Here is a 53,875-nt window from a genome sequence, read left to right as displayed (position 1 = left end):
ATCACCTGGATCAGCCGGACGGCGGAGAAGTTCGCGAGCGCGAGCCCGAACAGCAGCGCACTGCCCATCATGCCGACGAGCAGCATGGCGCAGAGCAGCGCGACGACCTTCGGGCGGGCATGGGCCGGGGCGAGGTCGGTGGCGAGCGCGAGGCCGACGGTCTGCGTGGTGTGGAGGCCGGCCCCCACGAGAAGGAACGCGAGTGCGGCGGCGGCGTGACCGACCCAGAGCGGGCCGGTGGTGTCCCCCGACAGGATCAGCAGGGCGAACGGCATGATCGCCAGCCCGCCGAACTGCAGCAGCGTGCCGAACCAGATATAGGGCACCCGCCGCCAGCCCAGCACCGAGCGGTGCGTGTCGGATCGGAAGCCGACCAGCGCCCGCAAGGGGGCGAACAGCAGCGGCAGGGACAGCATCACCGCCACGATCCAGGCCGGGACCGCGAGTTCGACGATCATGACGCGGTTCAGCGTGCCGATCAGCAGCACGGCCGCCATGCCGACCGTGACCTGAAACAGCGCCAGCCGCATCAGCCGCCCGAGCGGCAGCTCCTTCGTCGCGGCATCGGCAAAGGGGAGGATCGCCGGGCCGAGGCGCAGGAGGGCCTGCGTGAGGGTGAGGCCGGACTTCATGCCGACCGACCTCCCGCACTCCCATTCCCTCCCCTCATCCTGAGGTGCTGCGAAGCAGCCTCGAAGGAGGGCTCGAAGGATTGCGCGACCGGCTGGAGCCCTCCCTCGAGGCCTCCGCTACGCTCCGGCTCCTCAGCATGAGGGTGATGGTTGGAGGATGGGGATTTCGTCAGCTCGATCGCGTTGGAGAGGTAGAACCCGCTGTTGATCCGCCGCGTACGCTCCACCGCGAAACGCTCCAGGGCCGGCTCCCGACTGATCCGGCGACGCAAGCCGCCCTCGGTGATCGGGACGATGGCGGGCGCCCGGTCGGCCTTCGGGAAGAACTTGCCCGCGGCATGCATCAGCGTGAGCAGCGCGGTGCGGGGCGCCACGGTGAAGACGATGCTGCCGTCCGTGCGCAAGGACAGCTCGGCCAAGGCCCGGACGATGTCGGGTGCTTGGTAGTGGATCAGCGAATCCATCGCGACGACGTGGTCGAAGCGCCCGAGCCAGGGATCGAGCATATCGCCGACATGGAACTCGATGGAGCCGGGCCCGGCGATCTCCGGGAGGCGCTCGCGGGCGAGTCCGATCAGGGTCGGCGACACGTCGATCGCCGTCACATGAGCGCCGCGGCGCGCCGCCTCCACGGCCAGCGCTCCGGTGCCGCAGCCGGCATCGAGCAGGCGCAGGCCGCGCATGTCGGCGGGCAACCAGTCGAGCAGCGTCGTCCGCATGGCGTCACGACCGGCGCGTACGGTGGCGCGGATCTTCGAGACCGGCGCGTCCGAAGTGAGCCGCGACCACGCCTCGACGGCGGTGCGATCGAAATAGGTTTCGAGCTGGGATCGGCGGGTGACGTAGCTGCTCATCACGCGATCCGATCAATCGAAGCCGAGGAATTCGAACAGGTCGCGATCCTTCATCGGAACGGCCTCGCACGGGTCTTCCCCGGCCCAGAGCGTCTCGGCGAGGCGCATGTATTCGTCGGTGACGGCTCTGAGTTCGGGCGAATCCTCCATCTCGAACAGCGTCGATTTCTTGAGGCGCGAGCGACGCACCACGTCGAGATCGGGGAAATGGGCGAGGCGGCGCAGGCCGACCGCGTCGTTGAACCGGTCGATCTCGTCGGTCTTGGCCGAGCGGTTGGCGATGACGCCGCCCAGCCGCACGCCGTAATTCTTCGATTTGGCGTGGATCGCCGCGACGATCCGGTTCATCGCGAAGATCGAGTCGAAGTCGTTGGCGGTGACGATCAGCGCGCGGTCGGCATGCTGGAGCGGCGAGGCGAAGCCGCCGCAGACCACGTCGCCGAGGACGTCGAACACGACGACGTCGGTGTCCTCCAACAGGTGATGCTCCTTGAGGAGCTTTACCGTCTGCCCGACGACGTAGCCGCCGCAACCGGTGCCGGCGGGCGGGCCGCCGGCCTCGACGCACATCACGCCGTTATAGCCTTCGACGACGTAATCCTCGGGCCGCAGCTCCTCAGAGTGGAAGTTCACCGATTCGAGCGCGTCGATGACGGTCGGCGCGAGGCGCTTCGTCAGGGTGAAGGTCGAATCGTGCTTGGGGTCGCAGCCGATCTGGAGCACCCGTTTGCCGAGCTTCGAGAAGGCGACCGAGAGGTTCGACGAGGTGGTCGACTTGCCGATACCGCCCTTGCCGTAGACGGCGAAGACCTTCGCGGTCTCGATCCTGTCGGACGGGTCGAGGGCGACCTGGACGCTGCCCTCCTCGCGGCGCAGCGGCACGGGGTTCCGAATGGCGATGTTCATGCCGCGACTCCTGCGGTGATGCCGGGTGTCACGCCCTCGAGCCGGTCCTCCAGCTCCTCCTCGGCGCGGTCGAGCGCGTCGCGGGTGGCGGCGTCGGGGGTCCAGAAGCCGCGACGATGGGCTTCGATCAGGCGGCTCGCGACCTTGGCGCAGGCCGTGGGATTGAGCGCGGCCATGCGCTCACGCATCGCCGGATCCAGCACGTAGGTTTCGGTGATCCGCTCGTAGATCCAGGGCTGCACCGCCCCCGCGGTGGCCGACCAGCCGACGGTGTTCGTCAGCGTCGCCTCGATCTGGCGCACACCTTCATAGCCGTGGCCGAGCAGACCCTCGTACCATTTCGGATTGAGCATGCGGGTGCGCGTTTCCAGCGCCACCTGCTCGTCCAGGGAGCGGACGCGGCCCTCACCCCTGGTCTGGTCGCTGATATAGACCGGCACTGCCGACCCGCGGGCGCGGGCGACGGCCCGGCTCATGCCGCCGAGCCCGTCGAAATAATGGTCGACGCTCGTGACGCCGAGTTCGACGGAATCGAGATTCTGGTAGGCGAGGTCGACCCTGGCCAGCACCGCGCGCATCAATTCGCGCTGCGGCGCCGGGCGGCCGTTGCGGCCATAGGCGAAGGATTTGCGCTTCGAGAAGGTCTCGCACAGCTCGTCGGCGTCGTCCCACCGGCCCGACTCCACGAGGTGATTGACGTTGGCGCCGTAGGCCCCCTCCGCGTTGGAGAAGACACGGAGGGCCGCCGTCTCCATATCGCAGCCCTGCTCGGCCTGAATCGCGAGCGCGTGCTTGCGCACGTAGTTGGTGTCGCTTGGCTCGTCGGCCGTCGCCGCGAGGTAACTCGCCTCTGCCAGGAGTTTGGTCTGGAGCGGGAGTAGATCGCGAAAGATGCCGGAGAGGGTGACGACGGCGTCGATGCGAGGACGGCCGAGTATGTCGAGCGGGATCAGCTCGGCACCGGCGAGGCGACCGTAGCCGTCGAAGCGCGGTGCGGCGCCGATGAGGGCCAGCGCCTGGGCGATCGGCCCGCCCTCGCTCTTAAGGTTGTCGGTGCCCCACAGGACGATGGCGACGCTCTCCGGCAGGGGCTTCCCCTCGGCGGTGTAGCGCTCCAGCACACGGGCCACTTGGCGCGCACCGTCGGCAACGGCGAAGGCGGAGGGAAGGCGGTATGGGTCGAAGCCGTGGAGATTGCGTCCCGTCGGGAGGATCGACGGATTGCGCAGAAGGTCGCCGCCCGCAACCGGGGGGACGAAGCGCCCGTCGAGCGCCCGCAGCAGCGCCGGGATCTCGTGATCGCGGGACAAGTCGCGATCGATCCGGGCGAGATCGGCGAAGGCGGAGCGACCGGTCTCGTCGAGCGGAAGGCCCGCGGCCGAAAGCGCCTCGTTGAGAGCCGCCCCCCCGATCAGCAACTCGATCCCGTTTCGCGCGGGCTTCAACCCGTGCGAGGCCTCCGCCAGAGCCATCAGCAGGTCGATACGATCCTCGGACGGCATTCCTTCGCCGACGACGTGCAGCCCGTGCGGGATCAGGGTGTGTTCGAGTTCCGTCAGCGCCGCGGCGAGCGCGGAAACCCGCTCCGCGACATCGCCGTGCCACGCGGGCTCGGCGGCGGTGAGGTCCAGCGCCGCGCCCTGGGACTGGATCACCTCGACCAAGCTCGCCCGCTCGGCGGCGGCTTCGGGCTCGAGCGCCCGCCAGCGCTCGACCGAAGCCTTGAGGTCGATCAGTCCGCGATAGAGCCCGGCGGCGGCGAGGCTCGGGGTGAGGTAGCTCACCAGGGTCGCGGCGGAGCGACGCTTGGCCAAAGTCCCCTCGGAGGGATTGTTGGCGGCGTAGAGATAGATGTTCGGCAGGGCGCCGATCAGTCGCTCGGGCCAGCATCGCTCCGACAGGCCGGTCTGCTTGCCCGGCATGAATTCCAGCGCGCCGTGGGTGCCGAAATGCAGGACTGCATCGGCGGCGAAGTCTTCGCGCAGGTAGCGGTAGAAGGCGCTGAAGGCGTGGGTCGGAGCGAAACCGTGCTCGAACAGCAGCCGCATGGGATCGCCCTCGTAGCCGAAGGCAGGCTGCACCCCGACGAAGACGTTCCGGAGTTGAACGCCGAGGACGAGGATGTCGGCGCCGTTGCTCTGATGGCGTCCGGGGGCCGGGCCCCATTGCGCCTCGATCTCACCGAGATGAGGTTCGCGGCGAACATGATCCTCCGCCGAGATACGGGCATGGACGTTGGCGGCGGTGCCGAAGCGCGCCGCATTGCCGCCGAGAAGCCTTTCGCGCAGCGCGTCGGCGCTTTCCGGCACGTCGACGTCGTAACCGTCGGCGGCCAAGCCCCGCAGGGTGTTGAGCAGCGAAGCGTAGACTGAGAGGAAGGCGGCGGTGCCCGTGGCACCGGCATTCGGCGGGAAATTGAACAGCACGATGGCGAGCCGCCGCTCGGCCCTCGCCTTGCGCCGGAGCGCCACCAGCCGCTCGACCCGGTCGGCTAGGCGCGCGGCCCGCTCCGGGTGCACGCGCATGTCGCGGGCGTTGTCCGGGCCGGAGGCGGAGGAGCGACCGCCGAACACCATCGGCGCGGTGGCGCCGTCGAGTTCGGGAATCGCGACCATCATGGTGGCCTCGACCGGCGAGAGGCCGCGATCGCCCTCCTGCCACTGCTCGATCGTCTGGAATTCGAGCGCCTGGGCGGCGAGATACGGAACGTCGAGCCGAGCCAGCAAACCTTCCGCCGCCGCCGCGTCGTTGTAGGCGGGCCCGCCCACCAGGGAGAAGCCGGTGAGCGAGACCAGGGCGTCGATAACCGGTCGCCCGTCCCGCTCGAAGAAGGCCTCGACCGCCGGGCGGTTGTCGAGGCCGGCGGCGAAGGCGGGAACGACGGAGAGGCCGCGCGATTCGAGGGCGGCGATCACGCCGTCATAATGCGCCGTGTTCCCGGCCAGAACATACGACCGCATCAGCAGGAGGCCGACCCGCCCCCTTGCCCCCGACATGGAAGGCAGGCGGGCGGCATCCTCCCCGACCCGGCCCGGCATGCGCGGATGGTAGAGGCCCGTCTCGGGATAGTGCAGCGGGGCCGGCGCGGCGGCGATCTCACGCCATGCGGCTCGCGGGCCGGCGGCGTAGCGCTGCACGAGAAACCGGACCAGACCGGCGACGTTCTCGTCGGAGCCGGCGAGCCAGTATTGCAGCGTCAGAAAATAGGCGCGCACATCCTGGGCCGATCCGGGAATGAAGCGCAGGATCTGAGGCAGCTTGCGGACCAGCGCCATCTGGCGGGCGGCGTTGCCCTCCGCGCCGGGCTTGCCGCGCAGCTTCTTCAGGAAATCCAGCGCCGAGCGTTTGGCCCCGCTCATATCGAAGCGATTGAGGCGGGTCGTGCGCACCACCTCCGCGGCCGAGAGGCAGCCGATCATGGCATCGCAATGCGGGCGCCGCGCCGTGAGCGCGGGAAGAATCGCCCGCACATGTTCGTCGAGGAACAGCATCGCCGAGACGACGATGTCCGCCCGCGCGATCTCGGCCTGGCAGGCGGTGAGTGCCGATGGATCGGTCTCCCATTCGGCCGCGGCGTGGAAGCTCAGGGTCAGACCCGGCATGTCGTGGGCAAGGCGCAGACGTGCCCGCTCCACCGCGCTCGCCAAGTGATTGTCGAGCGTGACGATGGCGATGCGGATGTCGGGCCTAGCGGCCGAAATGCGCCTTGGCATCGTAGAGGGTCTCGAGGGTGATGAGCGGGAGCTGCCGCTCGCGGGCGAAGCGCTCGGTGTTCGCGCGGGCCTTCCCGCGCACGAAGAACGGGATCTTTCTCAGTTCCTTCTCGGCATCCGCGCTCCAGGAGGCGGTGGTCGGGATCGGGTCCACGGTGACCTGTGCGGCCTCGACCACGATCGGAGCGGGCGCCGGGGCGAGCGGTAGAGCCGCCGGCACCCGCCCCATGGCGGCCGGCTCGACACTCGTGCGACCGAGATGCGAGGGGGCAGCGCCATCGTGGAACTCGGGGTCCTCACGGAACATCCCGAGCAGGTGTTCCTCCAGCCCCATCATCAGGGGATGGACGAGGGTGTCGAACAGGACGTTGGCGCCCTCGAAGCCCATCTGAGGCGAGTGGCGGGCCGGGAAATCCTGCACATGGACGGGGGCCGAGATCACCGCGCAGGGGATGCCCAGCCGCTTGGCGACGTGGCGCTCCATCTGGGTGCCCAGCACCAGTTCGGGCTGGGCCGCCTGGATCACGGCTTCGACGTCGAGATAGTCCTCGGCGATGATCGCCTCGATGCCGAGAGCGGCGGCTTCCGCCCGGACCTCGCGGGCGAATTCGCGGCTGTAGGTGCCGAGTCCGACGACGCGGAAACCGAGTTCCTGGGCGGCCACGCGGGCGATGCCGAGCGCATGGGTCGCGTCGCCGAAAATGAAGACGCGCTTGTCGGTGAGGTAGGTCGAATCGACGGATCGGGAGTACCAGGGCAGTCGCGACGGCACGCCGCCGAGGACGGGCGCCGGATCGACACCGGCCAGCGCCGCCACCGCCTCGACGAACCGGATCGTTGCACCCACGCCGATGGGGACGATGTCGATGAAGGGCTGACGGAAGGTCTTCTCAAGGTGCTGCGCCGCCGCGCGAGCGATCTCGGGATAGAGGACGACGTTGAAGTCGGCGGCACCCAGGCGCCCGAGGTCGGCAGGGCTCGCGCCGAGCGGGGCCACTACGTTCACCTCGATGCCGAGCGCTTCCAGGATCTTCCGGATCTCGATCAGGTCGTCGCGGTGGCGGAAGCCGAGCGCCGTGGGACCGAGGATGTTGCAACTCGGACGGCGTCCCTCGCGCGGGGCGCGCACGACGGCAGGACCGGAGAGGGCACGGACCAGCCGGTAGAAGGTCTCGGAGGCGCCCCAATTCTCCTTCTTCTGATAGGCCGGCAGCTCCAGCGGGATCACCGGGATCGGCAGGGCCAGGGCCTTGGCCAGTCCTCCGGGATCGTCCTGGATCAGCTCCGCCGTGCAGGAGGCGCCGACGATCATCGCCTGCGGCCGGAAGCGGGCATGGGCCTGCGCCACCGCATCCTTGAACAGCAGGGCGGTGTCCCCGCCGAGGTCGCGCGCCTGGAAGGTCGTATAGGTGACGGGCGGGCGCTTCTCGCGCCGCTCGATCATGGTGAAGAGCAGGTCGGCATAGGTGTCGCCCTGCGGCGCGTGGAGGACGTAGTGCAGGCCCTCCATCGCGGTGGCGACACGCATGGCGCCGATATGCGGCGGCCCCTCGTAGGTCCAAACGGTGAGCTGCATCGCTACACCTCCAACCGGGTGCGGCGGTGGAGCGGGCGGGCGAAGAGTTCGGCGAGGTCGCCTGCCTGATCGTATCCCTGGATCGGCGTGAACAGGAGTTCGATCGACCACTTGGTCGAGAGCCCCTCCGCCTCCAGGGGATTGGCGAGCCCCAGACCGCACACGGTGAGATCCGGCCGCGCGTCCCGGCACCGGTCGAGCCCGTCATCGAGGCTCTGCCCCTCCACGATTCGGGTGCCCTTGGGCAGGAGTTCGAGTTCGGCCGCGAGATGGGCACGGTGCAGGTAGGGCGTTCCCACCTCGATCAGATCGGCGCCGAGCTCGCGCGAGAGGAAGCGCGCGAGCGGTACCTCTAGCTGCGAATCGGGGAAGAAGAAGATCCGCTTGCCCGCGAGCCGTTCGCGGTAGCGGGCCAGCGCCCGATCGGCCCGCGCGCGCCCCGGCGCGGTCACGGTCTCGAACTGGGTCGGATCGACACCGAACACATCGACCGCCGCCTGAAGCCAGCCCGTGGTCCCCTCGGCACCGAGCGGGAACGGAGCCGGGATCCGACGCGCGCCGCGCTCGTCGAGCGCCCGGGCGGTGCCCGTGAGGAAGGGCTGGGCCAGCAGATACGGCATGCCGCGCCCGATGGCGGGCATGTCGCCGGAGCGTCGCGCGGGCAGGAAGTGGGCGCGGATGCCGAGTTCGGCGAAGAGCCGGGTGAACTGGTCCTCGACCACATCCGCGAGGGCGCCGACGACGAGCAGATCGCCGCTGGCCGTCCGCGATTCGGGGAGGCCGGGGACGAGGGCCGCGAGGCAGGCATCCTCACCCTCGGTGAAGGTCGTCTCGATGCCGGAGCCCGAATAGTTGAGCACCCGCACATCCGGCGCGAGGCGTTGCGACAGCCGCAGGGCCGCCCGCGACAGGTCGAGCTTGATTACCTCGGAGGGGCAGGAGCCGACGAGAAAGAGGAGCTTGATATCGGGCCGTCGCTCGATCAGCCGGGTGACCACCCGGTCCAGCTCTTCGTTCATGTCGGCGAGGCCGGCGAGGTCGCGCTCGTCGATGATCGCGGTCGCGAAGCGCGGCTCGGCAAAGATCATCACACCGGCGGCCGACTGGATCAGGTGCGCGCAGGTCCGAGAGCCGACGACCAGGAAGAACGCATCCTGAATCTTGCGGTGCAGCCAGACGATGCCGGTGAGGCCACAGAACACCGCCCTCTGGCCGCGCTCGACCCGGATCTCGGGACCGCAATCGGCGGCAGCGTGCGTCTGGAGAGGGGCGTGGGCGTTCACCGGGCGCCCTCCCCGGCCAGGGTCAGCGACGTCGGCGCCTCGAGCCGGGCCGCCCGCAGCTTGAGCAGGAACTGGCCGGCATTGATCAGGTAGGTGGCATAAGCCGCGAGCGCGAGAACGAGGAGCCCGCTCGTATCGAGAAGATGCGTGGCGAGAGCGATGAGGTAGGCCGTGTGCAGCGCCAGCACGAGCATGCTGAACACGTCTTCCCAGTAGAAGGCCGGCGCGAACAGGTAGCGGCCGAACACCGCCTTCTCCCAAATCGAGCCGGTCACCATGATCGCGTAGAGAACGAGCGTCTTGACGACGATCGAGGCATGGGCCGCTTCCGCACCTTCTCCGGTCGCGAGAGTCCGCAGGACCAGCACGAGACTGATCAGAAAAACCAGAAATTGCAGCGGTGCCAGCACGCCCTGAACCAGGGTCCAAGGCGAAGCATCGCGCCGATGGCGCTCCTCGCTCGTGTAGAGCGCTCTCTGTCGGCCCTGGCGTTGCCGCATGGCCTCCGCCTCCGCTCGCCTTGGGCCCCGTCTGCGCAGGGCCTCATCCCGACCCGGAGCCTAGGCCCGGGGTTGCGGAAGTGTCAATCCAGCTTGACGCTCATAGCCGCTGACAATTGTTTTGAATGTATTCAATTAGAGCCATTGCCAACGCACGGAAGAGGCGTATCGTGACGCTGACAACACCTGACCAACGGGTGTGACAGGGTATCCTGCACTAATCTGCGTGATGCGCTGCTGCCTTGGGAGTGACCCATGGGAGGCTGGAGGCATTTCGGCGAGCGCTTGGAGTTGCCTGCCTCGCCACGCGAATGCGGTGGTGCAGGCGAGGCGCTCACGGTTTCCGCCTTCGATTTCCAGCCGGACGGCGAGCGAATGCGCCGACGGCTCGCAAGTGTCGTGGAAGCCGAGATCCTGCCGCGCCTGATGCTCGTCCATCGCGGGCGAACGGCCCTTCCACCTGCCGCGAGGGACCGGCAGCCGACAAACGAAGACATCGAGCGGCTGTGCGATCTTCTGCTCTCCCGGGTTGAGGGCGACCTCACGATCCATTTGCTGCGTTTCCTCGACGAGGGCCTGACGCTGGAAAGCGTTCTCGTCGAGTTGCTGACCCCGGCCGCGCGGCAGCTCGGACAGCTATGGGAAGACGACACGTGCGATTTCGTCGAGGTCACGGTGGCGCTCGGACGGCTCCAGGCCGTGGTGCGCGATCTCTGCGCTCGTTTCGGAGATGAGTCGGTCACACCGCAGGATCGGAGCATCCTGATCCTGCCGTGTCCCGGCGAAACGCACGTGTTCTGCCTCGCGGTACTGGCCGGCATCTTTCGCGAATCGGGATGGGACGTCACGACCGCCGGCTTTGATCCCGGCCTCGACCCAACGGAACTCGTCGCCCGCGAATGGTTCGACGTGATCGGCCTCACGCTGTCCTGCGACGTGCTCTTTCCGATTCTGTCCCGAACCATCGCAGCGTTGCGCTTGGCATCTCGGAATCCGAGTCTCCGAATCCTCGTCGGCGGGCCGTATTTCGTGCGTCATCCCGATCACGTCGGCCTCGTCGGCGCCGACGCGACGGCTGAGGATGGCCGCCTTGCCCCCTTGATTTCCGAGAGCTTGCTTGAAATGCGGTCCCGGGCCTGTTGAAAGGACCTCTTTCGCGTCTTCACGAAGCGGTGATCTTGAGCAGCTTGGCGAGCCATTCCCCGCAGACGCCGTCCCCGGCGCTGCAACAGGCGGCCAGCCTCCTCGACAGCGAGGCGGCCGGGATCCTTCTTGCGGCAACGAGCGACATCTCGCTGATCGTCGGTAGCGACGGGGTGATTCAGGAGACGGCCACCGCGGCGTTGGATTTCGAATCGGAGGACATCGCTTCGTGGCGCGGTCGCGCCTGGGTCGACACCGTCACCGTGGAGAGCCGACCGAAGATCGACGCGCTCCTGCGCGACGCCGCCGCCGGGACGATGACGCGCTGGCGGCAGGTCAATCATCCGTCCCGGAACGGCCCCGACGTACCGATCCGCTATGCCGGCCTTCGGCCCCAGAAAGACGGCCCCATCATCGTGGTGGGCCAGGATCTGCGCACCCTGGCAGGCCTGCAGAGGCGGCTCGCCGATACGCAGCAGGCGCTGGAGCGGGATTACGATCGCCTTCGTTCCGCCGAGACCCGCTACAAACTGCTGTTCCAGCTATCGGGCGAGCCGGTGCTCGTGGCGGATGCCGGAACGCGGCGCGTCAGCGAGGCGAACCCAGCCGCGGCCCGTCTTCTCGGCCGCCCGCACAAGCGGATCCTCGGTCAGGACGTGGCCGATCTGTTCGAGGTCACCGCCACCCGCGACATCGCCGCTTTGTTCGCCGGCCTCCGCACGTCGGGCCAGGCGGGGGATGTCGTGGTGCGACTCACCGGGGGCCGCGGCGAGACCCGCCTCTCGGCGTCCCTGTTCCGCAGCGAGGGCTCGACCTCGATCCTGCTGCGTCTCTCCCCCCTCGCCGCGGTCCGTGCGGGGCAGCTCGCGACGGACGGGGGCGCTCTCGACGTGATCCGGCGCATACCCGAAGGCTTCGTCGTCACCGATCCGGCTCGGCGTATTCTCACGGCGAACACCGCCTTTCTCGATCTCGTACAGCTTGCGACCGAGGAGCAGGTACGCGGTCAACCGCTCGACCGTTGGCTCGGGCGTGAGGAGACGGAGACGCTGGCCCTGTTCGCGACGTTGCGCGAGCACGGCTCCGTGCGCCACTTCTCGACGGTGATGCGAGGCGATTACGGGTCGCTGGAAGACGTAGAGGTCGCGGCGGTCTCGGCGCCGTCCGCCGAACAACCCTGCCTCGGCTTCACCATTCGGGCGACGCCGCGCCGAGCCGCGCCGGTCCATTCCGGCGGGCACGAACTACCGCGCTCCGTCGAGCAGATGACCGAGTTGGTGGGGCGGGTGTCCATGAAGGCGTTGGTCCGCGAGACGACCGACCTCATCGAGAAGCTCTGTATCGAGGCGGCCCTGCGCATCACCCGCGACAATCGCGCCTCGGCGGCCGAGATGCTCGGTCTCAGCAGACAGGGCCTCTATGCCAAGATGCGCCGTTACGGCATCGGTGATCTTGATACCGGCGATACGGAAACTCCGCCGGACGACGACGCCTGACGCAAGCGATATGAAGTATAATGCAGCTATGTCACGTAGCGGTTGTCATCTGAAATTCCTCCCAAACATGTAAAGTTATGTTGACACATGGAGCGGCGGGCCACTAGCTTCCGGCATGGCCACGCCCGCACCAAGCGCAGTCGTCGAGCTTCTCAAGCCGATCACTTGGTTCGCACCGATGTGGGCCTTTGCCTGCGGTGTCGTCTCATCCGGCCAAGCGCCGTCAGGACAATGGCCGGTGATCGCCGCAGGGGTTGTGCTCGCGGGTCCGCTGGTTTGCGCCACGAGTCAGGCCGCGAATGATTGGTTCGACCGGGACGTCGACGCCATCAACGAGCCGAACCGCCCCATTCCCTCCGGTCGTATCCCAGGGCGCTGGGGGCTCTACCTCGCGGGGGGCTGGACGTTCCTGTCCCTCGTCGTCGCTGCCATGCTGGGGCCCTGGATTCTCGGCGCCGCTCTGTTCGGACTCGTCCTGGCCTGGATCTACTCGGCGCCCCCGATCCGGCTGAAACGGAACGGCTGGTGGGGCAACGCCGCCTGCGGGCTCTGCTACGAGGGTCTTCCGTGGTTCACCGGGGCCGCCGTGATGGCGGCCGCGATGCCGGACGGACGGGTCGTGACCGTGGCGCTCCTCTACGCGATCGGCGCCCACGGCATCATGACCCTCAACGACTTCAAGTCGGTCGAGGGGGACCGGGCGCTCGGCCTGCGGTCGATCCCGGTGCAGATGGGACCGCGCTACGCCGCCCTCTTCGCCTGCCTCGTGATGGCCTTGCCGCAGACCCTGGTGGTCTCTCTCCTGCTCAGCTGGGATCGACCCTGGCATGCCGGGGCGGTCGGCCTCCTGCTCGCCGGACAGCTGGGCCTGATGGCGCATTTCCTGAAGGATCCGCGGGCTCGGGCCGCTTGGTACAACGGCACCGGCACAACCCTCTACGTCCTCGGCATGCTGGTCGCGGCTTTCGCCCTGCGGCCCCTCGTGCAAGGGGTCGTGCCATGACCAGCCAACCCTCCTCCTTCTCCTGGCTCCAGATCGTCCGGCTCGGCCTCGTTCAGACGGCGCTCGGAGCCGTCATCGTGTTGATGACCTCGACGATCAACCGGGTCATGGTGGTCGAGCTGGCGCTGCCCGCCCTGGTGCCGGGCGCCTTGGTCGCCCTCCATTACGCGGCCCAAGTCCTGCGCCCGCGCTGGGGCTACGGCTCGGATATCGGCGGGCGGCGCACGCCCTGGATCGTCGGCGGCATGGCGGCCCTGTGCCTGGGCGGCTTCGGCGCAGCCGTCGCGACGGCGCTCGCCGAGACCTCCCTGTCTGCGGGCCTGACGCTGGCGGTCGCCGCCTTCCTGCTCGTCGGCATGGGAGCTGGCGCTGCGGGCACCAATCTCCTCGTGCTGCTGGCGACGGGTGTCGAATCGAGCCGTCGTGGCGCAGCCGCCACCATCGTCTGGGTGATGATGATCGCTGGCTTCGCGGTCACCGCGCCGCTCGCCGGTCACTTCCTCGATCCCTTCTCGGGGCTTCGGCTCGTCACGGTCTCAGGCACCGTCTCCCTCGTGGCCTTCGCGGTGGCCGCCCTGGCCGTGATCGGTCTCGAGCCGCATCGCCCCGCCGCGAGCCCTCCTCAACAGACCGAGAAGCCGCCGTTCCGCGCCGTGCTGGCGCAGGTGCTGGCTGAGCCCGCGGCGCGGCGCTTCACGGTCTTCATCTTCGTCTCGATGCTGGCCTACAGCGCGCAGGAACTGATCCTCGAACCCTATGCCGGGCTCGTCTTCGCCATGAGTCCGGGGGCGACGACGAAGCTCGCTGGGCTTCAGCACGGCGGGGTGCTGGCCGGTATGCTGATGGTCGCCGGCATCACGGTCTTCGTCGGTGGCCCGATCCTCGGCTCGCTCAAGGTCTGGACCGCCATCGGCTGCGCGCTCTCGGCGCTCGCGCTCGGGGCGATCGCCCTCGGCGGACCCATCGGACCCGAATTTCCGCTGCGGGCGGCGGTGGCCGCGCTCGGCTTCGGCAACGGCGTCTACGCGGTGGCGGCCATCGGCTCGATGATGGCCCTCGCGGGACGCGGCGGCGAGGCGGAACGCGGCACCCGCATGGGGGTATGGGGCGCCGCACAGGGCGTCGCCTTCGGCGCCGGCGGCTTCCTCGGTACGCTCGCCGTCGACCTTGCCCGCCTCGTCGCTACGGAGCCGGTCACCGCCTACGCGGTCGTCTTCGCGGCGGAGGGCGTACTCTTCATCGTCGCCATGCTGATCGCACTGCGGGTCGAGCACGCCTCCGTCGGAAGACGCGCCAACCCGCTGACGCAGACGGCTTCGTTCCACCTCACCCCCGGTTTCGACGCGAGGTAGCCCATGACCCACCACGGCGCTTCCGATCTCTTCGACGTCGTGGTGGTGGGCGGCGGCCCGGCGGGGGCGACCGCGGCGACCGATCTGGCGCGCGGCGGTCGCCGGGTCCTGCTTCTCGACCGGGCGGGTCGGATCAAGCCCTGCGGCGGCGCGATTCCGCCTCGCCTGATCCGCGATTTCGCGATCCCCGATGAGCTGCTGCTGGCCCGCATTCGCAGCGCCCGGATGATCGCCCCGAGCGCGCGCCATGTGGACATGCCGGTGGGCGACGGCTTCGTCGGCATGGTCGATCGCGCTCACTTCGATCCGTGGCTGCGGGACCGCGCCCGGCTTGCTGGCGCCGAGTGCCGCGATGGCGTGTTCGAGCGCATCACCCGCGACGAGGCGAACCTCGCGACGGTGCATTATCGGGAGGGCAAGGACGGTCCCGCGGTTTCGGTGAGAGCCCGCCTCGTCGTCGGCGCCGATGGAGCGACATCACCGGTCGGCCGGGCCGAGATACCGGGCCACGCGAAGATGCGCCAAGTCTTCGCCTATCACGAGATCGTCCGCAGCCCTTCCGCCGAGGCGCACGACGGAACGCGCTGCGATGTCTATTACCAGGGCCGTCTCTCGCCGGACTTCTATGCCTGGATCTTCCCCCACGGCGACACGATGAGCATCGGCACCGGCAGCATGCAGAAGGGCTTCTCGCTGCGTTCGGCGATCCGCGATCTGCGCGCCGCAACCGGACTCGATGCGTGCGAGACGGTCCGTCGCGAGGGGGCGCCGATTCCCCTGAGGCCGCTGAAGCGGTGGGACAACGGCCGCGACGTCCTGCTGGCCGGCGACGCGGCCGGGGTCGTCGCCCCGGCCTCGGGCGAAGGAATCTACTACGCGATGCTCGGCGGCCGGCTCTCCGCTCAGGCGGCCGAAGCCTTCCTGGCGACCGGCGACGCGCGGGCGCTGGCGAGCGCGCGGAAGTCGTTCATGCGCCTGCACGGGCGCGTGTTCTGGATCCTCGGGATGATGCAGTGGGTCTGGTACCGCAGCGATGGGCTGAGGGAGCGCTTCGTCTCCATCTGCAAGGACAAGGATGTCCAGCAACTCACCTGGGACGCCTACATGAACAAGGAACTGGTCCGCGCCAAACCGGCGGCCCATGCGCGCATCTTCTTCAAGGATCTGGCGCATCTGTTCCGCTGGGTTTCGCCGTGACGACGATGTTCGCGGGCGAATGGGGTCCGGCCCTCGTCACCGCCTTCGCGGCGCTCGCCGTCGCCGTGGCGGGTGGAGTGGCCACGCGCACCGATGCTTGGTACTTCGCCCTGCGGTTCCCGGCCTGGAAGCCGCCGGATTGGGCCTTTGGGCCGATCTGGAGCGTCATCATCGCGCTCACGGCGACCTCGGCGGTGCTGGCCTGGAACGCCGACCCGGAGCCCGCCGCACGGGCGCGGCTCGTCGCGGTGTTCACGGTCAACAGCGTCCTTAACATCGCCTGGAGCTGGATCTTCTTCCGCCTGCGCCGGCCGGACTGGGCCTTGGTCGAGGTTGGATTGCTCTGGCTCTCCATCGTCGCCCTCGCCCTGACGGTCGGCCACGCCTCGCCGATCGCGGGCCTGCTGAACCTGCCCTATCTGGCCTGGGTCAGCGTCGCCGCTTGTCTCAATCTCACCATCGTGCGGCTCAACCCGCATGCCTGGGGCGCGTGAGATGGCGGACCTTTTCGCCAGTGGGCGCATCGTCGACATCATCGTCGTCCTCGTCGCCGTCGAGGCGCTGGCTCTCGTGAGCCTGAAGCTGTTTTCCGGGCGCGGCCCATCGACGGGCGCCCTGCTCTCGAATCTCGCGTCGGGCGCAGCGCTGATGCTGGCTGTCCGGGCGGCGCTGACCGGCGCGGACTGGCCGATGGTGGCGGCGTGGCTCCTTGCCGCGCTTTTCGCGCATCTCACGGAAATGATGATCAGATTTCGCTGAACACCCCGCTCAAGATCGCGGGGCTGTGAGCGTGAGAACTGGAACAACCGGGACTGACTCGCGTTGCGAGCCCGTTCCTAGACTGAGAATAAGAACAAACGAGGCCGGGGTCGTCACCTTTCGGGAGACCGGGTTCATGACACGACGCACCGTACGCGGCCCCGGCTGGCTCGCCTTCGCCGCCCTCTTCGCGGCCGGGCCGGCCCTCGCTCAGGCGGGCGATGCGGATCTGATCAAGCGCGGCGAATACCTTGTGACGGCGGGCGATTGCGTGGCCTGTCACACCGCGCCCGGTGGCAAGCCTTTTGCCGGCAATTACGGCCTCAACACCCCGATCGGCCTCATCATGACGCCGAACCTGACGCCGGATCCGGAGACCGGCATCGGCAAATGGGATTACGACACGTTCGAGAAGGCGTTCCGCCACGGCATCGGCGACGAAGGCGAATACCTGTATCCGGCCTTCCCGTTTGCTTGGTACACCAAGGTCAGCGACGAGGACACGAAAGCGATCTTCGCCTACCTCAAGTCGCTTCAGCCGGTGAACGAGAAGCGGAAGGAGAGCCAGATCCCCTTCCCGTTCAACATTCGCACCGCGCTCATCACGTGGCGCACCGCCTTCTTCACCGAGGCGCGTTTCAAACCGGATCCGAATGCGAGCGAGGAAGTGAATCGCGGCGCCTACCTCGTCGAGGGGCTGGGTCATTGCGGGATGTGCCACAACGAACGCAAGATCGTCGGCAATTCGAGCCTCGCGGGCAAGCTCGGCGGCGGCGTCATCGACGGATGGTACGCGCCGAACATCACGCCGGACGGGCACCAGGGCATCGGTGCTTGGTCAGATGCGGAGGTCGTCACCTACCTCAAGACCGGTACCGCGCCCGGCAGCCGTCCCGGCGTCGCGGCGGGCCCGATGCGTCAGACCATCGAGGAATCGCTGTCCAAGATGACCGATGCCGACCTGCAGGCGATGGTCGCGTATCTCCGCACGGTGCCGGCCAAGCAGACCTACAAGGAGAAAGACCTTCAGGCCTTCAACCAGCCGGGCGCGCCGGGCGCGGATGTCTATCTCTCCTACTGCTCGTCCTGCCACCGTCCCGACGGCAAGGGCGTCGAGGGGGCGATCCCGGCGCTCGCCGGCAACACCTCGGTCCAGTCGGCGGGCCCACAGACCGTGCTGCGCGTCATCTATGGCGGGCTTGCCGCCCAGAGCGGCTATGCGCCGATGCCGGCCATCGGTCAGGACATGACCGAGCAGCAGGTCAAGGACGTAACCGATTACATCCGCAATTCCTGGGGCAACAAGGCGCCGGTGATGAATTCCGGCAGCGCCGTCTCGGAGGCCAAGGCCGCCACGCAAACCATGCTCGCCGGCACCGCGCCCTGCGCGGAGATCGAGCAGGAGCCGGTGCGGAAGGCGATCGAGGAGAACGGCGTGGTCGCCGAGTTGAAGGGGCTCACGTCGAGCGACTTCATTCCAAAGCTCGCCACGATCGTCCCCAAGGTGAAGGCTGCCGCCGCGGGCGCGAAGGACGACGACATCGTCAACGGGCTGACCACCGCCTTCTGCCAGGCGGCCCGCGACGAGCCGGGAGACGGCAAGCTGAGCTGGTCGGCCCGGATCGGCTCCTTCTCCAACCTCGCCTATAGCCAGATCAAGCATCCCGAGAAGCAGGCGAGCGCCGATCCGGGTCAGCCGCCGGCGACCGGCGCGAGCCCGATGAAGCAGTGACGTGCTGCCGGGGTGGGCGCGTCGAACCGGGAGCGCTCTTTCGCGGCGTGCTCTCCTGCCCCGTCCCGACGATTCGCCGATGCCGCCCCGTCGCTGCCGGTGAGGCCAAGCTCATCAGCGTGGCTCAGGGCCGATCCCGACGCATGGCGGTCCCGGCGACGCCGAGGGGAACGCGAGCTATGCCGAAACGTTCGAACGGCGAACCGCACCGTCCCATCGGACGGCGAGCCGCTCCCTGAAGGGTCCGCCGCCGCAAGGGGCGGCAACCCGATGGGAGTGCGCGCGGATGCAAATCGGCATGATCGGCCTCGGCCGGATGGGCGGCAACATCGTCCGCCGCCTCCTGCGGGACGGGCACAAAGCGGTGGTGTTCGACCGGGACCCGGCTGCGGTGCAAGCGCTCGCCGCCGAGGGGGCGACGCCCGCAGAGAGCTTGGACGATCTCGTCGACAAGCTTGAGGCTCCGCGCACCGCCTGGGTCATGCTTCCCGCCGGCGCGATCACCGAAGAGACGGTGACGAAGCTCGGCGCGCTCATGAAGGCCGACGATTGCATCATCGACGGCGGCAATTCCTTCTACCAAGACGATGTGCGTCGAGCCCGCGAGCTCGACGCCAAGGGTATTCACTACGTCGATGTCGGCACGTCCGGAGGCGTCTGGGGCCTGGAACGCGGCTATTGCATGATGATCGGCGGTCACAAGGAGGCGGTCGATCGCCTCGACCCGATCTTCCGCACCCTGGCACCGGGCCTCGGCGACATTCCGCGCACGCTGGGACGGGACAATCGCGATCCCCGGGCCGAGCTCGGCTATATCCATGCCGGTCCGAGCGGTGCAGGCCATTTCGTCAAGATGATTCATAACGGCATCGAGTACGGGCTGATGCAGGCCTATGCCGAAGGCTTCGACATCCTCAAACATGCCAATTCCACGCAAGTCCCCGAGGAGCGGCGCTTCGACCTCAATCTCGGTGACATCGCCGAAGTCTGGCGACGCGGCAGCGTCGTCTCGTCCTGGCTTCTCGACCTCACCGCGACGGCGCTCGCCGGCGATGAGACGCTCGACGGATTCTCCGGCTATGTCGAGGATTCCGGCGAAGGACGCTGGACGATCAACGCCGCCATCGAGGAGGCGGTCCCGGCCACTGTTCTGTCGAGCGCGCTCTATCGGCGATTCCGGTCCCGCGAGGATGCGAGCTATGCCGATAAGCTGCTCTCGGCAATGCGGAAGGGCTTCGGCGGCCATCAGGAGCCGCCGCGTCGCGGACCGGCGCCGTGATTCCCCTCCCGCCCAACACCCGACTGATGGCGGACGCCGAGGCGACCGCCCATGCCGCTGCCGAGCATCTCATCGCCGCGGTCACGCGCGCGTCCGGAGAGCGCGCGGCGGTGTGCCTATCAGGCGGATCGACTCCCAAGCGTCTCTACGCCCTGCTGGCCTCCCCCGGCTTCGTCGAGCGTGTGCCGTGGGAGCGGGTCCACTGGTTCTTCGGCGATGACCGGGTGGTGCCCTGGGACGACCCGCTCAGCAACGTACGCATGGTCCGGGAAGCGTTCGGCCACGCGGCGCCGCTGCCGCCGACCCATCTGCACTTCATTCCCTCCGATGAGGGTGCTGAAGCGGGCGCCCGCGCCTACGAGGCGGTGCTCAAGGACTTCCACGGCGTCGAAGCCCTCGATCCGGCAAGACCCCTGTTCGATCTCGTCCTGCTGGGGCTTGGCAGCGACGGCCACACCGCCTCGCTGTTTCCGGGAAAGCCCGCCCTCGACGAGCGCGTGGCTTGGGTGGCTCCCGTCCCGGAGGCCGGAATGGAGCCCTACGTGCCCCGTATCACCCTGACCTTCCCGACACTCGCCTCCTCGCGCTCGGTCCTCTTCCTCGTCAACGGCGCCGCCAAGCGCGACCCGCTCTTGCGCCTGAGCCGGGGCGAGGATCTTCCGGCGGCCCATGTCGCGAGCGCCGGTGGACTTACGTGGTTCATCGACCGCGACGCCGCTGAGGATGTATCGGCCTAACAAAGATCAACGGCTCACAAAAATCGTCCAATGCGTCCGGCAAAAACTGCGATATTCGGGCGCCAACAACGCTCCCGCCCCAATTTCGCCGCGGATCTTTCCGGTGGGTTAATCCTGCATCCGGCGAAGCAAAGGGGCGTGCCGTGTCGGGAATGGATTTCGCTGTCGAGCCGGATCGCTGGACGCTGCCCCGGCGTCAGCCGTTGCGGTTGCGCAGCCAGACCGTACGGCTTGGACCCCTGAAGTCGCCCCGGGCGCGTGGTCGTTTACCGAGATGGTTGGTCGGGCCGAGCCTCGCCGTCCTGTCGCTGTCGGCCGCCATCACCCTCACCGCCCGATTCCCGGCGACGGCCGTGTCCGAACCGGTGACGCCCGTCGCGGGGAAGACGCTGCCGGCGGCCCGTATCGTCGGTGTCGCGCCGCCCCCTTCCTCGCAGGCCGCCGCACCACCCGTGCAAACCGCCGCGGCGGATCTGCCGGTTCTGCGTGCCCCGGAGACGCCCGACCCGATCCCGGTCACATCGCCTCCATCCCCTCATGCGGCGGCGGTGAAGCCCAAACCCGAACTCGGCCCATTGCCCGTCCTCGAAGTCGAGGCCGAGGTGTTCGAGCCGCTGGCCATCGCGGAAACGCCGACGCCGTCTCCCGGGAGGACGTCGGCGCGACCGCCTTCCCCCCGGATTGCCGGTCAATTCTGACGAGCCGCCCGAGGCCGTCGGCTCGACTTCTGTCCGGTTTTACCGGCGGCGGCCTTCGGCTAAGTTTTCGGTGAATGGGGCGGGAGACGGGTGTGGCGATCCAATCGATCGGAGCCGGGCGAATGTGGTGCGCCGCGGCTCTGACCCTGCTCAGTCTCATGCTCGGGGCCTCGGCGTTTTCGGCCGAGGAGAGCGTCGCCACCGCCCTCGTCGTCTCGGTGGACATCTCGGGCTCGGTCGATGAGACCCGCTACCACCTGCAGATGGAGGGCATCGCCGAAGCTCTCGAAGACCCGACGGTGCTGTCCGCGATCCAGGCCAATTCCGGCGGAATCTATTTTGCCCTGGTGACTTGGGCCGATGGGGCACGGCTCGCGGTCGATTGGCGCCGGATCGCCACGAAGGCCGACGCCGCCGCGACCGCGGTGCTGGTGCGGGCTGTGCCGCGCATCCCCGGCGAATTCACCTGTGTGGGACAGATGCTGCGCACCGTCTCGTCCAGTGTGGTGCCGCGCCTGCCCGTCGCGGCCGACCGGGTCGTGATCGACGTGTCGGGCGACGGGATCGACAATTGCAGCGATGTCGATGCGATCCACACGGAGCGCGACGCGCTGCTCGCCGCCGGCACGACGATCAACGGCCTGCCGATCCTCGTGCCCGGGGAGAACGACGTGGTGGGCGTCGGCGCCTATCGCGCTCCGGGATACGGGCTGCGCGAGCTGCCACGTCAGACCTATCGCGACGGCACGACGCTCGACGCGTGGTACCGGGAGCACATTGTCGGCGGGCCCGGCAGCTTCCTCCTCGCCGCCCGCGGCTACGGCGACTTCGCACGGGCGCTGCGGCAGAAATTCGTAATGGAAATCAGCGGGCTGGCCCCGACCGATCCGGTGAACGGACAGGGCAGCGTGGCGAGCCGGTGAGGCACTTCAAAGAGCTTGTGAGTCCCTACGAGCGACCTTCGACTCCCTGCAAAGGCACGGAGGTACGACCCTGGCGAAATGGAGTGACGAGGCCCGATCCGCTCACGCGAAGTGTTTGGACAGCTTCAGTCCCTGCGCCTGATAGTTCGAGCCGGCGCCCGCGCCGTAGAGGGTCGCGGGCCGTTCCACCATCCGCTCGTAGACGAGGCGACCGACGATCTGGCCGTCCTCAAGGAGAAACGGGACGTCGCGGGAGCGTACCTCCAGAACCGCCCGCGCTCCGGCACCGCCGGCCTCGCCGAGGCCGAAGCCGGGATCGAAGAAGCCCGCATAGTGGACGCGGAATTCGCCCACGAGTGGATCGAACGGCACCATCTCGGCGGCATGGTCAGCCGGAACGCGCACGGCTTCCTTCGAGGCCAGGATGTAGAACTGGCCCGGATCGAGGATGAGGGTGCGCGTGCCGTCGGCGGGGAGCGGCTCCCAGAAATCGGCGGTCCGGTGCGCCGCCGGTCTGTCCACGTCGATCAGCCCGGTATGACGCTTGGCGCGGTAGCCGATCAGGCCGCCGAAGCCGGCGAGATCGACCGACACCGCGACCCCCCCGTGCAGCGAAGGACTTGCCACATCGACCAGCGGGTCGCGGGCATGGAGCGCCGAGAGATCCTCCAGGCTCAGCCGCGGCTCGCCCGAACGAAACCGCACCTGGGACAGCCGCGATCCGGTCCGCACCCGCACCGGAAAGGTGCGGGGCGAAATCTCGGCGTAGAGCGGCCCGCGATAGCCCGCCTCGATCTGGTCGAAGGCGCTGGCCCGGTCGGTGATCACGCGCGTGAAGACGTCGATGCGACCGGTCGAGCTCTTGGGATTGGCGCCGGCGCTCAGATCGGGCGACAATGCGAGACTTTCCTGAAGTTCGGCGATGTAGACGCAGCCGGTTTCCAGCACCGCCCCCTCGCTGAGGTCGATTTCGTGCAGCGAGAGCGCGTCGATACAGGCGGAAACCGGTCGCCCACTGCCGGGGAGGAAGCTGGTGCGGACCCGATAGGCGCGGCGCCCGAGCCGGAGGTCGAGACTCGCGGGCTGGATCTGATCCGATGCGTAAGGGGTGGCCGGGAGGATCGCCCCGGCCTGTGTCAGCGCGGCAATGGCCTGCGCGGGAAGGATGCCGCCGTGGCGCCCCGTGACGTCTTCGCTCATCGCGTCCCCCTCCCGTCCGTCTTGTCCTGCGCGGCTTCCCGCTCGGCCGCGTCGAGGACGGTCACCATCCGCGCCGAGGCGATGCGGGCACAGGCCCCCATGGCCACGAGGCCCGCCAGCGTGCAGGCGAGAAGCGGAAACAGGTCCGGCCTCAGCCATGATCCGCCTGCGACGAGCAGGCCGCCGATCCACACGGCCCGGCCCAGCATCAGTAACGGCGAGGCCACACCCTGAAAATCGGCCGAGACGCCGGTGCGAGCCTTGACCAACCGCACGATCACCCGTGCACCGGCATCGAGAAGCACAGCGAGGATGAGGGCGAGCGCCGCCCAACGATTCTGGGCCGGGTGCCACCACGCGAACAACAGCGCGACGGCAACAGTGACGAGAGAGCCGATGGCGTCCGACAGCGGCGGGCGCCGCGCCGCGGCGGCCACGGCATGCGAAGCGTTCGGCGATACGTTCGGCACAGTCTCTCCGCCGGCTTACCGGCCTATTGCCCGACAGACGACGCCGCGATTGACGGGATTTCGGGCGCCACGTACCACGACCCAACGCAGATGTCGCGTCGCGGCCTGCCCCTCGTCCACGGAGACGCATTTTCGCGATGTACAAGGCCGAGACGCGCGGCATCACGGTGACGGTGGAGCCCCGCTTCGTCGAGGAAGAATCCTCGCCGGGCGAGAGCCGCTATTTCTTCGCCTATACCGTCGAGATCGTGAACAACGGCAGCGAGCAGGTGCAACTGCGCTCGCGTCATTGGCGGATCATCGACGGACGGGGTGCCTGCCAGGAAGTGCGCGGCGCCGGTGTGGTCGGCAAGCAGCCGGTGCTCGAGCCGGGGCAGTCGTTCAGCTATACCAGCGGCTGTCCGCTCACCACGCCGGACGGATTGATGGCCGGCAGCTACACCATGGCGACCATGGGGGGCGAGAGCTTCGAGGCCGAGATCCCGGCCTTCTCGCTCGACTCGCCGCATGTGCGCCGCGTCGTCCATTAGGATGGCGGGTCGGGGTCGCGTTCTCAGCGCACTCGAACTGCTGGAGCGGCTCGTCGCCTTCGACACCGAGAGTTCCCGGTCGAACATCGCGCTGATCGATTTCGTGGCCGAGTATCTCGACGGTTGGGGCGTGTCCTTTGTCCGGGTGCCGAATGCGGCCGGCGACAAGGAAGCCCTGTTCGCCACGATCGGGCCCAGCATCGACGGCGGCGTCGTGCTGTCCGGCCATACCGATGTGGTGCCGGTGACGGGCCAGAACTGGACCACCGACCCGTTCAAGCTTCGCATCGCCGATGGACGTGCCTATGGCCGCGGCGCCGTCGACATGAAGGGGTTCGACGCTCTGGCGCTGGCCCTGGTGCCGGAGGCGGTGAAAGCCGATCTCGCGCGGCCGATCCACATCCTGCTCTCCTACGACGAGGAGACGACCTGCCTCGGCGTGGCCGACACGATCGCGCGCTTCGGTGTCGACCTCCCGCGACCGGGCGCCGTCATCGTCGGCGAACCGACCGAGATGCAGGTGGCCGACGCTCACAAGAGCATCGTGACCTACCACACCACCGTGCACGGCCATGAGGCGCATTCGGCCAAGCCCATGCTCGGCGCGAACGCCGTGATGGCGGCGGCCGACCTGATCGCCGAACTCAACCGCATCGCCGACGCGATGGTGGCGCGTGGCGACGCCTCGGGCCGGTTCGATCCCCCGAACACCACGGTCCATGTCGGCACGATCCAGGGCGGCACGGCGCGCAACATCCTGCCCAAGCTCTGTGCTTTCCACTGGGAATTCCGCGGCCTGCCCGATCTCGACATGTCGGAGATCCCGGGCTTGTTCGAAGCGGCCTGCGCGCGGGTCGTCCGCGAGCGGTTGAACCGCTACGGCGATTACGGGCGCATCGAGACGATCGAGGAAGTGTCCGTTCCCGGCCTCGCCCCCGAACCCGGCTCCGCCGCCGAACAATTGGCCCTGCGGCTGTCGCGGCACAATCGGACGATCTCCGTGCCCTACGCGACGGAAGCGGGGCGCTTCCAGGGGGCTGGCATTCCAACGGTGGTGTGCGGACCGGGCTCGATCGACCAGGCGCATCAGCCGGACGAGTACATCACCCTCGATCAGCTGACCCGTGGGGAAGCGTTCATGCAGCGGCTACTGGCCGATTGCCGGACCTAGACAAGTTCTTACCCCGTCACATCAACGTGAAGTGATAATAAACTTTAGTCGAGCTTGTCCGCCTGGATGATCGCCCCAGCTTCGGACGTGCCACGGCATCCGCAGGACTCGACCGAGTTCCGAGAGACATGCCGGGCCTGGATGGAAGCTCAAGGATACGTGCCGATGACACACACGATGAAACTCGCCGCCGTCGCGGTCGCGGCGTTGGCCGCCACGCCGGCGCTCGCTCTCGAAGTCTCCAAGACGCTGACCGTCGATGCGCCCCCCGCCAAAGTGTGGCAGGTCGTCGGCGACTTCTGCGGCATCGGCCAGTGGCACCCGGCGGTCGAGAAATGCGCTCCCTCGATGAAGGACAGCAAGTCTTTGCGCACCCTGAGCCTCAAGGGCGGCGGCACGATCGTCGAGGAGCAGTTGGCCCGCGACGACAAGAAGATGGATTACGGCTATACCATTCTGGAAAGCCCGCTCCCTGTCTCCGATTACAAGTCGACCCTGGCCGTCATGCCGAACGGATCGGGCTCGAAGCTTGTGTGGTCGGGAAGCTTCAAGGCGAAGGGTGCACCGGATGCCAAAGCTGAGGAAGTCATCGGCGGCATCTACGAGGCGGGGTTGAAGGGCATCGCCGAGAAGGCCAAGTAGGCTCATCACGAGCGAGCGGCCCGGAACGGTCGCTCGCCCTCAAACCGCCGGGGGGATTGGTTCACCACGGACTGCTTGGCAGCCTTAAGCCGATCATTCTCTTCAATTGCGTCGGCAGGTTGCTCGAAACACAGCCCCCACCATGCAAGGGTCATGTGCCTCGATATCTTCGAGCACATTCGCCGTCGCGTCACACGCAGCCGGACGGGAACGATCGACCGTTCGAGCGCGTTGCAGGTTGCCAAATATATCACTGCGTCCGCCGATTGAACGCCTTCGAGGGTGCCCGGGCATAGGTTGCCTCGCGGATTGCAATATCGGCTTCGATCTTTTCATTTTCGCGTCGCTTCGGGCATTCAAGCTGCGATTGAGAAGCTATTTCCAAAAAACTGATCGAATGCATGCGCGCTGTTTGCGCCGCAACGCCACCTAAGTCGCTGACACCGGTAACGATTTTGCCGATTTTGCGGCCAGTCCGCACGGGATGCCACGTCCGTCCCTTCAGCTTCTGTCTGAATTTACACAATCAGAAATCATTAACTGATGGAAATCAGGCTCGCACAACCTGAAATCGATCCGATGTGCGCAGGCCATGACCAAAGTTCAGGCAGTCCGCAGAGCACAAACCGCGCAGCTGAAGCGCCTGAAGTCCATAAAAAGCGACGAAGATGGCGCGGTCGTCATCGAGTTCGTATTTCTTGCGCCTCTATTTCTTCTTCTGATGCTGAACATCATTACGGGCGGCATCTATATCGGCGCCTACCATACGCTACAGCATGTGACGGCTGAGGCAGCGCGAGCATCGCTCGCGGGGTCGAGCGACAGCGAGCGCCTCATTCTCGCGCAGCAGAGCATCAATACGGGCTTGTCGAACGGCTATCTGGTCAAAGCTCAGGCCGTCAAATTGCAGATCGGATCCACCGGACAAAGTCAGCCGACGTATCGCGTGGCTCTGAGCTTCGATGCGAATACGCTCGGGCTGTCGAATGTGCCCGGCTTCGCGATCGTCGCGCCGGCGACGCTCACCGCCTCCTACGATGTGCGCCCTGGGGGCATGTGATGCGCTTCGCCTCCGACGAACGGGGCTCGGTCATGGTCATGGCCGCGTTCAGCCTCACCATGATGCTCGGCGTTGCGGCGATCGGGCTCGATCTCGGACTCCTCTACAACGTCAAGCGCAAGGATCAGGGGGCGGTCGATCTCGCGGCCCTCAACGCGGCGAGCGACATCAAGCAGGCGGAGGCCGCAGCGCGAAAGTCGTTGTCCGACAATCGTTACGATCAGGCGCGAGACATCACCGTCCTTGTCGGCACCTATGCGCGCCGCAACGACGGCTCGCCGGCCGGCCAATTCGTGGCCGGTGGCGCATCCCCCAATGCCGTCCGCGTTTCCATGACGACGGCGAAACCCACGATCTTCGCCCGGATGATCGGGTGGGCGAGTACCCTGAATGTCGGCGTCACCAGCACCGCCGTCACCACGCGGTTCGCCTCTTTCAGCCTCGGATCGGGCGTCGCGTCGCTCAATGCCGGCATCGCGAATGCGCTGCTCGGCTCGATGCTGGGGACGAACCTGTCGCTGAGCGTGCTGGATTACGACGCTTTGCAATCGACCCATGTCGACGCCCTGCGCTTTCTCGATTCTCTGGCCACGAAGATTAACTTGCAGGCCGCGAGCTACAACGATCTTCTCGTCGCCTCCGCTCGCCCAAGTGAAATTCTTTCGGCGCTGGCCTCGACTGCACCGGCCGGAGCCGCCAGCGACGCGCTCCGGCGCCTGTCGCTCGTCGCAAACGGTGACGCCCGCCGCATTCAGGTGAACCAATTTCTCGATCTCGGCGATGCCGCGACGCTCTCCATGGCGCGGGGCAGTCAGGGGCCGACGATCGAGACGCTTGCCACGGTTTCGGCCTTGGCCTCCATCGCCAATGGCGAGCGCATCGCCACGGCCGATCTCGGCGCCACGATCCCGGGTCTGCCCAAGCTCCGGATTTCGACCCGTGTGGGCCAGCGGCGTCAGAGCTCCGGCTGGGTCGCCGTCGGAAGCCCGAAGGCGATTTTGCGCGCGGCGCAGGTGCGGGTGCTGCTGGAGGCGGAGATCAGCGCCCCCTTGAATCTCGGCAGCCTGTTGCTGCCGATCTATGCCGAGACCGGCTACGCCCAGGCCACCCTGAAATCCGTGTCGTGTCCCGCCGGATCGACCCGGCAGCGGACGATGGATCTCGACGTGCAACCCGGGCTCTTCAGCCTCGCCCTCGCCGACATCTCCGCCTCCGACCTCGCTTCGGACAACACCCCGCCGGGCGTGGACCGGCCGGCGACACTGCTTTCACTGAAGCTGCCACCCCTCTCGATCCGGGCCAAGGCAAGTGTGAAGACAGGGAGCCCGCGGACGCAGACCGTCTCGTTCAACGAGGACGACATTGCCCGCAACCGGCCGCGCACGGTGGTCAGCACGGACATGATCGGCTCGACGGTCGGCACCCTGATGAGCAACACCGATCTCGACATCAATGGAACGAGCGTGGTTCCGCTGACGGCGCTGCGTCCGCTGCTGACCGCGACGCTGAGCGCCGCCGCCGCGCCGCTCGACCTCGTGCTCGATTCGACCCTGCGGGCGCTCGGCATGCGTCTTGGCAGCGCCACCGTGACCGCCGAGGGCGCGCGGTGTGAGCAGGCAGTGCTGGTTCAGTAGCCGCTCATCGACAACGAGAAGATTTGGCAGAGGGGGCACGATGTCCGCGTCGGAGACGATCCACATCTTCGCCATCGACGAAGTTCTGAAGGTCAGCCTGATCGATGGCGGCGACACCCTGGCCGTGCAGCTGCGCGACACAGCGGGCGACGAAGTCGCCATTCTCCTCTCCGTCGCGGTCGCCGAAGGCCTGAATGCGCAGGTCCAGGCGAACCTACGAGAAACGGCGCACCGCCCCAATCGAACGCGTCCCAAGGCGGATTTGCCCGCGGGCGGACACCGCTCTTGTGCGAGGATCGACGACGCTCCGATCACCCACCTTCCATCGAATCTGGTCGGGGCTTGAGCGATGTCGCGGACCAGTCTGCATCCCCTCGGCATGATTTGGTATGATGAGCAGGATTACCTCCAGCTACGCGGCCTGATGATTGACGCCGAGACGCTCCCGCCCACCTATGAAGTGTGGCTGCGGCAGGCCCTTCAGGCGGAGCGCGCCGCTCTCGGGATCGGCGTGCCGGTCGTTCGCGCGACGGTGCGATCGGCGAACTTTCTGGCTTGGTGCTCCGATCACCGAGCGCGACCGGATCGGGAGGGCCGCAGCCAGTTCGCGTTCGATTACGCCCACGACCTCTTCACCGGCCGATTGCGCGAAGTGGCTGCGGTTCGCATCACTCCCGAAGCCCATTAGGTCCGATGCGGGGCGTCGCGGCGTTGCGTCCCGTGGCCGGATCGCGGACAGACGCGGCATGATCGTCCGTCCGCGTCCCAGCCTCTTCACCATCCTGTTTGCCCTTCGCGGCTCGATTCTGCCGAAGGTAGCCCCGAAGGTGATCGCGATCACGGCCTTGGCCTGTCTCGTGGTGGGTCTTGAACAGCGTCACGCGGAGTGGTTTCCGGTCACCGCCGGCATCGGCCCCTTCACCCTGGTCGGCCTCGCCCTCTCGATCTTCCTCAGCTTCCGCAACGGCGCCTGCTACGACCGCTGGTGGGAGGCACGCCGGGCCTGGGGCACGCTCATCGTCGAGATGCGGGCGCTGGCGCGGTTGATTCCGGCGCTGCTGCCCGAAGCCCGCCACGCGGATCTGCGTCGCCGGATCTTGCGGCGGACGGTCGGGTTCGCCCAGGCACTGCATGCGCGCCTGCGCGATTTGGATGAAGCGGGAGCGGCCGAGCCCTGGTTGCCGCCCCATGAGAGCCTCTCCCTCACGGACCGACCCAGCGCCGCCGACGCCGCCCTCACCGGGCTGACCCATGACCTCGCCTCGGCCCTGCATACCGGTGCCTTCGGCGAAGTGACCTTCGCAACGCTTGAGCACAAGATCGCAAGCCTCGCGGCCATCCAGGCGACCTGCGAGCGCATCCAGGGGACGCCGCTCCCCTTCGCCTACACGCTGCTGCTCTACCGGACGGCCTGGCTCTACTGCCTGCTGCTGCCGTTCGGATTGGCGGGCTCCCTCGGCTGGTCGACACCGATCGTGGCCGCCCTCGTGGCCTACGCCTTCTTCGGCCTCGATGCTCTGGGCGACGAATTGGAGGAGCCGTTCGGTACCGACGCCAACGATCTCCCCCTCGACGCCCTGTTGCACGCTGCCACCGCTCCGGTTCTCGATGCGCTGGGCGAGGCCCGTCGGGAGGCGCCGCGGGCGGAGCGCTTCACCCTGCGCTGACGGATCAGGCGTCGCTGCGCCGGTTTCCTTCCATGTCGGGCACGACCTGTCCGAAATTCAGCACCGACACCAGGGTGACGCCGCCGAGCACGTTGCCGATCAAGGTCGGCACGAAGAAGCCGGTCACGTAGGTGGGGAAACTGATCTCGCCGATGGCGACGAGGTAATAGGCATCGACCGATCCGGCGACGATGTGGGCGAGCCCGCACATCGAGACGAGCCACGTCATCAGGATGATGATGAACGGCGCCGCCGAGCCCGTCGCCGGGAGGATCCAGACCATCAGGGCGATGAGCCAGCCCGCGAACACCGCCTTGATGACGGTCGTCCAAAACGGGTCCTCGATGGTGTGGCGGCTGATCTCGGCGAAGGCCTTGCGCACCTCCGGTTGGAAGGCATCGGTATGGGCAAGCACCGAGGCGATGACGAAGGTGGCCAGAATGTTGCCGACCAGCACGATGGCCCAGAGCCGGATGACCCGCATCAGCGATGCGACGGTGCGGTCGGTCAGGAGCGGAAGGATCGGTGTGACGGTATTCTCGGTGAAGAGCTGCTGGCGGCCGAGCACGACAATGAGGAAGCCGATCGAGTAACCCATGCTGAGAACCAGCTCGGCCCAGGGCTCGTGCGGCAGATGGCCTTTCAGCACGCCCGGCACGATCAGCGAGAAGCCCATGGTCAGCCCCGCGGCGAAGGCCGAGAGGGAGAGAGCCAGCGTGGTGCGGCGCAGTTCCTCCTCGCCCTCCCGGCGGATGATCTCGTGCAGGATCAGTGCGTCCGGGCGATGACCTTTCTCGACCTGCGCGTCGTCCTTCTCGCGCTTCTCCGCCCCGTGGTTGCGGTGCTCGTCTTCGGACATGCGGCTCTCGGCCCTGGCTTGGCCATGTTCAACGTCTGGAAGCCAAACCACGCTCCAAGCTGACGAAATTTTGTTGCACGTCGCCGATGCGGCGCACCTCCCGTCAGGCCCGCGGCTCGCTGCGCGCCGCCAGCAACGCTGCGCGCGATGCCTCGAGATCGGCCAAGGCTGCCCGCGCCTCTTCGATCTTGAGGCTCAGTGCTTCGAGAATTTCGCGCCCCTCCCCGGAGAAGCTGCGCACGGCCTCGCCGGCCTGGGTCAGGACGAGTCCCGATGCCGCCACCGCGGCGCCGTACTCGGCCTGCGCCCGATCGAGCCGTTTGAGCTTCAGATACATCGGCACCACGCAAGCGCTCGTCGCCACGAGGGCGAGGAGCAGCACGCCGTCAACCAAGGAGTCCATCGCGTCCCTCCTTCTCGGGATTGATCGCCTCCTCCACCCGCAGAACGTAGCTACCCTGCGATTGGCCCGCCCGGCACCAGAACAGCGGACGGTCATTGCCTTCGAGCTTGATCCGCGTGGCCGGCGTCGCGTCGAGCGCGATCACCTGCCCGACCTGCAGGCCGGCGATCTCGCCGAGCGTCAGGTGGCGTTCCTCCAGCACGGCCCGCAGGCTCACGACGGTTTTCTGCACCTCCGCCGAGATCTGCTGGGCCCAGCGCGGATCGCGGGCGGAGGATTCGCCGGTCAACACCTTGCCGAGGGCCGGGCGGAGCGGGTTGAGCACCGTCTGCGGGATGATGAGGAACATCTCGCCGCCGCGGTTCAGCGCCTGCAGCAGGAACTTGGCCTGCACCGACTTCGCCGAGCGCCGGCCGATGATGGCGAATTCCATGCGCGTCTCCATCCGTTCCAGGCGGAACGGAGTCTGCGAGACGAGGCCGAAGGAGGATTCGAGTGCTTTTCCGATCTGCTCGAACACCATCTGCGCGAGGCGCAGCTCGATGGCGGAGAAGTTGCGCTCCTCCTCCACCGGTGGCTCGGAACCGTCGGAGCCGAACAGCACCTCGACCATCGTGTAGATGAAGTCGCGGTCGAGCCCGACCACGATATGCCCATCCCACCCCGGCACGTAGAAGATGCCGACGACCGCGTTGGCCTCGTATTCGTCGAGCATCTCGCCGAACCGCCCGCTCTCGATCCCGCTGAGGGAGTAGAAGGTGGACGAGGCGGCCAGGTGCTTGAGCGCATCGCTGCAGGCGGTGGCGAGCCGGTCGAACACCACATGCAGCATCGGCAGCCGGTCGAGCGACAGACCGCCGGCCTCCTGAATGCGGGAGCGAATATCGACGGCAGGCTTCGACGCGACGGCCTGCAGCAGGGCGTCGAGGGCGGGCTGGGGCTGCGATGGCACCTTGTCGAACGGAATATCATCGATCGACATCTGGTCGAGGAACGTGTCGTCCATGGCGAGGCCCCTCAAGCGGCGGCGGGGGCGCGTCCGCCCGCCAGGGTTGCGGCCTCCACCTCGTCGATGGTCGGACGCTCGGCACCCGCGATGCCTTTGCGGCCATGCTCGATGGCCACCTGGGGCAATGCGCCGTTCATGTACGCGATGAGGGTCTGCTTGATGATCGTGTAGGGCGCGCATTGCCGCTCCCGCACACCCTTCACCTTGATGGCGAGGGGGGCCACCACGCCGTAGGACGCGAAGACGCCGAAGAAGGTCCCCACCAATGCCGCGCCGATGAGGCCGCCGAGGATCTGCGGCGACTGGTCGAGGGCGCCCATCGCCTTTACGATCCCGAGCACCGCCGCGACGATACCGAGGGCGGGCAAAGCCTCGGCGACCGTATTGAGCGCGCCGTAGGGCTTGAGCTTGTATTTCTTGTAAGTCCCAATCTCCTCCTCCATCAGCGCCTCGATCTCGTGCGAGCGGGCATTGCCGATGAGGATCAGGCGACAATAGTCGCAGATGAACATGACGAGATCCGGATGCTTGGTGATGTCCGGGAAATTTTTGAAGATCTCGGAATTGGCCGGATCGTCGAAATGCGGCTCGACCTCGTTGCGCGGCTTGGCTCTCAATTCGCGCAACAGAGCGTGCAGCAGGCCCAGCAGCGACAGAAAATCCTGCCGTTTGGGGCCCTTGTCGGTGAAGGCCTCCATGGTCGCCTTCCCGGAATCCATCACGACCTTCAGCGGGTTGGCGATGACGAACGTGCCCGCCGCCATGCCGCCGATGATGACGAATTCCCAGGGCTGCCAGATGACGATGAGGTGGCCGCCCATGGCCATGAAGCCGCCGAGCATGCAACCGATGGCGATGACAAGGCCGACGATGATTCCCATGCACTCGTTCCGCGGATGGCCGGCGATGCTCAATCGGCCCTTGGCGGATGCGGATAGCCGGGCACGCTTGCGCGGGGCTTTGTCGGACGAATGCGCCTTCGCCGAACGACCTCGCATGCCGCCTTGGAGACGGGCCCGCGAGCGCATACGTCAGGCGCGACGTTGGAATGACGAACCGGAGCGCTTCCTTGCCCCACGCCGATGACGGCCCCGCCCAGATGCACGCCACGACGATCCTGATGGTCCGCAAGGGCGGACGGGTGGTGATCGGTGGCGACGGACAGGTCAGCCTGGGCCAGACCATCGTGAAGGGCAATGCCCGCAAGGTCCGGCGGCTGGCCAAGGGCAGCGTCATCGGTGGCTTCGCCGGCGCAACGGCCGATGCCTTCACCCTGTTCGAGCGGCTGGAAGCGAAGCTCGAACAATATCCGGGGCAGCTCACCCGAGCCTGCGTAGAGCTCACCAAGGATTGGCGCACCGACCGCTATCTGCGTCGGCTGGAAGCGATGATGCTGGTGGCCGACAAGGACGTCAGCCTGCTTCTCTCCGGATCCGGCGACGTGCTCGAGCCCGAGAGCGGTGTCATGGCGATCGGCTCCGGCGGCAATTATGCCCTCGCCGCCGCCCGCGCCCTTGAGGAAGGCGATCTCGACGCCGAAGCCATCGTCCGCCGGTCGATGCGGATCGCCGCCGAGATCTGCGTCTACACCAACGGCAACCTCGTCATCGAAGCGCTCGACGTCGGTTGATCGGCGCGCTGGGCCATCCGGGTCCACACGAAACCGGGCATCCATTTCGAACGCCAACGCCCTCTTCGGCCGCTCGACACCCCCGATCGCCCACGCCGCCGGATGGCCTCGAACCGCGACTGACGCGAACCGAACCGAAACCGCCCCGCCGCCCGCGTCTGGAAAGCGCCCGGTGGCACGCATAGATCGAAGCTCGGCGCCCCCTCGCCGCAGACCTGGAGTCCGATGACCACCTTCTCCCCCCGCGAGATCGTCTCCGAGCTCGACCGCTTCATCGTCGGCCAGAAGGATGCCAAGCGCGCGGTTGCTATCGCGCTGCGCAACCGCTGGCGCCGCCAGCAATTGAAGGGTCCCCTGCGCGAGGAGGTGGCGCCCAAGAACATCCTGATGATCGGACCCACCGGCTGCGGCAAGACCGAGATCGCCCGTCGGCTGGCGCGGCTGGCCAACGCGCCCTTCCTCAAGATCGAGGCGACGAAGTTCACCGAGGTCGGCTATGTCGGCCGCGATGTGGAGCAGATCGTGCGCGACCTCGTCGAGGTCGGCATCGGCCTGACTCGCGAGGAGAAGCGCAAGGCCGTGAAGGCCAAGGCGGAGGCGGCCGCCGAAGCGCGCATCCTCGACGCCCTGGTCGGTTCCACGGCGAGTCAGACGACCCGCGAGAGCTTCCGCAAGAAGCTTCGGGCGAGCGAACTCGACGACAAGGAAGTCGAGATCGAACTTGCGCCGAGCGGCCAGCAGGGCATGCCGATGTTCGAGATCCCCGGCGTGCCCGGCGCCTCCATGGGGGCGATCAATCTGAACGACATGCTCGGAAAGGCTCTGGGCGGGCAGAGGGGCAAACCGCGGCGGATGACGGTCGCCGATGCCTACGCGCCGCTGATCGCCGAAGAATCCGACAAACTGGTGGACGACGATGCGCTGATCCGCGAGGCCGTGCGCGAGGTCGAGGACAATGGCATCGTCTTCCTCGACGAGATCGACAAGATCTGCGCCCGCGAGGGCCGCTCCGGCGCAGACGTCTCCCGCGAGGGCGTCCAGCGCGATCTGCTGCCGCTGATCGAGGGCACCACGGTCGCCACCAAGCACGGGCCGGTCAAGACGGACCACATCCTGTTCATCGCATCGGGCGCCTTCCATGTCTCGAAGCCGTCCGATCTCCTGCCGGAGTTGCAGGGGCGATTGCCGATCCGTGTCGAGCTGCAACCGCTGACGGTGGATGATTTCAAGCAGATCCTGACCGCGACCGAGGCGAGCCTCCTCAAGCAGACGGTCGCTCTGATGGAGACCGAAGGCGTCACGCTCGATTTCACCGACGATTCCGTCGATGCTCTTGCCCGCGTCGCGGTCGAGGTGAACGGATCCGTCGAAAATATCGGCGCCCGCCGCCTCCAGACGGTGCTGGAGCGGGTGATCGACGACATCTCCTTCACCGCCACGGATCGCTCCGGCGAGACCGTGCGGATCGATGCGGCCTATGTCCGTGATCGCGTCGAGGATCTGGCGGCGAATGCCGATCTGAGCCGGTTCATCCTGTGAAGAGGCCGTGATCCGACCGGATTCGATGCCGGAGAAGCCGGGCGGAACACTGCTTCCCATAGCGGCGCTCATCGCCGCGATGGTCTCGATCCAGACCGGGGCCGCCTTCGCCAAGCACCTCTTCCCCGTCATCGGGCCGGAGGGAACGACCGCGTTGCGGGTCGGCTTCGCAGCCGTGATCCTGCTCGCCCTCCTGCGGCCCTGGCAACGCAGCCTGACCCTGCGGGACACGGGGGCGGTGGCACTGTACGGCGCGGCGCTCGGGCTGATGAACTGTCTGTTCTATCTATCGCTGCGCACCGTGCCGCTCGGCATTGCCGTGGCGATCGAGTTCACCGGTCCGCTGGCCGTCGCTCTCTGGGGCTCCCGGCACCCGTCCGACTTCCTCTGGATCGGGCTCGCCCTCCTCGGCCTGGTTCTGCTGCTTCCGCTGAGTGAGGCTTCCGGCGTCGATCCCGTCGGCGCGGCGCTGGCGCTCGCGGCCGGGGTGGCGTGGGCGCTCTACATCGTGTTCGGTCAGGCGGCGGGCCGGGCCGGCGGCTCGTCGGCGGTGGCGCTCGGCATGACGGTGGCGGCCCTGCTCGTCGTGCCGGTTGGGATCGTGCAAGCGGGCGCCGATCTCCTGATGCCGTCGACGCTCGCGGCGGGGCTCGCCGTCGCCCTCTTGTCGAGTGCCCTGCCCTATTCGCTGGAAATGTTCGCGCTGACCCGCATGCCGCGGCCGGTCTTCGGTGTGCTGATGAGCCTGGAACCGGCCATCGCCGCACTGGCCGCCCTCCCGCTCCTCGGCGAGCGGCTCAGCCCGCTTCAGGGTTTTGCGATCCTCTGCATCAGCGCGGCCTCCATCGGTATGGCAATCGGCACGAGACGCGGCGGCTGAGGCCGCTCACCGCCGGATCAGCACCACGCCGCCGACGAGCAGGGCGATACCGAGCAAGCGCGTGGCATCGAGCGGTTGCCGTTCGAGACCGAGCAGGCCGAAATGGTCGAATCCGGCGGAGGCGAGCATCTGCCCGGTCACAACAAGCGCGATGAAGGTCGCCGCACCGAGCTGCGGCACCAGCACGATCGCGAGTCCGATGAAGATCGCCCCGAACAGCCCGCCGCTCCAGGCCCACCACGGCACCCGCAGCATCACGCCGGCCGAAGGCGGCGGATCGCGCAAGATCACGGCGAGGAACGCCATGCAGGCCAGTCCAACGAAGTAGCTCGCGAAGCCCGACCAAGCTGCGGAAGACAGGGCCGCGCGCAGATTGGCGTTGAGGATCTGTTGCGTGACGACGCTGATGCCGGCGAGAACCGCGAGGCCAGTGGGAATGAGGAGGAGCATCGGCTGAACCCCTGACCCCGCCGCCGGGGCAACTGATTGCGCTCAGCCTCGACAATCACCCACATCCCATGCCGTCAATTGCGTCGACAGGTGGGGACGAAACAGATCCAGCATGATCGATGCGGCTCGACCGAGACTACCGGGCGGTGATCCGGCGCGGCGCCTCGATTCGAAGTGTGGACCTTTAGGAACGGGCTGCGCGGGTGCGGTGCGCTACCCCTCCCACACTTGACCGGGACGCAGGGCCAAGAATCGCGCCGCCGGCAGTCCGGTTGCCGTGAGCGCCTCTGCGAGCGCCTCCACCGGGCGCTCGATACCCTCATCGGTGAGGCGGAAGGTGCCCCAGTGATGACCGAGCGCTTGATCGGCCCCGAGCAGAGAGAAAGCCTCCACGGCGTCGGCGGGGTTCATGTGCTGAGGCTGCATGAACCAGCGCGGCTCGTAGGCGCCGATCGGCAGGGTCGCGAGTCGCGGCGGTCCGAACCGGGCGCGGATCTCGCGGAAGATGGCCCCATCGCCGAGACCGGTATCGCCGACATGGTAATGGACGCCCCGCGGCGTGGTGAGGAGAAAGGCACACCACAGGGCCATGCGCCGATCGTTGAGCCCCCGCGCCGACCAATGATGGGCCGGCGTGAGATGTGCGGTGATGCCGCCGCCGAGATCGACCGTTCCACCCCAGTCGCGGGTCTCGACGTGCATGGTGTCATCGTAGCTGCGCAGGATCGCGTCGTTGCCGAGGGGCGCCACGATCAGCGGCTGGTGATCCTGCCACAGCCGGGCCATGACCGGGCCGTCGAGATGGTCGAAGTGATTGTGCGTGATCAGCACCGCATCGATCGGCGGAAGATCACCGTAGACGATGCCCGGCGGGTTGACGCGCTTGGGCCCGGCGAAGCGGACCGGGCTCGCCCGACGGGAGAAGACCGGATCGACGAGGATGTTGCGACCGGCGATCTGGAACAGGTAGCTCGCATGCCCGATCAGGACCACGCGAAACCCTTCGACCCGCTGCGGCGGCTTGTCCGGCGGGAAGGGGCTGGGAAAGCTGTGCGGCCACGCCTCCCGCGTACCCTTCATGCGCCAGCGGGCGAGATCGGACAGATCCTTGTCGGGCGGCTGGTCCGGCGCATGGAAGCGCAACCCGTCGAAGTGATCGCTCTTCGGACCCTGGTAGTACGGATTCTTGCCGCGCCGTCGCGCGGCATAGCCGACGCCGCCGAGGGTCATCACCGTGGCCGCACTGGCGACCGTGAGCAGGCCACGCTTCTTCATACTGTCGAGATGGCTCACGGAGCCGTCGCGATCAAGCGCGGCGCGGAGCCTCATCGGAAACAAGAGGGTCAACGGGGTCGGGGTCAGCCAATCCTCTCAGCGCTGATCGCTCAGCGGCGACTCCAGGCACGGGCAGCACTAACTTCACGCCTGAATGTTACCACGACCTCTGAATTTCGCTCACATGCGAACCGCTGCCCGCAACGAAAACTTATAATGATATAAAATAACTTTATTTGTTTGCAATTTAATAAATATCATGGCCTGCAATCAATCAAATAGCCTGAAACGCAGGCCGATCATGGGATGATCATAGCGAAATATTCGAGCAAATTTCCAGAGCATCATGCCGGATATTTGACACAACATGATGCTCTGGATGATCGTGCGGCATTGGCTTTTTTTGAAAGCCGGCACTCACCTCTCGGGCGGGTGCGCTAGACCCCGCGCCCCTGCGTGACCGTGATCTCGTGGATGTCGTCGCCAACCGGAACCGTGATGACGTAAGCCTTGGCGACGTTGCCAGCACCGGCCGGAGGCTCGATGTGGAGTTGCCCGCCAATCCACTCCGTCGGCATCACTGTGTTGTCTTTGATCACGTTCTGCTCGAGGGCCGCAAGATTGACCTGTCCGGCCGCAACTGCGCCACCAATCATCGCGGCATTATGTGCATCGGCCCGCGCACCGTTGATGGCGCCGGCGATTGGGCTGTAACGCCCGCTGCTTGTGTAGCTCGACTGTTGGGCCGCGTAAGCATTGCCGGCCGCTGCAGCGCCGATAAGAATTGCTCCGACCACCTGCCGTGTGCGCTCTTCGGAAACGAGCTGTTCATAGGGCACGATCGCCATGCTTTTCGATGGCGTGCCGTCCTGGATCTGCACGGCGCTGACATTGGAGACACGAAAATCGCTTGGGATCTTGCCGTTGTTTTGAATTCCAACGACGAAGACTGGCCGACTACCACTCGCGATTGCCCGGGATGCCGACGTAACGATGACGGTCGAATTTTTTTTCTTTGAAATAACTGCGTTACGTCCATCGCGAACAACTGATTGCTGCTGAGGTCCGGCACTGAACGCTACTTTTTCAGTTGGAACGCAGGCAGCCGTCATCGTCGCGAGCAAAGCGCCCGCTAAACAAACCCGAAAGTTCATTAAAATCCCCCTTTGAGCGGTCGTTGCCGCCGATACATTGTTCAGCACGCCACCGGATCGGCGTCTATCTCACCCAGAGTGACCCGATCTACAATACTGATTAAGTGTTGCAGTCCGGCAACTGCACAACCGCACGGTAGCGTTTCCGGAGCGAAATTCGGAGGCGAGAGAGGTCGTGGTCGTGCCGAGCCATGCGACTGCCACCGCCGCTTGATTTGAGTATGTACGAGTTCAAGACTTGATGATGTGAATGTTACCCGCATAGGGGCGGATCATGGCGCATCGAACTCAAGGACGGCTACAGGGTGACGTTGATGGACGTAAAGCCCCGAAGCATGACATGGCACTCGCCGGAATCTGGCGACACCTTCGACCTGACGCGCTGCCCCTGACACGGCGACGGCAATTTGCGTTGCTTCTGCAGAAGATGAGCGTTCGACGAGATCCAGCAGGACGACATCCGGAGCGCATTCGCCAAACGTAAATCGCCGGATTCGTCCTGCGCGATTCAGTCGTTGCCGGCAGCATAAGGAGCGCCCGGCATCACCCCGTCATCCTCGCTCAGTGTTTAAGTCGAACCTCGTTCGCCTCATCGGCACGCGAGGTTGCTGCATCGGCGGCGACCTCATCGGTGACGACCAGATCCATTGTCTTGCTGAAGCCAGAGCCGACGACACATGTGTCATGACACAGATCCCGACCTCACGCCCGGGGCCGGCATATTCGGTTCTCGCCAATGGGCTGACTATAGACTCACCGAAAGGCGTAACCGACGAGCAGAAAGGCACTAGAGAATGGTGCCGCAAGAGGGATTCGAACCCCCGACCCCCTCATTACGAAACACGGGTTATGTAGCAGTTCAGTTGACAGGACTGCTTACCGGGCCGAAGAAGCGACGTGTTGTGAGAGGCTTGCGCACGTGTACCCTCTCACGATGCGAACGGGGCGACCATAGGGGACCGTTCGGCTGCTTACCATGTGCTTACCGGGACGGCGATGCGCCTCACGAACCAGACCGCCGCTGCCCTGAAGCTCCCGGCCGGGCGCGACAAGCTCGTGGTGTTCGATGACGATCTTCCGGGCTTCGGGATGAGCCTGAGCAAGGGCGGCTCCAGGACTTGGGTCGTGCAGTACCGAAACGCGCTCGGCCAATCGAAGCGGGAGACGCTGGGAAAGGTCGGCATCCTCTCGGCGACCGAGGCCCGCCGCGCGGCGGGTGAGCGGTTGGCGCGGGCCAAGCTCGGTGAGGACCCCCACGCGGAAAAGGTGAAGGCCAAGGCGCGGGCGGCTGTCACTTTCGGCGCCGTCGTCGAGCCATACCTCAACGCGGTGTCTTCGCATCTGCGTCCCGCCTACCTCGCGGAGGCCGGGCGATACCTGCGCACCGTCTGGAAGCCTCTGCATAAGCTCCCGCTGCATACGGTCGGCCGGCAGGAGATTGCCGAGCATCTCGCCAAGATCCGCCGTGAGACCGGCCCGCACGCGGCCAATCGCGCCCGCGCGGCACTGTCGGCGCATTTCGCGTGGCTCGTCGGTACAGGGGCGGCCGAGATAAACCCCGTCATGGGTGTGCCGAAGCCGGCGCCGGAGGTGCGGCGAGCGCGGGTTCTGACCGTAAATGAGATCACACGGGTGCTGGCGGCCTGCCGGGACGACGACTTCGGCCGCATCGTCCGGCTTCTACTTCTGACCGGCCAGCGGCGTGACGAGGTCGCTGATATGAACTGGTCCGAAGTGGATCTCGCGGGCGCCGTGTGGTCGCTCCCGAACGAGCGTGTAAAAAACGGCCAGGGTCACGACGTGCCGCTGTCGTCGGCCGCGCTCCGAATCCTCTCGACGACGGATCGCGTCGAAGGCCGCTCGTTGGTGTTCGGCCAAGGTGTTGGCGGCTTTCAGGGATTTTCGCGAGCGAAGGCCTCGCTCGATAAACGGTCGGGCGTGACGGGCTGGCGGCTTCACGACCTGCGCCGCACGGCCTCGACGGTGATGGCCGAGCGCCTCAAGGTGTTGCCGCACGTCAACGAAGCGGTGCTGAACCACATCTCCGGCCACAAGGGGGGCGTGGCCGGCATCTACAATCGGGCGCTCTACGCGACTGAGAAGCGCGAAGCGTTAGACCTGCTTGGCGCCTACCTCACGAGTCTTCAGCCACGCGTCGAGGTCGCCGCGACGGACCCCGAGGCGACGCTCGCTGAGGCGGAGGAGGGTCGGCCCCTTCCCGTCGTTGCACATCCGGCGAAGCGTCGCCGCGCTCAGTCCTAGTTCGCGAGCTGCTGCCTGAAACGGCACAACGTGTCGTGCGGGATCGCTCATTGCCCCCTCTCCTTCATCCCCTGCTCGCGGGCCCGGTTAAGGTCCGCCATCATGTCGTGCGAGCCGCCCGGGCGATCCGGATGCCGCTCGCGCGCGAGACGCTTGAAGGCAGCCTCATCCTCCTGGCGCGTCGCCGTCTGCGATAAAGCCAACACAGACCAACACGGCGTCGAGCCCGGCGCCGGGATTAAGGAGCCACCAGACTCTTTCCCCAAGCCAGCAGCGAATCCGAGCCCGGCTTTTTTGCTGGCGATATCGAAGGGACACGGGACATGCGCCTTCGAGCCCAGATTAAGGTGCTTTGACGGGAACATCCCTTTAAGTGACGATCTTGAACCTCCGAGTTTTCGGAGGATCGAATGGCATTTTTGACAAAAGATCGTGCGTGCGTTGTGTCGCCAACTCTGCAAAGGCGTTGGGGCCAAATGAATTTTTTGGAAATTGTGGGTCTGGTAACATCTGCTGATCGCCTTCGAGACGAAGATCGGAAGATTGCTAAAGCTCGATTGACTGAGCAAGCTAAGCGGCTTGCTGGTCGTTGAGTAACCTCTGAGGCTGCGTAGAAAGGGCGTCAAATCCCCTCTTGCCTCGCCCTGTCGCACTCTTTTCGAAGGATTTGTTGGCATGATGTATCAAGCCACGGCGGGAAGGGTGAGGGCAGCTTGGAACGGCTGCCAGCGGATCAGCACGCCCTCGAAGGCGATGCGGTCGCCCTCCTCCGGCGGGTGCTCGGCCCACCAAAACCGGGCCATGTCCTCGACGTTGGCGAAGCCGTCGGCGCGGGCGAACGCATCCATCGCCGTCGGGCTCAGATGCTCGCCGCCCACCTCGAACAGTTCGGTCGCGCTGCGCTCCGAGAAGCACAGGCGCACGGGCATCACGGAAAGGCAGGTCGGGCGGCCGAGCAGCGTGCAATGGCGCGTCCGCATCCCGGTGTAGAGCTGTAGCTCCTCACCCTGCCGCGCGTGGCGCTTCCGATCGGCGCGGATCGTTTGTGCCTTCGTGCCTGCGAGGATGGGCGGGCCGAACCGCTTCTTGAAGGAATAGGCGACCATCACGCCGCTTCCGCAGTCGGGGAGCCGTTAAGGCGCGCCCAGAGCCTGGCCACGATGCCGGTGCGGGAGGGCTCGGGCTGCGGAGAGGCGGTCGGCGGCTCGGAGCGCGGTACGATCCGCAGGACCGGCGCGGGCCGGCTCCGGTTCTCGTCGGCGAGAAGCCGAGCCATGAGGGACACCAGCCGCGCGCCGTCGGCGATTGCAGCGGCGTGGGCGTCCATCTCCTCGACGGCCTGGGCGGTCCCAAGGAAGCCGTCGGGGACTTCGAAGCGCGCGGCCTGCCGGCGGCACCGATCCTGGTGCAGGGCGGCGGCATCCAGCCGGGCGCTGAGCGCGAGCATGGCGGAAAGATCGAGGCCCGCGAGGTCTGCGATATTCAGCATGCGGCGCTCTCCTGGGCGGCGGGCTGGGACGCGGCATGGCGGCGCCGGAACAGCGCGCGGAACCACGTCGGCAGGCGGTGGTAGAGGGCGAGCCAAGCGGCCTCGTCGGGCGCGAGGGGCTCGGACAGAGGCGCCGGCGTCTCCGGGGCGCTCAGGAGGGTCGGATCTAGACCCAGCGCCTCGGCGAGGAGTTTGTGGCGCGAGGCCGGCACACTGCTGCGGCCGAACTCGTAATCCTGGAGCGTGCGGACCGAGATGCCGACCGCGACAGCAACCTCGCTCTGGCGGAGGCCGCGACGGCGGCGCGCTTGGTGGAGCGCGCGGCCGACGAGAAGATCGTCGACGAGGGTGGGGCGGGCCATGTCAGGCAGTCTCCCCGCCTGCATCCTCGATGGCCCGGATCAGCTTGAGCCGAAGCGTGCGGGTCTGCTCGACGCCCATGGGGTGGCTGTCGTGGTCGTCTGCCCGGCCGGCGATGAAGCCGCGGCACCAGCACAGCAGGTCAGCCATGCCGGATGAGAGGTGCCGAGCGTCTTCGACGCTCAGCATGAGGGTGACTGGTTTCGCCTCCGCCACGGCTCAGCCCTCCGCCTCGACGGAGTCGAACCCGGCTTTCCAGGCGGCCATGCGCTTCTCGTCAGCGGTGATGGCCGAGATTACGCACCGCTTCTGACCCTTCCGCCGATCCTCGGCCCCGCGCTTAAAATCCGGGTCGTTCGGATCGACGGGTGCCTCCTCCCCATCGTCCTGCTGCGTCTCCTGTCCAGCCGGCGCCTTGATCCGCGCGCGAGCGGCCTCGGCCGCGTTCTCGACCCGGTTCCGCTGATCGCGCGATAGGCGGTCGGACTCGGCGTATGGTGTCAGAGCATCTTCGCAGTCGGCGATGTCCTGCTCGGTGCGGGCGAGCTGCACGTCGCTTTCGAACTGCGTGACGACCGTTTCGGCGTCGTCCTCGACCGCCCGGGAAACTTCCTGCCCATCGGCAGGCGTGGGCTTCCCAGGCGCAGCAGCAGGCTTCGCGGTGGTGAGGCGCGGCGGGCCGCTCGGACGCGATCCGCTTGGGCTGGTGCTGCTCTCGATCTGCCGGGGCGGAGTGACGTCGCGCGGCGCGCTCGGCGTCGCGTCCTCGACCTCCTCGGTAGACTGAATGCCGAGCATCACCTCCGGTGCGTAGAGGCGGATCAGCATCGCCGCCGAGCGCCACCGGAGCATGTGCTCCGGCATGGTGGTGTATTTGGCGTTCTTGGTCCAACCGTCGGCCTTCGCCATCGCCATCGAGACGGCGACAGACACAACCTCGCCGCTGTCGGCCAACGTGGCGCCCGCGGTGACTTCCAGCCGCTCGCCCTGCCCTTCCGACTTCCATGTGATCCGCGTGGCGAACACGCCCGACTTGTTGGCCCGGGCGATCATGTACTGCGTCTGCCAGCACGGCTTGCCGGACACGATCGCGAGGTTCTGCATCACCGTCAGCGGATCTTCCTGCATCCGGTCGGCGATGTTCAGGGCGATCAGGCAGTCGGCGATCTTGCCCTTGAAGTGCGGCGGTACGAGTTGCGAGTCGGCGAACACCTTCGCCACGCGCTGGGAGTGCTCGAACTTGTCAGGGGCGGCGAAGATGCCGACCGGAGCGAACATTTGCGACGGGCGGGGCTGATCCTGGACGGCGGGGAGTTGGGCGCGCGCGTTCATCGGTTCTCTCCTCAGGCGGCTTTGTCGGTGGTGACGATGCGCGTGCCGGGCAGCGCAGTGCCGGCGGCGGCGACGCGGTTGGCGAGCCGCTGCACGAGTTCACGGATTTCGGGCGCGTCCTTCAGCGCCATCAGCGCGGCGTCGAAGTCGTCGATGGCGGCGGTTCGAACGACGCGAAGGCTCGTCTTGCGGCCGGCGGTGCCAGCGGCAGCGCTCGCGGCGGGCCGGATCGCCTCACCGGCCTGGGCGGCTGCGGCGCGCTCCTCGGCCTCCCGACGCCGCTTCTCGACGAGGAACGGCGTCTGCGCGTCCTTCAGCCGGGCTTTGAGGGCGCCGGCGGCGTCCTGCACCGGGCGCCAACGGGCGTCGACCTCTTTGGCCGCCTTCTCGTGCGGCACCTTCTCGGTGCGCCGCCCCTCCTGGGCGCGCTTCTCCATGTCGGCGAAGCGCAGCGCCCAATTCGCGGCACGGTCGGCGCCGGCCTGATCGGAGATCGGCGTCGCGAGCCACGCCTCGGCCTCGACCCGCTCGCCTTCGAGCTCGATCCGGAGCGCCTCCAACGGGTCGCTCGGCATGTTCGCGTAATCGGTGGTCCGCTCCGGAGGTAGGTCGGGCCACGGCGCCCCCTCCTCGGTCACGGCGAAATAGACCGCCTCCGTGATGGGCGAGCGCCAGCAGAATGCGATGACGCGCTCGCAGAACTCCTGCTCGCCCTCAGCGAGGCACGTCGGGTCGTTCGCGCCAACCTTCGCCCAGCGGACGCCCTGCTCCTGCCAGACCGCAACGGGCAACAGGTCGCCCTCGCGCGTCCGCAGTCGGAAGAACCCGCAGGGAGCGTGCCCGAGATCGAGGTGCTCAATCTTTCCCGCGAGATTGTCTCGGTACCACGCGAAAGGATCGGCCTCCGTGGTCCCGGCCTTGTCGATCATCTCCATGTCGGTCACTCCGCAGCAGAGCGGCGCCGGGCCAGCCGCTCGCCAAGGGCGCGGCTCTGCTCGGACACGGCGTTGAGGTGGTTCGGGTCGAAGGGGTCGCGGATCGCCCGGGCCTCGATTTCGAGGTGGGTGAGATCCGCCGCGAGCAGCTCGGCGAGCTTCCGCCGGAGGGCCGGACCGCAATCGGCCGCGGCGATGGTGACGACGCCGTGGCCCTCACGATCGACGACGCAGGCGGTCCGCGCCGGATCGACGTGGAAGGGCCCGTAGCGTCCGATGGCGTGCAGGTCGTCGAGGAGACCGGCGGGCGCGAGGCCTGTGCGGGTGATGTGATCAGCCACGGTCGCGGCCCTCCCCGTCGTCCGTTGCCTGCTGGCGGAGACTGTCGCGACGCGCGGTCGCGGAGGCGCACAGCGAGGCGATGAGAAGAATGAAGGCGATGCCGGCGAGGCCGGCGGGGATCTGGTCGGCGCTCATGGCCGACCCGCCGCGACCTGGATGCGGTGGGCGGCGAACAGCACGACGTTCGCGGGCGGTTCGCTCAGGTCCGGGCGGGCGTTCGCCTCCAAGAGGAAGCTGGCGCCACGGCGTGCGGCGCTGGCGGCGCGCTCGATCGCCTCCTCGAGGCTCGCCTCGGTGTTGCGGTGGATGCCCTGCGCGACCGCCTCGTGATCGAAGGTGAGGGCGTAGACCTGCCCGTACCGGAGCGCGGCCAGTCGCTCGAGGTCCTCGATGCGGGCGACGAGGTCGGAGTAGGAGGCCCAGCGGATTTGGGCGAGCGCGCGGTCGCAGAGGTCGACGATTCGCGCCGCTTGGGCGGTGGACACGGGTTGGGCTTCGGGCGCGCTCATGCTGCGGCTCGCTGGCTGGGGGTGGCGGAGGCGTTCGCGATGGCGCCGACCATGGCCGCAAGGCCGAGCAACTCGGCGTGCAGGTTGGCGGCGCGGGCGAGGTGGTTGGGGCCGCCGAGTCCGGACGAGATCCCGTCGCGGATGGCCTCGGCGTCGTAGGCGGCTTCGGCGATCCTGGTTTCGATGCGCCGGAGAGCGTCGCTGATCTCGCCAGCGGAGGCGCAGGGCATGATGGGCGCGAGCATCAGCGCCCCCGCCAAGCGAGCCGTACGAAGCAAGCGGCCTCATAGGCGAAGAAGGATGCGGCAAGCGTGCCCACGGCCGGTCCAAGACCGCAGACGGCGAGAGCCTGGAGCGGCGACAGGGCGTCGAGGAAGGTCAGCATCACGCCGCCTCCGCCAAGCGCTGGGCCTCGAAGTCGTCGAGCGCGGCGTCGTCGTCCTGGGCAGCCTGCTTCAGGTCGAGGATGTGAGACTCGGCCTCCCCGATGCAGGGGATGCCCTCAAGCTCGATGCCGGCGGCAGAGCGGACGGCGTAGGCGCCGTCGAGGCGAACGATCCAAAAGTCAGCGGCGGCGGGCACAAGGGGCTCCATCGCTGGAAGGCGATGGAGAAACTTTGCCAATTGGCGAAAAGCTCGTCAAGAAAATTATCGCCAATTGGCGAAATTTGCCGACTGGTTAGCCTCTAGGCAATGTCCTCCTGCTTCACGCTGACCAGTGTCGCGATCGGGTTCTCGCACTCTCCGCAGGCAAAGCTTTGACGCTGAAGCCAGGCGCTTTCGAGCAGCTCCTCAACGTTGCAGGGGGCGTCCTCCAAGTCCGGCGACTCAATGGCCCTCGTTGTCGTCTTCAGACAGTTATGACACCGCAACCGCACTATGAACCGCGCTCGGACCGTGGACCCCTCGTCGAACATGCGCGCCCTTCTCACTCCGTGTTCACTAATTGTTCTACAACTGAGCACGGGTCGTCCATGCCCTAATGGGCTAAAATGCAACTTTTGAACATCACGGTAAGTTGAACGACTGAACTAGCGAGACAAACGCATCCGGGGAACGCGTACTCTCAATGAGACGTCACGAACTAATCCAATGACCTCAATAGAGCCCCACTGCTCATTGCTGGGGTCGTTTACAATCTTGATGGGCTTATGCTTAGAATTCGTTGATCTTGGGCAGAACCAAACTTCGTCATCGTGCAATTCGATTTGCTTGACGGACCATTCGCGCAGATGTCCCCCCTCGCGGACCCGCTGCACAACAACAATCATTCCCTCGATGAAGGGTTGTCCGGTTTGGTCGAAGTCTAAACAAACAACTCGCGCGCCATCTGGCATAGGCGGGATAGCAGCGTCCATGCTGTCGCCCTCGACAGTCAGTGCGAAGCGCCTGGCTTTCGGGAAATCTTCATCTTCCGGTTCAAAGACGTAATCTGGCTCGGCGTCGTCGAATTCAACCACTTCGCGAAAGATGCCAGCAGCCGTTCGGCCTACCAGAGGAACGGGTAGCAGGTCACCTCGCCGGGGCGGTGTTTTCGCGCCAGCTGCCTCTTCGCCAAGCAGCTCGGGAATCGAGCAGTCCAAGGCACGGGCCAACGCTTCGAGTTCGGTTCGCTTCGGCTCACGCTCTCCAGTTTCAAAGCGCTGGATCTGCGAAAGCGACACGCCAACGATCTGCGCTAGGGCATCCAGCGTCAGCTTCTTCTCTTTGCGTCGTCGTTTTAGCTCAGGCATTGCCATTAGGCGAAACTGCTTGAGTGGCTGGGGATCGAACAGAGCCAATTGGCGAGACATCCGTTGACAAAATTCGCCAATTGGCGAATTCATAGGAGATGGACCTTCCCGCCTACCTCGCTGAACGCAGGATCAATCTGACCGCTTTCGCGGCCGAGATCGGCGTGCCGCCCTCGACTATTCATCGGATCATTCGCGGTGAGCGCGATCCGAGGGGCACGACCATCCGCAAGATTGTGGAAGGTACGGGTGGGAAGGTCACCGCCTCCGACTTGATTGCTGCTCCTGCCTCTCCGGAGGCAGCATGAGCGCGCCCCGCTTCACGATCCGCCGAAACGACCGCTCGGCATTCGATTTCTTCGCTGGGACCGGCGGGGTCGTTGATTCAGGCTCTGCCTGCGATTTCAGCGAAGGGATCTTTTCCCTCTGCCGTGAGCGACTTCGCGATCTGATCGGCGTCATCCAGCGGGAATTGCAGAACGACCCAGCCGAGTCCTGGCATCAGGACCGCCAACACGCGATGTCCGTCGATTGGCGTGGCAGGAACCCGCCAGCCGGGGTCGCGAAGTATGCCGAAGCTGTTGCTCTCGTTGAGGGCGAAGTTATCGCCAAGTTTAGTGGGGAACTCCGGCATCATGCGATCTCGGGCACAAGCGAGGACGCGCATAATCTGAACAAGTTCAAAACCATTCACCTGCAAAGTTGCTACACTTCCGTCCTCGCTATCAATACGCAAGCTGGTACTATTTCGATCTTCATCGACAGTGCTATTGAATTTTCCCGCACCAGCCATGTTTATAGCTCCATTAGAGTTGTAAAATATTATATTGAAAAGGGCGGACTGCCGAACGAGCATCTCGACCGCCCATCCCTGCTTTCTGCGAGACTGCCTGACATGGCCGCGCTCGCCCTCACCTTCGCCGCCTGCGCCAGCTTCGCCCGCGCTGACCTGATGGGATCGGCGCTCGCGCTCGCCGTCGGCGTCATCAATGCCGTCGCGTCCGGGATCGCCCGGATTGCGGGGTGGGTGTCGTGAGCGCTGCCGGTCAGTGCCCACGGATACGGGGCGGCCAGTGCTTGGAAGCTTCTGAAGCAGCCATGCGCCGAAAGACCGCCAGCACGGCGAGCGTATCAGCGTTCGCATCTCCGGCGACGGCACGTACTTGTAGCGCGGTTATGTCCAACAATACAGCCGAGCTGGTTGTTGTTATGTCGCCATCCCGAATTACGGATAGTACAGACCACATCTCGTTGAGATACGGACAATTCAGGGGTGGTTTCCAGCTCGCCATAGGAATTTCCCCGGCGGCCAGATCCACCATTCTCATCTATGGCACAGGCCGCACTCTTCGTGCCTGTTGCAATTTTGGCTCCAGATCGGGCGGCTTCGGCCTCCCGTGCGCGGCGGGTGCGCTTAAGCCCCCAAGCGTCCGCCGCGCTCCCCTTTCGAACCGTGCCGGAATGACCCGGCCGGTGGCGTCGATGGCCCCCGTTTCCGATGGTCGTCGGCGCCTCCCCTCTTCGCATCGTCCCCACGATGCGTCCGTCGCCCTCTTGGGCACATCCGTTCTGGATGGTTTCTCCCGAGACTGCCGGAGCCTGCGGGCTCCGGCCCTTCTCTTCCCGCGCGCCCGCCGACGCCTGGCAGCAAGTAGCGGTCGCGCCTGTGTACCTCGTGCGTTCGTCCTCCCTCTGCACCCGCACGTCCTCCCTCTGTGGTTCGAAGTAATCACAGGGGGATTTGCAGGTGTGCAAAAAGCTTTTGCGGGTGGCGCAAATGAATAGCGCTGACGTCTCACGGGCTCAGACCTGGGCCGATGATCTCGTTCGCTGGGAAGCCAAGGGCTGGGGCGACGCCGGCAACGCGATGAAGCGGGTCGCGGCGCGCGCCAAGGTCCCGTTCTCGAAGGTCTGGGCGCTGAAATACCGGCCACCCAAGGAAATCGCCTCTCACGTCCTGTCCAGGCTCGAAGCCGCCCATGCCGCCGAACGCGAGCGGCAACTCAGGAAGCTCGCCGATGAAACCGCGCTCACCGCCCTCGTCGCCGGGCCTGATCATCGTGCTGTTCGCGCGGCTGGTGCTCTTCTTCGTGCGGCTGCCGTCGAGTCTGACGACAGCGGTGACGACCTGGTGCCGCCGACTCTGGGCACGCGTGCTCGGTCGTCGCGACGGCTGCCTCCCCCCGAACTGACCGATCTGCCGCTGTTCCGGGCGGCCGACCCGCGGCCGTGAGCCGCCGAACCTGAGGAGACGGGCCGTGGGCCAATTCACGAAAAAGCCGGTGACGATTGAAGCGGTCCAGTGGGACGGCAGGACCGTCGGCGATGTGCCGGACTGGATCTTGGAGGCTCTCAACAAGGGTCCTGATGTGCCCGGCGGTATCATGCGGATCGGCGACACCGTCCACGTCTTCACGACCGAAGGGGTGATGATCGCCTCTCCCACCGATTGGATCATCCGCGGCGTCGAGGGCGAACTGTATCCCTGCAAGGATTCGGTGTTCGTGGCGACCTACTCGCCGGCTTCGCGCCAGCCCGACAGCAAGGGCGACCCCGCGCTAAGCCTCGCCGAGACGCAAGCCGTAGTGGAGACGAAGACGGCTCCGCGCGTCACCGAAGCGTCGATCAAAGCCAAGATCGCGGAAGTAGAGTATTTCCGCGTCCGTCACCTGACGATCTGCCTCATCATTTTGCAAACCGGGTTCTTCGTCACCGGAGAGAGCGCCCCAGCCGCGCCTGAGAATTACGATCAGCAGGTGGGTGAGCGGTACGCTTACGAGAACGCGTTCCGGAAGCTCTGGCCGCTCGAAGGCTACCTGTTGCGGGAATTGCTTGCGCAGCGTGAGGCTGAGGCCTGCGGGCAAGACGACGCCATCCAGGCCGCCTGACCATGTCCGGCGCCTCGCCCCTCGCCGCCATCGCGGAAAAGGTCTCTGGCCTCCGGGACGAGGTCGTGCGCCGCTGCGGTGAGCTGCACGGGTGCGAGGAGCCGGCCGCCCGGAGCGAGCGGGCGAACCTGCGGGAAGCCCTTCGCCTGCTGTCCCTGGCCGAAGATCGGATCCGGATGTGCGGCGCCGGGACCACGATCCCCGCTGCGGCTGCCGCCACCCCCTGAAACGCGAACCGCCCGGCCTGCTGGGGAGCGGGTGCCGGGCGGTCTGAAAACTTCCGTTGGAGTTCATCATGGGAAACACAAGTCGCCGTCGCGCGCAACCCAACTCTTCTGCCGTCGACATGCTTCGATCGTTTGCGGAACGGATTGTCCGCCTTCGAGAAGAGATCAAAGTTTTTCAGGCGGATATTAAGGACATCAGGAACGAGGCCGGTGCGCAGGGCTACGACAAGAAAGCCCTGATGCTCGTCGTCGCTCGGATGATGGAGGATAACTCTGACCGGGTGACGCGGGAGGAGACGGCCGCTCTCGCCGACGTCTACCTTGCCAGCCTCGGCATGCTCGACGGGACCCCGCTCGGTGATGCTGCGCGGCGCCGCTTCGATCCGATTGATGATCCGCTCGATAGCGCTGAGGAGTCGGAAGAGAACGCCGACCGTAGCGACGGCAACTCGGACGTCACAAGCGACGAGGAGCCGTCCCCCCCATCCGGAGCGATGAGCGAGGAAACGATCGCGGCGGCGCGCGAGGAAGGCTCCACAGCGGCCGAAGCCGGCGAGCGCGTGTTTGCGAATCCCTATGTCGCTGGCGATCCGCGCCGTGCTGCTTGGGACGAGGGTTGGTGCGTCCGCAAGGGCTCCGACGGGATGGAGATCCCGGACGCGTTTCGCAGGAAGAAGAGGCCGGCGGCTGATGACGCGGGCGATGGAGCCTCGGCATGAGGCCCGTTCGCGAGATGGCTCCAGGCCGCGTCCAGCGCGGAAAGGCTGCGGCAGAAGAAGCCAGCGCCGCCCAACGCCTACGGACAGAACTTGGCACCATGGCTGATGTGCGCGAGTCGAAGGACGCGGAGGAGCCGATCCTCGGCGTTCGGGTCCGTGCCGCTATCCTCGGATGGCTGGCCGAGATCCATGCCGCCGATGATTTGGAAGCGGTCGGCGTGAAGCCGCGCAGCACAGCGCTTCTGTACGGGCCGCCCGGCTGCGGAAAGACGACGCTTGCTCATCACCTCGCTGCCCGTCTCGGCGTGCCACTGGTCATCGTCCAGGCGGATCAGCTCGTCGAGGCGAAGCTTGGTGGCACGGGCAGGAAGGTCGCCGCGCTGTTCGACGGTTTGGCGAAGGTCGGCGTCCCGTGCGTCGTCCTCATGGACGAAATCGACGCCATCGGCTCCGAGCGCAGCAACGACGATCAGGCGTGCGCTCGCGAGATGAACGCAGCGCTTACGACGCTCCTCCAGAAAATCGAAGCGTTCGGCGGTCGCCTGATCGCGGCGACCAACCGCCACGACAAGCTCGACAAAGCGTTATGGCGTCGATTCGGTCTGCAAATCGACGTGGCCTTGCCCGGTGATGACGAGCGCTGGGCGATCCTGAAGCGCTACGGGCTACCGTTCGATTTCGGTGATGAGACGATCGATGGGCTTGCGGAAATTACCCGCGGAGCGGCGCCGTCCCTGCTCCGACAGACAATGGAGGGGATCAAGCGGACGCTGGTGCTCGGCGAACGTCTGAAGCTTCCCGTCGACGATCCGGCCGCCGTGCTCCGTATCGTCATCGAGCACGCCCGCCCGCATCCCGATTACGAGCCGCCCCCGCTGTGGGCCGATCCTTCGCTCGCGCGGATGTTCGCTCCGGAGGCTTGGCCTCCGACGCGCGAGGGCTGATCCATGGCTCGTCGCACCATCTCCCCGCGCCTCGCCCCGTCATTGATTGCGCCTCGGCGCATCGTTGACGAGGTGACGATTCTGCTGCCGGTGCCGCCGTCGGCGAACGCTCTGCATCGGCATGGGGGAGCCCGGCCGATTCGATCCGATGCTTACCGGGCGTGGATCGATGCGGCGGGGTGGCGGCTCCAGATGCAGCGTCCCGGCCGCGTGCCGGGCCCTTACGTGCTGCTGCTCGCCGTTCCTCGGACCGAGACGAAGGCCGACCTCGACAACCTGTCGAAGGCGACTTCGGACCTGCTCCAAAAGCACGGCGTCATTGATAACGACAGGGACGCTGAGCGCGTCGTTCTCGACTGGCACCGCGAGCATTCGGATCTGGCCGCCACAGTGCGCGCCGTACCGCCCGGCACCAAAGTCGAGCCCTTGGCTCCGATCCGGCCGCGCATTGGCGCGCTGGAGGCGGCATGAGCTACCGCGAGAACAAGGCGCACCCGCACGCCGAGCGCGGGAACGATCTGTACGAGACGCCGGGCGTCGCGGTTCGGGCGCTGCTCGCAACCGAGTGGCTGCCGCAGCGGATCTGGGAGCCGGCCTGCGGACCCGGCGCCATCGTCCGCGAACTGGTCCAGGCTGGCCACGAGGTGGTGCCGACCGATCTCGTATCCTACGGCTGCCCTGGTCAGGTCGCCGAAATGGACTTCCTGAAGCTGCACGGCGCCCCGTTCGGCGTCGACTGCATCGTCACGAATCCTCCCTACAAGCACGCCCGCGCCTTC

Annotated in this window: 63 protein-coding genes and 1 pseudogene (1 of these 64 cut by a window edge); 33 read left to right on the top strand and 31 right to left on the bottom strand. The window is 66.7% G+C overall.

The annotated features are described in order from the left end of the window. The 7 genes in view from MFF26_RS20575 to bchF are tightly spaced (at most 12 nt apart) and all read right to left on the bottom strand, a layout consistent with a single transcriptional unit that may run on beyond the window. On the bottom strand, positions 1–632 hold the 5' end (the start) of the coding sequence (locus MFF26_RS20575) for a BCD family MFS transporter (protein ID WP_137828197.1). It extends 814 nt beyond the left edge of the window; only the first 632 of its 1,446 coding nucleotides appear in the window; the start codon lies at positions 630–632; its stop codon lies off the left edge, out of view. After that, on the bottom strand, positions 629–1,486 hold the full coding sequence (gene bchM, locus MFF26_RS20570) for a magnesium protoporphyrin IX methyltransferase (RefSeq protein ID WP_373324507.1): 858 nt from the start codon (positions 1,484–1,486) through the stop codon (positions 629–631). The genes MFF26_RS20575 and bchM overlap by 4 nt, the downstream gene beginning before the upstream one ends. Before the next feature lie 12 nt (positions 1,487–1,498). Next, positions 1,499–2,392 carry a ferredoxin:protochlorophyllide reductase (ATP-dependent) iron-sulfur ATP-binding protein gene (gene bchL / locus MFF26_RS20565; protein ID WP_137828199.1) on the bottom strand — a complete coding sequence of 298 codons (894 nt, stop codon included), beginning with the start codon at positions 2,390–2,392 and terminating at the stop codon, positions 1,499–1,501. Beyond that, a complete protein-coding gene (locus MFF26_RS20560; RefSeq protein ID WP_238308479.1) occupies positions 2,389–6,105 on the bottom strand; it encodes a magnesium chelatase subunit H in 3,717 nt (1,238 codons plus the stop codon). The genes bchL and MFF26_RS20560 overlap by 4 nt, the downstream gene beginning before the upstream one ends. Continuing rightward, complete coding sequence (gene bchB, locus MFF26_RS20555) at positions 6,080–7,681, bottom strand: ferredoxin:protochlorophyllide reductase (ATP-dependent) subunit B (protein ID WP_238308478.1); 1,602 nt, start codon at positions 7,679–7,681, stop codon at positions 6,080–6,082. The genes MFF26_RS20560 and bchB overlap by 26 nt, the downstream gene beginning before the upstream one ends. 2 nt (positions 7,682–7,683) lie before the next feature. Further along, positions 7,684–8,964 carry a ferredoxin:protochlorophyllide reductase (ATP-dependent) subunit N gene (locus MFF26_RS20550; protein ID WP_137828202.1) on the bottom strand — a complete coding sequence of 427 codons (1,281 nt, stop codon included), beginning with the start codon at positions 8,962–8,964 and terminating at the stop codon, positions 7,684–7,686. Then, entirely contained in the window at positions 8,961–9,464 is a 504-nt protein-coding gene (gene bchF / locus MFF26_RS20545; protein ID WP_137828203.1) for a 2-vinyl bacteriochlorophyllide hydratase, read from the bottom strand. The genes MFF26_RS20550 and bchF overlap by 4 nt, the downstream gene beginning before the upstream one ends. 255 nt (positions 9,465–9,719) lie before the next feature. On the opposite strand from bchF, the gene MFF26_RS20540 reads away from it, so the two are divergent. The 12 genes from MFF26_RS20540 (at position 9,720) to MFF26_RS20485 (ending at position 21,783) form a co-directional block, all read left to right on the top strand. Further along, a complete protein-coding gene (locus MFF26_RS20540) occupies positions 9,720–10,607 on the top strand; it encodes a cobalamin B12-binding domain-containing protein (protein WP_137828204.1) in 888 nt (295 codons plus the stop codon). 44 nt (positions 10,608–10,651) lie between these two features. Further along, positions 10,652–12,103: a transcriptional regulator PpsR gene (gene ppsR, locus MFF26_RS20535; protein ID WP_137828254.1), complete on the top strand. Its 1,452-nt coding sequence runs from the start codon at positions 10,652–10,654 to the stop codon at positions 12,101–12,103. A gap of 115 nt (positions 12,104–12,218) precedes the next feature. After that, positions 12,219–13,106 (top strand): chlorophyll synthase ChlG, encoded by an 888-nt coding sequence (chlG, locus tag MFF26_RS20530; RefSeq protein WP_137828205.1) that lies wholly within the window; start codon positions 12,219–12,221, stop codon positions 13,104–13,106. After that, on the top strand, positions 13,103–14,458 hold the full coding sequence (locus MFF26_RS20525) for a BCD family MFS transporter (RefSeq protein ID WP_137828206.1): 1,356 nt from the start codon (positions 13,103–13,105) through the stop codon (positions 14,456–14,458). Before chlG ends, MFF26_RS20525 begins: the two co-directional genes overlap by 4 nt. A 3-nt stretch (positions 14,459–14,461) precedes the next feature. Then, on the top strand, positions 14,462–15,655 hold the full coding sequence (locus MFF26_RS20520) for a geranylgeranyl diphosphate reductase (RefSeq protein WP_137828207.1): 1,194 nt from the start codon (positions 14,462–14,464) through the stop codon (positions 15,653–15,655). A 5-nt stretch (positions 15,656–15,660) separates the two neighbouring features. Further along, a complete protein-coding gene (locus MFF26_RS20515; protein ID WP_171015415.1) occupies positions 15,661–16,149 on the top strand; it encodes a TspO/MBR family protein in 489 nt (162 codons plus the stop codon). A 1-nt stretch (position 16,150) separates the two neighbouring features. Further along, a complete protein-coding gene (locus MFF26_RS20510; RefSeq protein ID WP_137828209.1) occupies positions 16,151–16,414 on the top strand; it encodes a hypothetical protein in 264 nt (87 codons plus the stop codon). Positions 16,415–16,550: 136 nt separating this feature from the next. Then, positions 16,551–18,146: a cytochrome c gene (locus MFF26_RS20505; RefSeq protein WP_137828210.1), complete on the top strand. Its 1,596-nt coding sequence runs from the start codon at positions 16,551–16,553 to the stop codon at positions 18,144–18,146. Positions 18,147–18,432: 286 nt separating this feature from the next. Continuing rightward, complete coding sequence (gene gnd / locus MFF26_RS20500) at positions 18,433–19,425, top strand: phosphogluconate dehydrogenase (NAD(+)-dependent, decarboxylating) (protein WP_137828211.1); 993 nt, start codon at positions 18,433–18,435, stop codon at positions 19,423–19,425. Beyond that, entirely contained in the window at positions 19,422–20,162 is a 741-nt protein-coding gene (gene pgl, locus MFF26_RS20495) for a 6-phosphogluconolactonase (RefSeq protein WP_137828212.1), read from the top strand. Before gnd ends, pgl begins: the two co-directional genes overlap by 4 nt. Positions 20,163–20,440: 278 nt before the next feature. Further along, the gene (locus MFF26_RS20490; RefSeq protein ID WP_238308477.1) at positions 20,441–20,860 is read left to right on the top strand and encodes a hypothetical protein; all 420 of its coding nucleotides are present in this window, start codon (positions 20,441–20,443) and stop codon (positions 20,858–20,860) included. 122 nt (positions 20,861–20,982) lie between these two features. Then, positions 20,983–21,783: a DUF1194 domain-containing protein gene (locus MFF26_RS20485; RefSeq protein WP_373324509.1), complete on the top strand. Its 801-nt coding sequence runs from the start codon at positions 20,983–20,985 to the stop codon at positions 21,781–21,783. A 102-nt stretch (positions 21,784–21,885) separates the two neighbouring features. Here the strand turns inward: MFF26_RS20485 and MFF26_RS20480 are convergent, their stop codons facing one another. Together MFF26_RS20480 and MFF26_RS20475 are read right to left on the bottom strand one after the other, a co-directional pair. Next, complete coding sequence (locus MFF26_RS20480) at positions 21,886–22,983, bottom strand: 2'-deoxycytidine 5'-triphosphate deaminase (RefSeq protein WP_137828214.1); 1,098 nt, start codon at positions 22,981–22,983, stop codon at positions 21,886–21,888. Beyond that, positions 22,980–23,453: a hypothetical protein gene (locus MFF26_RS20475; RefSeq protein ID WP_238308476.1), complete on the bottom strand. Its 474-nt coding sequence runs from the start codon at positions 23,451–23,453 to the stop codon at positions 22,980–22,982. Before MFF26_RS20475 ends, MFF26_RS20480 begins: the two co-directional genes overlap by 4 nt. Positions 23,454–23,590: 137 nt before the next feature. On the opposite strand from MFF26_RS20475, the gene apaG reads away from it, so the two are divergent. The 3 genes from apaG to MFF26_RS20460 all read left to right on the top strand — a co-directional run bounded on the left by apaG (position 23,591) and on the right by MFF26_RS20460 (position 25,796). Next, the gene (gene apaG, locus MFF26_RS20470) at positions 23,591–23,983 is read left to right on the top strand and encodes a Co2+/Mg2+ efflux facilitator ApaG/CorD (protein WP_137828215.1); all 393 of its coding nucleotides are present in this window, start codon (positions 23,591–23,593) and stop codon (positions 23,981–23,983) included. Between the two features lies 1 nt (position 23,984). Continuing rightward, positions 23,985–25,154 carry an acetylornithine deacetylase gene (argE, locus tag MFF26_RS20465; protein ID WP_137828216.1) on the top strand — a complete coding sequence of 390 codons (1,170 nt, stop codon included), beginning with the start codon at positions 23,985–23,987 and terminating at the stop codon, positions 25,152–25,154. A gap of 165 nt (positions 25,155–25,319) precedes the next feature. Continuing rightward, entirely contained in the window at positions 25,320–25,796 is a 477-nt protein-coding gene (locus tag MFF26_RS20460; RefSeq protein WP_137828217.1) for an SRPBCC family protein, read from the top strand. Positions 25,797–26,046: 250 nt separating this feature from the next. On the opposite strand, the gene MFF26_RS20455 is transcribed toward MFF26_RS20460, so the two are convergent. Further along, on the bottom strand, positions 26,047–26,277 hold the full coding sequence (locus MFF26_RS20455) for a BAR domain-containing protein (protein WP_137828218.1): 231 nt from the start codon (positions 26,275–26,277) through the stop codon (positions 26,047–26,049). A 111-nt stretch (positions 26,278–26,388) separates the two neighbouring features. On the opposite strand from MFF26_RS20455, the gene MFF26_RS20450 reads away from it, so the two are divergent. The 5 genes from MFF26_RS20450 to MFF26_RS20430 are packed head-to-tail and all read left to right on the top strand — an operon-like array spanning position 26,389 to position 30,157. Then, a complete protein-coding gene (locus MFF26_RS20450; protein WP_137828219.1) occupies positions 26,389–26,856 on the top strand; it encodes a TadE/TadG family type IV pilus assembly protein in 468 nt (155 codons plus the stop codon). Next, positions 26,856–28,490, top strand: coding sequence for a TadG family pilus assembly protein (locus MFF26_RS20445; protein WP_137828220.1), 1,635 nt, complete (start codon positions 26,856–26,858; stop codon positions 28,488–28,490). The genes MFF26_RS20450 and MFF26_RS20445 overlap by 1 nt, the downstream gene beginning before the upstream one ends. Positions 28,491–28,530: 40 nt before the next feature. After that, entirely contained in the window at positions 28,531–28,836 is a 306-nt protein-coding gene (locus MFF26_RS20440; protein WP_137828221.1) for a hypothetical protein, read from the top strand. Positions 28,837–28,839: 3 nt separating this feature from the next. Further along, positions 28,840–29,178 (top strand): hypothetical protein, encoded by a 339-nt coding sequence (locus MFF26_RS20435; RefSeq protein ID WP_137828222.1) that lies wholly within the window; start codon positions 28,840–28,842, stop codon positions 29,176–29,178. 58 nt (positions 29,179–29,236) lie between these two features. Then, on the top strand, positions 29,237–30,157 hold the full coding sequence (locus tag MFF26_RS20430; RefSeq protein WP_137828223.1) for a bestrophin family protein: 921 nt from the start codon (positions 29,237–29,239) through the stop codon (positions 30,155–30,157). 4 nt (positions 30,158–30,161) lie between these two features. Here the strand turns inward: MFF26_RS20430 and MFF26_RS20425 are convergent, their stop codons facing one another. The 4 genes from MFF26_RS20425 to motA form a co-directional block, all read right to left on the bottom strand. After that, positions 30,162–31,016, bottom strand: coding sequence for a formate/nitrite transporter family protein (locus tag MFF26_RS20425; RefSeq protein ID WP_137828224.1), 855 nt, complete (start codon positions 31,014–31,016; stop codon positions 30,162–30,164). Between the two features lie 103 nt (positions 31,017–31,119). Next, complete coding sequence (locus MFF26_RS20420; RefSeq protein WP_137828225.1) at positions 31,120–31,419, bottom strand: hypothetical protein; 300 nt, start codon at positions 31,417–31,419, stop codon at positions 31,120–31,122. Next, positions 31,403–32,425, bottom strand: coding sequence for a flagellar motor switch protein FliM (locus MFF26_RS20415; protein ID WP_137828226.1), 1,023 nt, complete (start codon positions 32,423–32,425; stop codon positions 31,403–31,405). The genes MFF26_RS20420 and MFF26_RS20415 overlap by 17 nt, the downstream gene beginning before the upstream one ends. Positions 32,426–32,436: 11 nt before the next feature. Further along, the gene (gene motA / locus MFF26_RS20410) at positions 32,437–33,309 is read right to left on the bottom strand and encodes a flagellar motor stator protein MotA (protein WP_137828227.1); all 873 of its coding nucleotides are present in this window, start codon (positions 33,307–33,309) and stop codon (positions 32,437–32,439) included. A 218-nt stretch (positions 33,310–33,527) separates the two neighbouring features. Here motA and hslV point away from each other — a divergent pair, with 218 nt between their 5' ends. The 3 genes from hslV to MFF26_RS20395 all read left to right on the top strand — a co-directional run bounded on the left by hslV (position 33,528) and on the right by MFF26_RS20395 (position 36,477). After that, positions 33,528–34,058 carry an ATP-dependent protease subunit HslV gene (hslV, locus tag MFF26_RS20405; RefSeq protein ID WP_137828257.1) on the top strand — a complete coding sequence of 177 codons (531 nt, stop codon included), beginning with the start codon at positions 33,528–33,530 and terminating at the stop codon, positions 34,056–34,058. A gap of 225 nt (positions 34,059–34,283) precedes the next feature. Then, positions 34,284–35,597, top strand: coding sequence for an ATP-dependent protease ATPase subunit HslU (gene hslU, locus MFF26_RS20400; RefSeq protein ID WP_137828228.1), 1,314 nt, complete (start codon positions 34,284–34,286; stop codon positions 35,595–35,597). A gap of 25 nt (positions 35,598–35,622) precedes the next feature. Further along, positions 35,623–36,477, top strand: a complete 855-nt coding sequence (locus tag MFF26_RS20395; protein ID WP_137828258.1) for an EamA family transporter — start codon at positions 35,623–35,625, stop codon at positions 36,475–36,477. A gap of 6 nt (positions 36,478–36,483) precedes the next feature. On the opposite strand, the gene MFF26_RS20390 is transcribed toward MFF26_RS20395, so the two are convergent. From MFF26_RS20390 to MFF26_RS20380, 3 genes are all read right to left on the bottom strand, one after another. Next, the gene (locus tag MFF26_RS20390; protein ID WP_137828229.1) at positions 36,484–36,927 is read right to left on the bottom strand and encodes a DMT family transporter; all 444 of its coding nucleotides are present in this window, start codon (positions 36,925–36,927) and stop codon (positions 36,484–36,486) included. Positions 36,928–37,140: 213 nt separating this feature from the next. Next, positions 37,141–38,202 carry an MBL fold metallo-hydrolase gene (locus MFF26_RS20385; RefSeq protein ID WP_238308497.1) on the bottom strand — a complete coding sequence of 354 codons (1,062 nt, stop codon included), beginning with the start codon at positions 38,200–38,202 and terminating at the stop codon, positions 37,141–37,143. Positions 38,203–38,639: 437 nt separating this feature from the next. Further along, complete coding sequence (locus MFF26_RS20380) at positions 38,640–39,404, bottom strand: hypothetical protein (RefSeq protein WP_137828231.1); 765 nt, start codon at positions 39,402–39,404, stop codon at positions 38,640–38,642. A gap of 948 nt (positions 39,405–40,352) precedes the next feature. On the opposite strand from MFF26_RS20380, the pseudogene MFF26_RS20375 reads away from it, so the two are divergent. Continuing rightward, positions 40,353–41,396 (top strand): annotated as a pseudogene (locus MFF26_RS20375) (tyrosine-type recombinase/integrase); the annotation flags it as partial. Positions 41,397–41,468: 72 nt separating this feature from the next. On the opposite strand, the gene MFF26_RS26640 reads toward MFF26_RS20375, so the two are convergent. The 14 genes from MFF26_RS26640 to MFF26_RS20310 form a co-directional block, all read right to left on the bottom strand. After that, positions 41,469–41,588, bottom strand: a complete 120-nt coding sequence (locus tag MFF26_RS26640) for a hypothetical protein (RefSeq protein WP_373324508.1) — start codon at positions 41,586–41,588, stop codon at positions 41,469–41,471. 713 nt (positions 41,589–42,301) lie between these two features. Then, positions 42,302–42,724, bottom strand: coding sequence for an ASCH domain-containing protein (locus MFF26_RS20370; RefSeq protein ID WP_238308474.1), 423 nt, complete (start codon positions 42,722–42,724; stop codon positions 42,302–42,304). After that, positions 42,724–43,107: a hypothetical protein gene (locus MFF26_RS20365; RefSeq protein ID WP_238308473.1), complete on the bottom strand. Its 384-nt coding sequence runs from the start codon at positions 43,105–43,107 to the stop codon at positions 42,724–42,726. The genes MFF26_RS20370 and MFF26_RS20365 overlap by 1 nt, the downstream gene beginning before the upstream one ends. Next, positions 43,101–43,469 (bottom strand): helix-turn-helix domain-containing protein, encoded by a 369-nt coding sequence (locus MFF26_RS20360; protein WP_238308472.1) that lies wholly within the window; start codon positions 43,467–43,469, stop codon positions 43,101–43,103. The genes MFF26_RS20365 and MFF26_RS20360 overlap by 7 nt, the downstream gene beginning before the upstream one ends. Before the next feature lies 1 nt (position 43,470). Then, positions 43,471–43,683 (bottom strand): hypothetical protein, encoded by a 213-nt coding sequence (locus MFF26_RS20355; RefSeq protein WP_238308471.1) that lies wholly within the window; start codon positions 43,681–43,683, stop codon positions 43,471–43,473. 3 nt (positions 43,684–43,686) lie between these two features. After that, positions 43,687–44,799, bottom strand: coding sequence for a hypothetical protein (locus MFF26_RS20350; protein ID WP_238308470.1), 1,113 nt, complete (start codon positions 44,797–44,799; stop codon positions 43,687–43,689). Between the two features lie 11 nt (positions 44,800–44,810). Beyond that, positions 44,811–45,734 carry a hypothetical protein gene (locus tag MFF26_RS20345; protein ID WP_238308469.1) on the bottom strand — a complete coding sequence of 308 codons (924 nt, stop codon included), beginning with the start codon at positions 45,732–45,734 and terminating at the stop codon, positions 44,811–44,813. A 5-nt stretch (positions 45,735–45,739) separates the two neighbouring features. Further along, entirely contained in the window at positions 45,740–46,075 is a 336-nt protein-coding gene (locus MFF26_RS20340; RefSeq protein WP_238308468.1) for a hypothetical protein, read from the bottom strand. Then, on the bottom strand, positions 46,068–46,211 hold the full coding sequence (locus tag MFF26_RS20335) for a hypothetical protein (RefSeq protein ID WP_238308467.1): 144 nt from the start codon (positions 46,209–46,211) through the stop codon (positions 46,068–46,070). Before MFF26_RS20335 ends, MFF26_RS20340 begins: the two co-directional genes overlap by 8 nt. Next, positions 46,208–46,585: a hypothetical protein gene (locus tag MFF26_RS20330; protein WP_238308466.1), complete on the bottom strand. Its 378-nt coding sequence runs from the start codon at positions 46,583–46,585 to the stop codon at positions 46,208–46,210. The genes MFF26_RS20335 and MFF26_RS20330 overlap by 4 nt, the downstream gene beginning before the upstream one ends. Continuing rightward, positions 46,582–46,830: a hypothetical protein gene (locus MFF26_RS20325; protein ID WP_238308465.1), complete on the bottom strand. Its 249-nt coding sequence runs from the start codon at positions 46,828–46,830 to the stop codon at positions 46,582–46,584. The genes MFF26_RS20330 and MFF26_RS20325 overlap by 4 nt, the downstream gene beginning before the upstream one ends. Then, positions 46,830–46,970 (bottom strand): hypothetical protein, encoded by a 141-nt coding sequence (locus tag MFF26_RS20320; RefSeq protein ID WP_238308464.1) that lies wholly within the window; start codon positions 46,968–46,970, stop codon positions 46,830–46,832. The genes MFF26_RS20325 and MFF26_RS20320 overlap by 1 nt, the downstream gene beginning before the upstream one ends. Then, the gene (locus tag MFF26_RS20315; RefSeq protein ID WP_238308463.1) at positions 46,970–47,167 is read right to left on the bottom strand and encodes a hypothetical protein; all 198 of its coding nucleotides are present in this window, start codon (positions 47,165–47,167) and stop codon (positions 46,970–46,972) included. The genes MFF26_RS20320 and MFF26_RS20315 overlap by 1 nt, the downstream gene beginning before the upstream one ends. A 449-nt stretch (positions 47,168–47,616) precedes the next feature. Beyond that, positions 47,617–48,366 carry a helix-turn-helix domain-containing protein gene (locus tag MFF26_RS20310; protein ID WP_238308462.1) on the bottom strand — a complete coding sequence of 250 codons (750 nt, stop codon included), beginning with the start codon at positions 48,364–48,366 and terminating at the stop codon, positions 47,617–47,619. A 50-nt stretch (positions 48,367–48,416) separates the two neighbouring features. Here MFF26_RS20310 and MFF26_RS20305 point away from each other — a divergent pair, with 50 nt between their 5' ends. The 9 genes from MFF26_RS20305 to MFF26_RS20265 form a co-directional block, all read left to right on the top strand. Next, entirely contained in the window at positions 48,417–48,626 is a 210-nt protein-coding gene (locus MFF26_RS20305; protein ID WP_238308461.1) for a helix-turn-helix domain-containing protein, read from the top strand. Then, positions 48,623–49,354: a hypothetical protein gene (locus tag MFF26_RS20300; protein WP_238308460.1), complete on the top strand. Its 732-nt coding sequence runs from the start codon at positions 48,623–48,625 to the stop codon at positions 49,352–49,354. The genes MFF26_RS20305 and MFF26_RS20300 overlap by 4 nt, the downstream gene beginning before the upstream one ends. Positions 49,355–50,065: 711 nt before the next feature. Next, the gene (locus tag MFF26_RS20295; protein WP_238308459.1) at positions 50,066–50,551 is read left to right on the top strand and encodes a hypothetical protein; all 486 of its coding nucleotides are present in this window, start codon (positions 50,066–50,068) and stop codon (positions 50,549–50,551) included. A 25-nt stretch (positions 50,552–50,576) separates the two neighbouring features. Then, positions 50,577–51,206: a Gp49 family protein gene (locus MFF26_RS20290; RefSeq protein WP_238308458.1), complete on the top strand. Its 630-nt coding sequence runs from the start codon at positions 50,577–50,579 to the stop codon at positions 51,204–51,206. A 2-nt stretch (positions 51,207–51,208) separates the two neighbouring features. After that, positions 51,209–51,433, top strand: coding sequence for a hypothetical protein (locus tag MFF26_RS20285; RefSeq protein ID WP_238308457.1), 225 nt, complete (start codon positions 51,209–51,211; stop codon positions 51,431–51,433). A gap of 68 nt (positions 51,434–51,501) precedes the next feature. Next, on the top strand, positions 51,502–52,152 hold the full coding sequence (locus MFF26_RS20280) for a DUF2312 domain-containing protein (protein WP_238308456.1): 651 nt from the start codon (positions 51,502–51,504) through the stop codon (positions 52,150–52,152). Positions 52,153–52,250: 98 nt separating this feature from the next. Continuing rightward, positions 52,251–53,096: an ATP-binding protein gene (locus MFF26_RS20275; RefSeq protein ID WP_238308455.1), complete on the top strand. Its 846-nt coding sequence runs from the start codon at positions 52,251–52,253 to the stop codon at positions 53,094–53,096. 3 nt (positions 53,097–53,099) lie between these two features. After that, a complete protein-coding gene (locus MFF26_RS20270; protein ID WP_238308454.1) occupies positions 53,100–53,567 on the top strand; it encodes a RusA family crossover junction endodeoxyribonuclease in 468 nt (155 codons plus the stop codon). Then, a partial coding sequence (locus MFF26_RS20265; RefSeq protein ID WP_505744339.1) for a class I SAM-dependent methyltransferase occupies positions 53,564–53,875 on the top strand: 312 nt, incomplete at its 3' end. The genes MFF26_RS20270 and MFF26_RS20265, both read left to right, overlap by 4 nt.

It is taken from the genome of Methylorubrum suomiense (assembly GCF_022179765.1).
GTDB classification, from domain to species: Bacteria; Pseudomonadota; Alphaproteobacteria; order Rhizobiales; family Beijerinckiaceae; genus Methylobacterium; species Methylobacterium suomiense.
Note: the sequence above shows the minus strand (reverse complement) of the source record. Positions and strands in the feature narration are given on the sequence as shown.

What these genes read in the sequence shown, in the direction of transcription:
- bchM (WP_373324507.1), bottom strand. Translation starts at nt 1,486, where the DNA reads ATGAGCAGCTACGTCACCCGCCGATCCCAGCTCGAAACCTATTTCGAT.
- bchL (WP_137828199.1), bottom strand. Translation starts at nt 2,392, where the DNA reads ATGAACATCGCCATTCGGAACCCCGTGCCGCTGCGCCGCGAGGAGGGC.
- MFF26_RS20560 (WP_238308479.1), bottom strand. Translation starts at nt 6,105, where the DNA reads ATGCCAAGGCGCATTTCGGCCGCTAGGCCCGACATCCGCATCGCCATC.
- bchB (WP_238308478.1), bottom strand. Translation starts at nt 7,681, where the DNA reads ATGCAGCTCACCGTTTGGACCTACGAGGGGCCGCCGCATATCGGCGCC.
- bchF (WP_137828203.1), bottom strand. Translation starts at nt 9,464, where the DNA reads ATGCGGCAACGCCAGGGCCGACAGAGAGCGCTCTACACGAGCGAGGAG.
- MFF26_RS20540 (WP_137828204.1), top strand. Translation starts at nt 9,720, where the DNA reads ATGGGAGGCTGGAGGCATTTCGGCGAGCGCTTGGAGTTGCCTGCCTCG.
- chlG (WP_137828205.1), top strand. Translation starts at nt 12,219, where the DNA reads ATGGCCACGCCCGCACCAAGCGCAGTCGTCGAGCTTCTCAAGCCGATC.
- MFF26_RS20525 (WP_137828206.1), top strand. Translation starts at nt 13,103, where the DNA reads ATGACCAGCCAACCCTCCTCCTTCTCCTGGCTCCAGATCGTCCGGCTC.
- MFF26_RS20520 (WP_137828207.1), top strand. Translation starts at nt 14,462, where the DNA reads ATGACCCACCACGGCGCTTCCGATCTCTTCGACGTCGTGGTGGTGGGC.
- MFF26_RS20515 (WP_171015415.1), top strand. Translation starts at nt 15,661, where the DNA reads ATGTTCGCGGGCGAATGGGGTCCGGCCCTCGTCACCGCCTTCGCGGCG.
- MFF26_RS20510 (WP_137828209.1), top strand. Translation starts at nt 16,151, where the DNA reads ATGGCGGACCTTTTCGCCAGTGGGCGCATCGTCGACATCATCGTCGTC.
- MFF26_RS20505 (WP_137828210.1), top strand. Translation starts at nt 16,551, where the DNA reads ATGACACGACGCACCGTACGCGGCCCCGGCTGGCTCGCCTTCGCCGCC.
- gnd (WP_137828211.1), top strand. Translation starts at nt 18,433, where the DNA reads ATGCAAATCGGCATGATCGGCCTCGGCCGGATGGGCGGCAACATCGTC.
- MFF26_RS20485 (WP_373324509.1), top strand. Translation starts at nt 20,983, where the DNA reads ATGTGGTGCGCCGCGGCTCTGACCCTGCTCAGTCTCATGCTCGGGGCC.
- MFF26_RS20480 (WP_137828214.1), bottom strand. Translation starts at nt 22,983, where the DNA reads ATGAGCGAAGACGTCACGGGGCGCCACGGCGGCATCCTTCCCGCGCAG.
- apaG (WP_137828215.1), top strand. Translation starts at nt 23,591, where the DNA reads ATGTACAAGGCCGAGACGCGCGGCATCACGGTGACGGTGGAGCCCCGC.
- argE (WP_137828216.1), top strand. Translation starts at nt 23,985, where the DNA reads ATGGCGGGTCGGGGTCGCGTTCTCAGCGCACTCGAACTGCTGGAGCGG.
- MFF26_RS20460 (WP_137828217.1), top strand. Translation starts at nt 25,320, where the DNA reads ATGACACACACGATGAAACTCGCCGCCGTCGCGGTCGCGGCGTTGGCC.
- MFF26_RS20450 (WP_137828219.1), top strand. Translation starts at nt 26,389, where the DNA reads ATGACCAAAGTTCAGGCAGTCCGCAGAGCACAAACCGCGCAGCTGAAG.
- MFF26_RS20445 (WP_137828220.1), top strand. Translation starts at nt 26,856, where the DNA reads ATGCGCTTCGCCTCCGACGAACGGGGCTCGGTCATGGTCATGGCCGCG.
- MFF26_RS20440 (WP_137828221.1), top strand. Translation starts at nt 28,531, where the DNA reads ATGTCCGCGTCGGAGACGATCCACATCTTCGCCATCGACGAAGTTCTG.
- MFF26_RS20435 (WP_137828222.1), top strand. Translation starts at nt 28,840, where the DNA reads ATGTCGCGGACCAGTCTGCATCCCCTCGGCATGATTTGGTATGATGAG.
- MFF26_RS20430 (WP_137828223.1), top strand. Translation starts at nt 29,237, where the DNA reads ATGATCGTCCGTCCGCGTCCCAGCCTCTTCACCATCCTGTTTGCCCTT.
- MFF26_RS20425 (WP_137828224.1), bottom strand. Translation starts at nt 31,016, where the DNA reads ATGTCCGAAGACGAGCACCGCAACCACGGGGCGGAGAAGCGCGAGAAG.
- MFF26_RS20420 (WP_137828225.1), bottom strand. Translation starts at nt 31,419, where the DNA reads ATGGACTCCTTGGTTGACGGCGTGCTGCTCCTCGCCCTCGTGGCGACG.
- MFF26_RS20415 (WP_137828226.1), bottom strand. Translation starts at nt 32,425, where the DNA reads ATGGACGACACGTTCCTCGACCAGATGTCGATCGATGATATTCCGTTC.
- motA (WP_137828227.1), bottom strand. Translation starts at nt 33,309, where the DNA reads ATGGGAATCATCGTCGGCCTTGTCATCGCCATCGGTTGCATGCTCGGC.
- hslV (WP_137828257.1), top strand. Translation starts at nt 33,528, where the DNA reads ATGCACGCCACGACGATCCTGATGGTCCGCAAGGGCGGACGGGTGGTG.
- hslU (WP_137828228.1), top strand. Translation starts at nt 34,284, where the DNA reads ATGACCACCTTCTCCCCCCGCGAGATCGTCTCCGAGCTCGACCGCTTC.
- MFF26_RS20395 (WP_137828258.1), top strand. Translation starts at nt 35,623, where the DNA reads ATGCCGGAGAAGCCGGGCGGAACACTGCTTCCCATAGCGGCGCTCATC.
- MFF26_RS20390 (WP_137828229.1), bottom strand. Translation starts at nt 36,927, where the DNA reads ATGCTCCTCCTCATTCCCACTGGCCTCGCGGTTCTCGCCGGCATCAGC.
- MFF26_RS20385 (WP_238308497.1), bottom strand. Translation starts at nt 38,202, where the DNA reads ATGAAGAAGCGTGGCCTGCTCACGGTCGCCAGTGCGGCCACGGTGATG.
- MFF26_RS26640 (WP_373324508.1), bottom strand. Translation starts at nt 41,588, where the DNA reads ATGTGCAACGACGGGAAGGGGCCGACCCTCCTCCGCCTCAGCGAGCGT.
- MFF26_RS20370 (WP_238308474.1), bottom strand. Translation starts at nt 42,724, where the DNA reads ATGGTCGCCTATTCCTTCAAGAAGCGGTTCGGCCCGCCCATCCTCGCA.
- MFF26_RS20365 (WP_238308473.1), bottom strand. Translation starts at nt 43,107, where the DNA reads ATGCTGAATATCGCAGACCTCGCGGGCCTCGATCTTTCCGCCATGCTC.
- MFF26_RS20360 (WP_238308472.1), bottom strand. Translation starts at nt 43,469, where the DNA reads ATGGCCCGCCCCACCCTCGTCGACGATCTTCTCGTCGGCCGCGCGCTC.
- MFF26_RS20350 (WP_238308470.1), bottom strand. Translation starts at nt 44,799, where the DNA reads ATGAACGCGCGCGCCCAACTCCCCGCCGTCCAGGATCAGCCCCGCCCG.
- MFF26_RS20345 (WP_238308469.1), bottom strand. Translation starts at nt 45,734, where the DNA reads ATGGAGATGATCGACAAGGCCGGGACCACGGAGGCCGATCCTTTCGCG.
- MFF26_RS20335 (WP_238308467.1), bottom strand. Translation starts at nt 46,211, where the DNA reads ATGAGCGCCGACCAGATCCCCGCCGGCCTCGCCGGCATCGCCTTCATT.
- MFF26_RS20330 (WP_238308466.1), bottom strand. Translation starts at nt 46,585, where the DNA reads ATGAGCGCGCCCGAAGCCCAACCCGTGTCCACCGCCCAAGCGGCGCGA.
- MFF26_RS20325 (WP_238308465.1), bottom strand. Translation starts at nt 46,830, where the DNA reads ATGCTCGCGCCCATCATGCCCTGCGCCTCCGCTGGCGAGATCAGCGAC.
- MFF26_RS20320 (WP_238308464.1), bottom strand. Translation starts at nt 46,970, where the DNA reads ATGCTGACCTTCCTCGACGCCCTGTCGCCGCTCCAGGCTCTCGCCGTC.
- MFF26_RS20305 (WP_238308461.1), top strand. Translation starts at nt 48,417, where the DNA reads ATGGACCTTCCCGCCTACCTCGCTGAACGCAGGATCAATCTGACCGCT.
- MFF26_RS20300 (WP_238308460.1), top strand. Translation starts at nt 48,623, where the DNA reads ATGAGCGCGCCCCGCTTCACGATCCGCCGAAACGACCGCTCGGCATTC.
- MFF26_RS20285 (WP_238308457.1), top strand. Translation starts at nt 51,209, where the DNA reads ATGTCCGGCGCCTCGCCCCTCGCCGCCATCGCGGAAAAGGTCTCTGGC.
- MFF26_RS20280 (WP_238308456.1), top strand. Translation starts at nt 51,502, where the DNA reads ATGGGAAACACAAGTCGCCGTCGCGCGCAACCCAACTCTTCTGCCGTC.
- MFF26_RS20275 (WP_238308455.1), top strand. Translation starts at nt 52,251, where the DNA reads ATGGCTGATGTGCGCGAGTCGAAGGACGCGGAGGAGCCGATCCTCGGC.
- MFF26_RS20270 (WP_238308454.1), top strand. Translation starts at nt 53,100, where the DNA reads ATGGCTCGTCGCACCATCTCCCCGCGCCTCGCCCCGTCATTGATTGCG.